This window comes from Thermoactinomyces sp. DSM 45891 (genome assembly GCF_900119485.1).
Classification (GTDB): Bacteria; Bacillota; Bacilli; order Thermoactinomycetales; family Thermoactinomycetaceae; genus Baia.
In genome coordinates, this window is record NZ_FPJZ01000010.1 from 1 (window position 1) to 57671 (window position 57671).

Genomic DNA, 57671 nt, shown 5'->3' on the forward strand with positions numbered 1-57671 from the left:
CTCATAGCCAAAAAGCCTATCACCACTGAGGAGATAAGAAATACCGTGTAGACGGCTGTTTCGTTACGAAATCGACTCGTTATCAATTGACAAAGTAGAGCAAAAGCCGTGAGTCCTATAAAGAAAAATATCATCATGAAGCAAAGGAGAGTTCCCACGTTTAACTCCAAATGAGAGAAGAACATCTGAAAAAAGGAACTCCACCTAGCATTTATGGAGAAAAACATAGAACCGATTATCATGTGAATGAGAAAATACACAACACAATACAACAAAACAGTCATGATGAGAGCGAGTACTTTTACAATCCACCAGTTACTCCTCTTTTTCATGCGTGTTAGAACGAATAAATCAAATCCACTATTTACATTCATCATATGATACACAAATAAGATAATCGGGAAAACGACACACACCCAAGTTAAGTATTGCAGTAGAGAGTCCGGAAATACGCCTCCCATTGAAAATAGTAAATAATCTACCAACTGCGGCTCAAATTTCTCTCTCTGTCCCAGTTCATTAATCATTGGGATATGTATGAGGGTAAGGAGAATCAGCAAAATCGAAATCCCAATCGCCATTTTGCTTCGAATGCACAAGTTAACGTTAGTTAATATTAGTTTAATCATCTATACCGCCTACTTTGCAAAATCTACTTTTCTAACCTTTATCCATCCTACTACTAAACAAACGAGAATGAAGGCAAGACCACACAACATCGATATACTTGCCGTAAGTGTAGGAATGGGCGGAACAAGTTGATTTGGAAAATGGGCTAAAAACATCAGGTGTGAAGTAGGGAAAAGGAAAGCCCAACTAGTAAATTTCTTGAAAACGATATATCCAGCGTACGTTAGTGCTCCACCTGTTATCCAAGAAACAAGCAAATTTCGAGAATACAAGGAAATCGTAAGGATCAACGCCCCAAATGCAGTCAAAGCTACAATTTGAAAACTGACCATCATAGACAGTATCTGAAATGCATTTGCCTTAACCAAAAAGGAAGAATGGGTATTCACTACAGGCTCAAATGGCAACCCTAAGGCCATACCAGCCAAAATATACCCTACTGCTACGGCGATCGAAAAGACAAATGCTACACAAAAAAGAGTCGCATACTTTGCGAGATACCAATGGGTACGGCTCTTCGTTCGTAGAGTAGTAAAAGAAAGATAAGAACTACCAAAGTCACCTATATACAAATCCCAAATCAAGATCAAAAAGACACAGGGGAAAATGAGCAGGCATGTAAATATGTGAGTCGAAGAATTGAAAACAAAATCCCAGATGGTAACAGGATTTACTTTACCGTCAAACTTTCCAATTACAAACGAAAGCACCAACATCACAAGCACACAAGCAACAAATCTCCACTTTCGACGCTGAAAATACTGAGTTATCTCAAATGTGATCATGGTGCATGCCCTCTATGTTCGTAAACAAAATCTCATTCTGCCTTAAAAAGTCACCTAACTCCTCTTCACTAGCCCATTCTCCCTGAATAATTCCAACTGGATTTCCATTTTCATGAGAACTAATTTGCACAGAAGAAGACAGTTTATATAATTTCTCAAACTCTTGAAAGCTAGATAACTCCACTGCCCATCGTTTTTCTAACTGCTCCCTTAGTACTGATAGAGTGCCATTTTCGATGAGATATACTTTATCACAAAGCTGTTCAATCTCTTCTTTCACATGCGATACCAATATGATAGCCGCTTCTCTCTTCACGCTATCACGGATCAGTTCCTTAAACATCTGAACACCTTGTTCATCTAAACCATTCGTCGGCTCATCATATAAGAGAATATCCGGGCTCTCCATAAATGATTGTGCAATCCCAAGTCGTTGGCGCATCCCAAGAGAATAAGCCCGTACCTTCTTCTTGTTATTCGGATCCAGCCCAACTCGTTCCATCGATTGCATAACTGTTTGCTTATCGATTTTTTCTTGAATTCCCGCCAACATCAATAGGTTTTGCAAACCAGTATATTGCGGTAAAAAAGAAGGAGCTTCAATCAGTGCACCAACGGAAGTAGGTAATTGACCGAGTAAACCAGGTTGTACGATATCTCCGTTGACCGTTACCTTACCACTGCTAGCATACATCAATCCGGTTATAAGACGGAGTAACGTTGTTTTTCCCGATCCATTCATTCCAACAATCCCGATGACTTCACCCTTATGAATGCTTAGATTGATATCTGTAAGCACCTGATGCTTTTTAAATCTCTTTGATACCTGACTAAATTCAATCATTGGAATTTGTGTCATTTCATAAGCCTCCCTTTGTAACGAGCAAAAAAGATCCCATATACTGTAAGCACCAAAACTGCCCAAATAGAAGTAAACAGTACTGAAATCTCCCAAATAGAGTAATCTATTCCTATTACATAGGATCCCACTAAATCTACTGGAGCATAACGCTCAACATCGTACATGTAAAAAACGACTTGTAAAAAGCAAAATAGTAACCATGGAAAACATAGAACAACGTAAATATTTTTTGTAACATTGGAGATGAGTACTGAAATCATTACCACAACCATGCTGAACAATGTAATGTGGGCGATGATTAAAAACATATAAAGAAATGGATGATGAATAAATAACTCCTGCGCGTATGTAGGAGTTATCCCCTGCTCAATAGATAAGGCTGCTGGAACGGGAAACGTAGTTATGCAGTACAAGAAGCCAACGATCTGTGCACACAGAGCAAACACTGCTGTAATAATAGATGAAGCGAGTATTTTTCCTAGAATATACTTCTTATATGACACACGTAATAAGCTCATTTGATAAAAGCTAGTTCTGCGATCCCAAACAAGCGTATCTCCTGCCACCAATGGGACAATAAGAGCAAAAGCCAAGGGTAGGATCGGTCTAGCTCCATTTCCTACTGCATATAAAAAAGCATTGAATGGATTATGGACGTTAGGATCAAATGGAACCAATTCCCCCGGACGGAAAATTTCTACTCCTACAATTATACATCCAACAAACAAGACAAAAGCAATCCACGTTTGCCAACGTAATATGGCCCTCTTGAATTCTACATTTAGAATATGTAACAACGATCATTCACCTCATTTGATAAAACATATGTTTAAAAAAACGGATGGAGATTGTAAAGTCTCTCCATCCGTTAATCTTCTATTTACGGTGCCCAAGTGTAGCCGAAGGTTGTAACATCAGGGTTATTGTAAGCTGTTTCAAAATGCATCCTAATCAATTGCCCACGCTTTGCTGTGCTATGCAGAGCTGTAGTTACATCCTCTACACACTGTTTTTGTGGAGATATATTATTCTTGTTAACATCATTGGTCATACAGAAGACACGACTAGTTGCCTTATGTACTCTTACAAGCTGAGTTTTAGGATCCCCTCCACCGTGTCCTGCGGGGCGTGGAACAGAATAATGGTCACCAGTACCATTTCCTCCGATGTGCGCACGATCATCATACGGGAACCAGGTAGCAGAAACTGATCCTAGTGAAGTAACTAATACTCCAGCAGCAACTAATGTTCCGACTAATTTCTTTTTCATTCAAATCAATCTCCCTATGTAATATTTATTACGGCTTAAGGCCATCAGTAATTTTATAAGAATATTTTATGAAAGTCAATAATAATAATCGTATTTTTATTGATCACAAGGAGAATTTGTAGGATGATATCCTACCGCAAAATATGCTCCAAAATAGCCGTTTTTTAGACCAATAAAACGCTTTAGCATGATAAAGAAATGTATGATTTACCTTGTTTTTTTGCTATAGCTGGAACAGGTAGCAAATAGGAATTGTCAGACAGGAATAATCCAGTAATACCAAGGGTTGAGAGTACCTAAACTATGACATTTAAGGTCAAGTAGTATATATATATTTACAAAGGAACCTTAACTGTCATTTCCTACAGAGAAAAAGGAGATGGAGGAGGGGCGAAAAGGTTGGGAAGGGGATATGTTAGACTGTAGGAAAAAATCAACCACATTTTTAGATGCAGTGTTTATGGGTTCGATGGGGTGCATTGTATACTATATATAGTGGATGAAGTATTAATGAATAGTAATTTAATACTGTATATTGATAGATTAACTTTTTTATAGAGAGGGTAGGGGTAAAATACTGGATGGAGATTGTAAAGTCTCTCCATCCGGTAATCCTCTATTTACGGTGCCCAACTGTACTTGAAGATATTAGCAGGATCAGGGTTATTGTAAGCTGTTTCAAAATGCATCTTAATCCATTGCCCACGATATGCTGTGCTATACAGGGCTGTAGTTGTATCCTCTACACACTGTTTTTGTGCAGATATATTATTTTCATTATAATCATTCGTCATACAGAAGACACGACTACTTGCATCCGTTACCCTTACAAGCTGAGTTCTAGAATCCCCTCCACCGTGTCCTGCTTGGCGAGGAACGGAATAATGGTCTCGTTGACCATTCGCTCCCAAAATTGCAAACTCATCATGATCATTGAACCAAGTAGCAGAAGCTGCTCCCATAGAAGTAACTAACATTCCGGCGGCCACTAATGTTCCGACTACTTTCTTTTTCATATAAAATCAATCTCCTTATGTAATAATATTACGGCTTAAGGCCATCCGGTAATCTTCTATTTAGGGTGCCCAGCTGTATCTGAAGTAAGTCTCATCAGGGTTATTGTAAGCTGTTTCAAAATGCATCTTAATCAATTGATCACGCTTTGCTGAGCTTGTGAGAGCTGTAGTTGTATCCTGTACACACTGTTTTTGTGCAGATATATTGTTCTCGTTATAATCATTAGTCATACAGAAGACCCGACTAGTTGCCCATCTCACTTTTACAAGCTGAGTTTTAGGATCCCCTCCACCGTATCCAGCTTGGGCTACATGCGAATAATGGTCGTTTTTACCAAATCCCCCGATAGTCACAATCCCATCACTCTCGATCCACGTAGCAGAAACTGCTCCTAGCGAAGCAACTAATACTCCAGCGGCCACTAATGTTCCGACTACTTTCTTTTTCATATAAAATCAATCTCCTTATGTAATAATATTACGGCTTAAGGCCATCCGGTAAAATTGTATAAGAATAGTTTATGAAAATCAATCATAATAATCGTTTTTTATTGATCACAAGGAGAATTTGTAGTCGGATTTTTAGACCAACAAAACGCTTTAGTATAATAAAGAAATGTATGATTTAACCTGTTTTTTTCCTATAGCTGCAACAGGTAGCAAATAGGAATTGTTAGACTATAAAATCCAGTAATATCAAGGGTTCAAGTTTCCTGAAGGGTGACACTTAAGTACGCGTTGAAGCAGCGCGGTATTACACAGAGCATGTCCTACAAGGGAAATTGCCTAGATAATGCCGTCATGGAAAACTTCTTTGGTTTGCTCAAAAGTGAATTGCTTTATCTCCACGAATTTGAGAGTATGGATCATTTCAAACAGGAACTAGAGGATTATATTCACTATTACAACCATAAACGCTTGAAGATAAAACTAAAGGGCATGAGTCCGGTTCAATACCGAACACATACCCTACAGGTTGCTTAAATCTTCGTGTCTAACTTTTTGGGTTCACTTCACTACCTTGTACTTTGATTTCTTGATTAAAATAGCACTTCGATTGTCTTTTGAACAATCAAAGTGCTATTTTCTCTGGCCTACCCCCATTGCTAGTACTTATTTTGCTAAGTTTCCTAGCACATCCAAGGTAATATTCAACGAATTTTGTAAGTCTTCTTTTTGAATTTTATCAATGGTATCGTTATCCTTGAGTAGTTCTTATCTGTTTGATAGAATATAAGGGCGGTCGGAATCCCAGCATCTTCAAATGGGACTTGGTCACTAGCCATGAGGGTACCACGTTCATACTTAATTTTCATTTCTTTCGCTTTTTGCACGAAGGCATCCATTAGATGTTGCTTTGATTCAGGATAAGAGGTATATATACCTAGTGAATCTCCTACTCCTACCATGTCAAAGTTAATCATCCCGGCTATGTCGTCTTTTTGTTGCTTTGATAACGACTCTACATACTTTGTGGAACCTACCATCCACGCTTCTTCTGCTCCAAATGCCATGAACTGAATATTATGGTTCAATTTTTTTTGACAATTGCTTTGCTATTTCCATCATCGTTGCTGTACCAGAGGCATTGTCATTGGCGGCTGGGTTATCCACTCCATCATAGTGAGCACCCAAAATATAGGTTTTCGGATTTTTGGCCCCTTTTTGTGCCTTGAGTGTCGCGATAATGTTTTGTGAATACGTTTTTCGTAATTCGGTTTTTGTTTTTAATGTCACTTGTACATTCTTATCTTTTTTAAGTGCATTTTCTAAATCGAGACTATCCTCCATCGTAATGGCTGGGATGGGATCGATGTAAGAGTGTCTTACACCTTTTTTACCCCCTCCACTTATAATAATACCCACAGCTCCCGCTTTATGAGCTTCTACTGTATACACATTCTCTTTCATCATAGCCTTCTGTATGAAAACGATTTTACCTTTTACATCTAATTTGGAGAAGTCTGGTGCTTTTGCATTCGATCCTACATCTACGACGGATGCTGTAATTCCTTCATCGGGAGTGCTTGGAGAAGTATGACAAGGTTTTGCTTTGATTCTTTGTTCTCAACTTTTAAAGAGGTGCCCAGGTCTTTCGTCTGATCGATAAACGGAAATTTTTGTACTTCAACCTCTAAACCAAGCTCACGAAATCGTTTTGAAATGTAGTCAGCAGTCCGGAATTCGCCTTCCGTACCTGCTAGCCTAGCATCATCTTTGTTAGCTAAATAAGTAATGTCTTTCATGATACGATCGGTAGGACTACCTGTGTCAGTCGATTCATTTTTTGTAGAAGTAGAAGTAATATTGGCGGGGTTACAGGCAGTAGTAAAGACTAAAAAAACAGATAAAACGGAAAACGAAGAGATGAGTCTTTTTAACATTTGAGTGCTCCCTTACGAATTATTTTGAAAACAATGATGAATAGTTCGGACTTGTGTAGTAGATTATACTTATATTTTTAATATTTATATATAATTTTTTCATTATATTAGATTGTAATATTTGGTATTAGATACTACATGATTACATAAGGTAAATTATATCAATGAACTTTATAGGTGGAATATACTCCATTTGTGTAATTCGTGATCAGATATTTTTATGTGTATAAAAAAATCCCCTGATCTGAAGTTCAGAGGTATACATAATTTATTTTTTCCTAAAATGGTTTATCTTTTTCAGTTTCAATCACGATGAAACTCAGACCTCAATATCGAATACTGATACTCATCGATCCATTCTCTTTTTGACATATAATTTTGCAATAAATGACCCTCGCGCCTCATTCCTACGCGCTCTAGAACCGCAATCGACTTGCTATTTCGGACATCTGAGAAGGCAATTGCTTTATGTTTTCCTAGTGAGTGGAACACATACCGTAATAACGCACTAACAGCTTCAGTGGCATATCCCTTTCCTTGGTAGTCTGGTGAGAGTGTGAAGCCGATCTCTACGATACGAGGCTCCAAAGCAGGCGTATGGAGGGCGCAATCGCCGATAAGTTGGTTTGTTCCGGCTAACGCAACCGCAAACTGGAACCAAGTCCCCGGTTGATTCGGTTGATGATTCATCTGTTGATTTACAAATGTTTGCGCCTCCTGATACTGATAATCTTCCCACGACTGAAAAGTAGCCACTTCCGGATTAGAACGATAGAAATGAAAATACTCTATATCGCTTGTACTAAATTTCCTTAAAATAAGGCGATCCGTTTTTTCAAAGAATGTAGATGCTTCCATGTATGTACCTCGATTCTTGTACAGTCTGCATTTTCTTATTTTATCACGAATATTGCGGCTTCTATTAATAAAGGAAGAAGCTAGTTTTCTACAACTAGCTTCTTTGATGTTTGTAGGTTTTCGTTCTCAGGATTAGATTACGGAATCAAAGGAATAGGCTAGGGGCAATGTATCTGGCCACAGCGATGTTAGTGAGCCACTTAGCGTAGTCCTTCGAAGCTAGGGCATTTTGTGGCAATGTTTGAGCGTTCTTTGCGAGTTTTGCCACTTGCCCGAAGCGAAGAAGGATGGAGCGGACTTGCTTTTCACACCCTCGTTGGCTCACTATATGAGCTGTGGACAGATACATGCCCCGGGCTTTCTTCGGAAGGCTAATATCATTGGAACTTGAAGATGTCCTACTTCTCCCTAACCTTCAACAACCTCAACGCATTAGCCGTCACAAGCAAGGTCCCGCCTAAATCCGCAAACACAGCCATCCACAAAGTCAAATACCCCGGAATAATCAACAACAGAGCCAACAATTTTAACCCAAACGCAAATGAGATATTCTGCTTAATCACCCGAAGAGCTTTGCGGCTTAATCGAATCGTAAACGGGATCTTCTGCAAATCATCTCCCATGAGGGCGATGTCCGCTGTCTCGAGAGCTGTATCCGTACCAGCCCCGCCCATCGCAATTCCTAGATTAGCGGTCGCCAGCGCAGGTGCATCATTAATTCCATCTCCCACCATCGCAACTTTCGCCCCTTGATTCCGCAATACTTGAATCCGTGCGAGTTTATCTTCTGGCAATAGCTCTGCTTGAATCTGACTGATGCCTAGTTGTTTACCAATTACTTGTGCCGTTGCTTGATTATCTCCCGTTAACATAACGGTTTGTCTAATCCCAACACGGTGCAATTGGTCAATCACGTCTGCACTGTTTGAACGAATCTCATCTTGAACAGCGAACAGTGCTAGGACTTTCAGATCGGCTGTTAACAACATAACCGTCTGTCCTTTTGCTTGTTGGTGCTCAACTGCTTGCTGGACAGGGTTAGGGAGGGCGTTTGTGAGCGATTCTGCTATATAAGACGGCTTCCCTAAGCGATAGAGTGTTTCTCCTACCCTACCTTCCACACCTTTCCCTGTGACAGATGTGAATGCAACTACTTGTTTTTTCACTTTTCCTCCGTGCTCCTGTGCATAGCGTGAGATTGCGGCGGCAATAGGGTGCTGGGAGTTTTTTTCTAAAGCATAAGCAATATCGAGAAGGGTTTCCTTCGTTTCTGCTTCGGATAACATTTCAAAATGGGTAACCGTTGGAGTTCCTTTGGTCAGAGTTCCTGTTTTGTCAAAGGCAATCGTATCAATTGATCCTGCTGTTTCTAAGTGAATCCCGCCTTTAATGAGTACGCCATGTCGAGCCGCATTTCCAATCGCGGTGACGATGGCGACTGGTGTAGAAATTACGAGTGCACAAGGACATCCTACAACGAGTAGCGCTAAAGCCCGATAGATCCATTCAGACCACCCACCGACAAAAAGAGGAGGGAGAACGGCGATCAATAGAGCAAGTAACATGATCGCAGGTGTATAGTACCTGGCAAAACGATCGACAAAAGCTTGTGCAGGGGCACGCTCTGCTTGAGCCTCTTCTACAAGGTGCACAATCTTAGAAAGAGTCGTGTCTTTCACCCGTTTGGTTACTTGAATTTCCAAGTAACCCTCTTGGTTAATGGTTCCGGCGAAGACGTCGTCTCCTATATCTTTGCTGACAGGAATTGACTCACCTGTGATGGGAGCCTGATTTACATAGGAAGAACCAAGACTTATGATACCGTCCATCGGGATTTTTTGTCCCGGTTTTACGAGCATCAGATCGCCTACTTGAATCTCATCGACTGAGAGAGTTATTTCTTTACCATTCCGCCGAATCGTAGCTTGCTTAGGTGCAATTTCCATTAAAGAACGAATCGATTTTCTCGCACGTTCCATCGAGTACCGTTCCAACGATTCGCTGATGGCAAATAAGATGACAACGGTTGCGCCTTCACTCCATTCGCCAATCGCGGCCGCCCCGAGGATCGCAATCGTCATTAAAACTTTCATGTCAAATTGTAGTCGAGCCAAATTTTTTAATCCACTTAGGAAGAGCTTCCATCCACCTATTACAATGGAGCCAATGTAGAGGAGAATGGTGAGAACTTCTTTTTCTCCAAAAGTAGAAGAGGAGAGAGCACCTAGGAGTAGCAACACCAAAGAGAATAGGAGCTGAAGATTTTCTCGATTTCTCCAAAAAGGTACCTTCTTCGTTTCCGCAACCCACTGCTGATCTGTTCGAACTTTAATCTGATCGAAAGCACCTGCTTCTTCTAATTCAGAGATCGTTGTTTTACCGTAGACTGTCATTTTAGAAGCACCAAAATTGACCTTACAATCCTGTACATTTGGGAGTGACTTTACATTTTTTTCAAACTTGGCCGCGCAGGAGCCACAAGTTAGGTTATCTAATCGATATACGGTTTCATCTTGTTTTATTTGAGTCATTTCATCTCACCTCTTTCTGATGGACAAAAGCAAGTTGAATTAATTGGCTTACATGGTCATCGTCTAAGGAGTAGTATACGAGTTTTCCTTCTTTTCGAATCTTGGCAAGCCCCATTTTTTTAAGCAATCGTAAATGGTGGGAAGCGGTCGCCATAGAGGATGAGATGATCTCAGCAATATCACAAACGCATAACTCTCCTTCTTGATGGATGGCGTAAGCGATTTTGAGCCGTGTTGGATCGGCCAATGCTTTAAATAGTTGTGCAGTACCTTCAAAGTCTTCCGCTTGCAGATCTTGTTGAATACGTGCCACTTTGGGCTCATCAACACAGATACTTTCGCATTGTTCGGCTGATTCGAGAGAAGGTGGTTTCATCTATACTCAATCCTTTTATATTCAAGTATGTGTTTGATTGTTATTATATTGCTTTATTTTTTATCAGTCAAATATTTGTTTGAATGTACAAGTCCATCATAACTCGTCCGAATGAACTGACTTGTCCTTGAATAACATGTACAGAGCAACATGGGACAAAGGGGGAACTATGTGTGTCGGACACAAAGCAGTGGATTGATCTTGATCCAGAACGAGTTGCACAGGAGCTGGGAGTTGATCCAGAAAAGGGACTTACAGCAAATGAAATCAAAAAAAGATTGAAGCAAATAGGGCCGAACCAGATTAGTGAAGGTGAAAAAGCCTCCTTAGTATCTGCTTTTGTAGATCAATTTAAAGATTTTATGGTACTGGTTTTGCTGGCAGCTACCTTGATTTCGGGTTTATTGGGTGAGTATACGGATGCTATTGCGATTATTGCGATTGTGATGTTAAATGCGATTCTAGGATTTGTTCAAGAGATCAAGGCGGAAAAATCTCTAGCAGCGCTTAAAAAGCTTTCCTCCCCTACTGCACGCGTGATGAGGGAAGGGAAATGGGTCCGAATTCAAGCCGAGGAATTAGTTCCAGGTGATCTTATTTTTATTGAAAGTGGAGATCGGATTCCAGCAGATGTTCGCTTCTTTAAGGCAGTTTCGCTACGTATAGAAGAATCAGCACTGACAGGGGAATCGCTCCCCGTTGAAAAAATATCCAGTCGTTTACCTCGTGCCGATGTACCTTTGGGTGATCGAAGAAACATGGGATATATGGGGACTTTAGTGATTCAAGGTACTGGTATTGGTTTAGTAGTAAACACAGGCATGCAGACCGAGATGGGGAAAATAGCACATCTGATTCAAGCAACTGAGTCGACAGAGACACCCCTTCAGCATCGCTTAGAGCAATTGGGAAAAGTGTTAATCGTGGCGGCACTATTTTTGACCGCTGTGGTGGTTGGAACTGGGATTTGGCATGGGCAAGAGATGTATAAGATGTTCTTAGCAGGTGTGAGTTTAGCAGTTGCCGCGATTCCAGAAGGGTTACCAGCCATTGTAACAGTGGCTCTGGCGCTTGGTGTTCAGCGGATGATCAGGCGAAGGGCCATCGTACGCAAGTTGCCTTCTGTGGAGACTTTGGGTTGTGCAACGGTAATTTGTTCGGACAAAACAGGAACATTGACACAAAATAGGATGACGGTTACCCGTTTATGGACACTGGGGAAGGAAGTAGAGGTAGATCTGAGTGCTTCCGCTCATAATGACTGTTTTCGAATTCAAAATCAAGTTATCTCTCCCCAGAAAGATTTAGGCATTACTCGACTGTTAGAAATATCGGTCCTGTGTAATAATGCTGTTTTAGAGCGCACAGGTCCAGATCGGGTGGATACTTGGCAAGTAGATGGTGACCCGACAGAAGGAGCTCTTCTAGTGGCTGGCGGAAAAGCAGGTTTATATCAAGATGTTTTAACGAACTCATGGAAACGAATGAGAGAGTTCCCATTTGATTCGAAGAGAAAAATGATGTCGGTCCTGTTGAACAGCCCATCGGGTCAATGTTTTCTGTATGCTAAAGGGGCGCCAGATGTACTTCTAGAAAGTTGCACGCACGCCCTCATCCAAGGAAAAGTGACTCATCTTTCCGACCAACTTCGTGCGCAAGTCCAAGAGCAGAATGAAAGTCTAGCAGGTCTGGCACTACGTAACCTAGCTTTTGCTTACCGAGAAGTAGGGAAAGGGGAACAACAAAGTCCTCAAACGGCTCTTGAGCAGAAATTGGTTTTTGTCGGACTAGCTGGAATGATGGATCCACCTCGTCCGGAAGTGAAAGATGCAATTGAAATATGCCGAAAAGCTGGCATAAAAACGGTTATGATTACAGGCGATCATCAAGCAACAGCGGAGGCAATTGCTTGGGAATTAGGAATTAAATCAACCTCTGGAGTAACGATTAGTGGGCAACAACTAAGCGAGATGAACGATGAGCAACTACAAAGTAGCGTGAATGAAATAGACGTGTATGCGCGAGTTTCTCCCGAGCATAAATTACGAATCGTTAAGGCATTACAGCAAGCAGGTCATGTAGTGGCGATGACAGGAGATGGTGTAAACGATGCCCCGGCTATAAAAGCGGCCAATATTGGGATTGCGATGGGGATAGCAGGAACGGATGTTAGTAAAGAAGCTTCCTCTCTCATACTAGCGGATGATAACTTCGCAACGATCGTTTCCGCGATTGAAGAGGGAAGGCATATCTACGATAACATCCGCAAATTTATTAGTTACTTGTTAGCGAGCAATGTGGGTGAGATTTTGGTCATGTTTTTTGCGATGTTAGCAGGGCTTCCTCTCCCTTTGTTACCCATTCAAATTTTATGGGTGAATTTAGTTACAGATGGTTTACCTGCGATGGCACTTGGTGTAGATCCTGCTGAGGAAAATACAATGGCTCGTGTCCCGCGAAACAGTAGGGAAAGTGTTTTTGCCAGGGGAGTAGGCTGGAAGATTCTCACACGCGGATTATTAATTGGTTTATGTTCATTACTTGCTTTTTGGGTAACTTTTATACAGTATCCAAACGATCTGATCATTTCCCAAACAGTTGCTTTTGCTACATTGGTTATGGCTCAGTTAATTTATGTATTTGATTGTCGCTCAGAAGGAACGATTTTTCAGAGAACCCCATTTAATAACAAGGCTTTACTCTTGGCAGTAGCTTCATCAGTGCTCTTGTTGTTAGCGGTCATTTACTACTCACCTCTACAACCTATCTTCCATACGGTACCGCTTGGACTTCGGGACTGGATTCTCGTTACAGTTACGGCTTCTCTACCTGTACTCTTTGCAGGTTTGTTAGATTCGGTAGCCCTTACAGTCCGCAAGCTATTTAAGTTAAGAACGAATTAATCCCAGTATAACAAACAGACAGATGGGCGCATCTGTCTGTTCATTTTTATAAATCCTCTTTTCAGGATAAATATTTTTTGATATGTTGAGTGAGTTAATCTTTCTCACAAAAGGGGATTTTTCCGTATGCGATTTACGAAAATGCATGGTCTTGGTAATGATTTCGTGATCGTAGTAGATCGCGAGGGTGTACCGGGCAATATAGCTCAACTTGCTGTCGCCATTTGCGATCGACATACAGGGATCGGGGGAGATGGCTTAGTATATATCTTGCCGTCTGAGGTCGCTGATTGTCAGATGCGTATTTTTAATGGAGATGGTAGTGAAGCAGAGCAATGCGGAAATGCGATTCGCTGTGTTGCAAAGTATTTTTATGAGCGGATATCAAGCGGGAGGACAGAACTTACGATTGAAACCAAAAGAGCGATTCAGCCGGTTTGGCTTACTGTTAGAGAAGGAAAGGTGACTCACATTCGTGTGGATATGGGTCAGCCAATTTTGGAAGCAAGCCAAGTTCCCGTGATCTCAACCCAAACCATTGCCCAAGATGAGCAATTGGTGGTGCAAGATCGTGAATTTGTATATAGCGCTGTATCTATGGGCAATCCACACGCTGTGATTGAAGTGGAGAACGCGATGGAATTTCCTCTTCATCAGTACGGTCCGCTAATTGAAAGTCATCCCTATTTCCCTAATCGTACCAATGTAGAGTTTATCTCAATCCATTCTTCTAAATCTGTTACGATGCGGGTCTGGGAGAGGGGAGTGGGGGAGACTTCTGCTTGTGGTTCGGGTGCTTGTGCTACGGTGGTAGCTGCTGCTCGTAAGGGAAAGCTTGATCGTAAGGCAACGGTTCATCTAAAAGGCGGAGATCTTCTCATTGAATGGCGAGTAGAAGATGACCATGTTTATATGACAGGACCTGCCGCCTATTCCTTTGATGGGGATTGGGAAGTACTGAAGCCTGTTCATCTTGCATAGATTTTGTCGTCAATGCATAGCATAAGGTAACCGAATGGGTACGAAAGTCTCTCGTCTAGGATGTATACTGGATGAGGGGCTTTTTTATTTCTTAGCACTTTTTCGCTTTTTCATAGTCGTGAAAAGAACAACCCCAAGGAATAGAAGAGCTAAGAGGGATAAAATACCGACCGTGATGGGGTTTGGGATTTCAGCTGTCATGAAGATTGGATTCTTTTGTCCGAACTTTAAATCCCAACCTAATGTCTTGCCTTCATCGCGAACTTGACTTGCATTGCTATTATCTGGTGCGATAGGTAGAGTGATCTGAAACAGTAAAGAGGGTGGAGTTTCATTCTTTTTACCAAAATAATGCTGATAGCTAGCATATAGTTTATTAACAGGTAAGCGAGTTAAATCTAGCTCTGTGTTTCGATATCGGATTTGAGTGGTAAATAAATCTGAATTCCATGTTAAGTGCTTGTTTGGTTTCGTTTTACTTGGTGCAGAGTCTAGTGATTGTAGGCTAGGGAGGTCGCTTTGTAGGATCGTGGTCCATGAATTCATTAGTTGTGAGAAGTCGGGGAAATCTTGCTGGATGGGGCTATCGAGAATATTTTTGACTTTTTTTTCAGCAGAGAACCCGATCTCTTCACTTGTTTTAATGGAAGTGATCAGGTAGCCTTTTTGCCTATAATGATCGGATAGCCAATTTGTTATTTTACTTAGCCTGGGATCATTGACGATGCGAAATGAATATGTACCGGATAAGTCCCAATTGATACTCATATGGATATCGGCTTGTGCACAGCTAGTTAGGAGTAGACTACAACATAGTCCGATGAAGAACACTTGAATTTTGTGGATGAAGGACATGGGAATATCTCCTTTTCAGGGTTTATATGTTTTGAGATGGACAATATAAAAAAAAGAAAATGATACTCGTGGAGGGCATTTATGAGTAATATTCAGTTTCAATTCCAGACAGCTAGTCCATTTTTAGAAAATCATGAAGTAATGCAACTTGCGCCTGCGATCCAATTAGCACACGAACAAGTACATAATGGAACGGGTGTAGGCTCTGATTTCTTAGGGTGGGTCAATCTGCCATCCCAATACGACCGAGAAGAATTTGCACGAATTCAAACCGCTGCAGAGCGAATTCAAGCGAATTCGGATGTATTAATCGTCATTGGGATTGGTGGATCCTACTTAGGTGCGCGTGCGGTAATTGAGATGTTGTCTCACTCTTTCTATAATATGCAAACAAAAAAGCAGCGAAAAACACCCGAGATTTACTTTGTAGGTCATCATATAAGTTCTCACTATGTTGCGAACCTCCTTCAAATGATAGAAGGAAAAGATGTAAGTGTGAATGTGATCTCCAAATCGGGAACAACGACAGAGCCAGCCATTGCCTTCCGGGTGTTCCGTGATTATCTAGAAAAACGATATGGCTTAGAAGAAGCTCGGAAACGGATTTTTGCGACTACCGATCGGGAGAGAGGAGCACTGAAGACACTTGCTACAGCAGAGGATTATGAAACATTTGTGATTCCTGACGATGTGGGAGGGCGTTACTCCGTTCTTACTGCAGTTGGACTTCTGCCGATTGCTGTATCAGGAATTCCAATTCAAGAGCTAATGGAAGGCGCTCAAGAAGCAGAAAAACAATATGAAAATCCGGATCTGGCATCCAATCCATGTTACCAATATGTTGCCGCCAGAAATGCCTTATATCGCAAAGGGAAAACGACCGAAATACTGGTTAACTATGATCCAGCACTCCAATATTTCTCTGAATGGTGGAAGCAGTTGTTTGGAGAGAGTGAAGGAAAGGATCAGAAAGGATTGTTCCCAGCATCGGTTAACTTCACTTCCGATCTTCACTCGATGGGGCAATATATCCAGGAAGGGCTTCGTACGATTTTCGAAACCGTTCTCTTTGTGAATCATTCCTCGCAAAAGATCGTGATTGAGAAAGCAGCGGATGATCTAGATGGATTAAACTATCTAGCGGGGAAAGATCTTGACTTTGTGAACGAAAAAGCATTTGAAGGAACCTTGCTGGCTCATACTGATGGGGGAGTTCCGAACCTTGTCTTACGAATCGATGAGCTGACTCCGAAGGCAACGGGGCATCTGATCTATTTCTTTGAAAAAGCTTGTGGAGTTAGCGGCTATCTACTAGGAGTGAACCCATTTGACCAGCCTGGGGTAGAGGCTTATAAGAAAAACATGTTTGCTTTGCTTGGTAAGCCTGGTTATGAGGGTGAACAGCAACAGCTGTTGAAGCGTTTGGAGTCGAAGGGGTAAAGAGGACTATTTATGTAGCCTTACTAACATCATTATGGCCCTTACACTAGTTTTTTAGAGGCTTTGAATATAAATAAAGAAGTTGCTCCTTCCTTCATAAAACAGATCCACTTATCTATTTTAAGTGGGTCTGTTTTTTTGAGAAATTTTCGGATTACGATAGTACAATTACGGGTATAGAGAAAGGAGTTATGGATGAAATGAGGAGACTGCCATGCACATGGATGCAATTTGGCGTTCTTGGGATGAATCAACATTAGAACATCTATCTTTTGACATCAAAGATACACAGATTATTGCGAGCTCTGTTATCACAGCAACCAGTGGAGTTCATCCTATTTGTATCTCATATCACTTAATTTGTGATAAAGAATGGAGGATACGAGAAGTTTCCCTTCTCGTTTCACATGAAGAACAACCCAGGTTTCTCCACCTACTCTCAGATGGGGAAGGGAACTGGAGCTATCGAGATGGAGGTCCGATTGAGGAACTAGAAGGATGTATTGATATTGATCTTTCCATCTCTCCCTTTACTAACATCCTACCCATTCGTCGACTTCACTTTCCCATTCGGCCTACTAATTCCATGCCCGTTGTCTATATCGATGTACCGAGCTTGTCTCTCGAGAGAGGGTGTCAACGTTATACGCATTTAAAACGTAATGGCCCCTTAGTGAAGTATAGCTTTGAAAATCTATATAAAGGATTTACCAAAGAGTTTTGGGTTGATGAGCATGGACTAGTAATAGACTACCCTGGTTCATTTCGCCGAAAAGTAGAGGTAGAAGTAGAAGTCGCTGAATAAGCGGCTTTTTGTTTGGGGATTATACCTACTAGTATAAATAGCCTATTAAATTTATGCCTAATCATCACTTGACTACATAAAAGCATTTATGTAAAATAGCTTAAAGCTAGCACATATTAATATTTCATAGAATATTAGTCTTTCGAATTGTTCAAATTGTTGTGTTTTAGCTCGATAGCGAATGGGGGGACTATCTTGAAGTCATCTACGGGGCTTTTCCGTAAAAAAAGTATTCAAAGTTTTGTGCAAGATGCGCAAACAAAGTCAAAATTACAAAGAAATTTAACTGCATGGGATTTAGCCTTGCTGGGAATCGGTGCCATTATCGGTACAGGAATTTTCGTATTGACGGGGAAAGGGGCGTTAGACGCTGGTCCAGCACTTACAATCTCTTTCATACTAGCTGGTTTAGCTTGTATGTTTGCAGCGCTTTGTTATGCTGAGTTTGCATCGCTCGTTCCAGCATCTGGTTCAGTTTATACCTATAGCTATGCCACACTAGGTGAGTTTATTGCTTGGGTTATCGGTTGGGATTTGGTGTTAGAATATTTGTTCGCTGTTAGTTCGGTTTCGGTTGGTTGGTCAGGTTATTTTCAAAATCTCTTAAGCGGATTTGGGATTCATCTACCGAAGGCATTAACAGCAGCATATGATGCAGAACAAGGTACATTATTTAACTTACCTGCCGTCTTAATTGTCTTATTTATCACCTTATTATTAGCTACGGGAATTCAAGCTTCAAAAAGATTAAACAACATTATGGTACTTGTAAAAGTAGGGGTTGTCCTTCTCTTTATCTTGGTTGGTGTATTCTATGTACAACCAAGTAACTGGGTACCATATGCACCATTTGGTTTTGGTGGGATTTCACTCGCAGCGGCTACGGTATTCTTTGCTTATATTGGTTTTGACGCGGTAGCGTCTGCAGCGGAAGAAACGAAAAACCCACAACGTGACTTACCACGTGGGATCTTATGGTCACTTGGAATTTGTACCCTTTTATATGTAATTGTTTCAGCAATTATGACTGGAGCGGTTCCATATGCTCAGTTTAAAGACATTGCTCATCCGGCTTCCTTTGTAATGGATCAAGTAGGACAGAATTGGGTTGCAGGTTTTATCGATGTAGGTGCTATTTTGGGTCTAACAACCGTTATTCTGGTTATGCTGTATGGACAAACTCGTATTTTTTACGCTATGTCTCGAGATGGTCTATTACCGAAATTCTTCTCTGACGTAGATAAAAAACATGCTACTCCTTATAAAGCAACTTGGTTAGTTGGGATTATTGCCGCGCTAATTGGGGGTCTATTTAAATTAGAACACTTGGCTGAAATGGTGAATATTGGTACACTCTTCGCCTTCATGCTTGTTTGTATCGGTGTTTTGGTACTTCGTAAAACGGAGCCAAACTTACCACGTAAATTTAAAACACCATTGGTTCCATTGGTTCCGATTTTAGGTGTATTATTCTGTGGATACCTGATTCTACAGTTAAAATTGATTACTTGGATCGCATTTGGAATCTGGTTTGTAATTGGACTCGTCGTATACTTTGGGTACTCTCGAAGACATTCGTTAATTGGCAAAGATCCGATGAAAGAGGAAAACTAAATGATCGTAGACAAGCTATAGGAGCGAAAGTTCCTGTGGCTTGTTTTTTGCTTTCTATTTAGGAAAGATACGCTTGTTATTAGGTACTTATTTTTATATACTAAGTAATGATTATAAAGTATAGTTCTAGTCTCTATGCGATTAGAACAACAGTACTAGGGAGGAATATGCATGAATACCAACTTTGAAGTAGTGAAAGATGTTATGCTATCTCGTGGTAGTGTAAAACGATATGATACATACGAAATGCCAAAGGAAGAATTGGATGAGTTGTTAACACTCGCAGCAAGTGCTCCATCCGCTTGGAACCTTCAACACTGGCGTTATCTAGCTATCCAAAGCGAAGAAGCGAAACAACGCTTGCTTCCTATCGCATACAGTCAAGTCCAGGTGACGGAATCTTCTGTCGTGATCGTGATCTTAGGAGATACGGAAGCAAACCAAGCAGCCCCTCTCGTGTATGGAGAGGAACTCAAACAAGGACATATGACACAGGCGGTTCATGATATGTTCCTAGGACAAATAGAAGGTGCTTATCAAAACAAACAATATGCACGTGATGCTGCTTTTTCAAATGCAAGTCTCTCAGCTATGCAGTTAATGCTGGCAGCAAAAGCAAAAGGGTTTGATACTTGTGCTATGGGTGGGTTTAATAAAGAGGCATTGGTCAAGGAATTTAATATTCCGGATCGCTATGTCCCAGTGATGATCATCACTGTGGGGAAAGCAGCCCAGCCTGCCCGTCCTACTAGTCGCTTGAATCTAGATACAGTCGTGTTAGAAACATTGTAAGATGCCACAAAGGGCCGTCCTAAAATTAAATTTTCTACTAGGATAGCCCTTTCCAACACGATTGAAGAACCTTCTCTTCAGCAGGTTCCGGGTTGCTGAGGAATGCGAATCTCTATGCTTTCGGTAAACTTGAATGGCTAACTAGAATTCTACAGAATCAGTTAAATGGGAAGCAACTATTCTGTATGGCTTTTATAGCAGTTACACGAACTGAATAAGTATGCTCATCTTTAATAGTGATAAATAGTACCTTCTCTTTTTCAATATCAACTGAAATTTCAAATCCCATAGGAAAGCATCCTATACAGTCAGGAATGTCACCGCTTTGAATGGCAAAAAGCATATTGTACAAGTAAGTTGTGCTATGAGCTCCTTCATCTTTCCAAAAAATCCAAGCTGAACTATCTTGCATATTTAAATTTGTAAAAACATTTGTCATAGCAAGGGTTAATTGATTTGCTATCTGTCCTTCAGGGAAGGTAGCATTAAGTTCCTGACTTATTGCCTGCATAATTTTTCCTACCATATTATCAACCTGAATAGTCTGGCTAATAACAGTTTTATCTAGTTGGGCCTGAGTTGTCATATGTTGGTCGTTCGCGATTTGTATTGCCTTATTGAGATCAAACTGAAGAGTGAGTGGATTAATAGCACCATTAAATCCTGCTGCTAAGGATGCTGCCTCTTCTATCAGACTAGCATCTAGAGCATAAATGTAGTTATATTGATACGAGCTATCATTTCGACCTATGATGGGGATTGCACCAAGTATTCGGTTTCGGCCTCTGCTTCGGCAAGTCATGATGTTCCTCTCCTTCACACACGCTTTTATCTGGCATATACAAAATATTATATGAATGAGCTTATGGGGGTATGCCCAAGGAATATAGCCAAAAGTAAGGGACGGAGATGCAGTTCTATAGTCCAAGAACTGTATCTCCGTCCCGAATTGTTTTAAGAACCTACATAGTAATAGAATGGGATGCGGATCGGCACGTTTTTCTCATTCACGATCGTAATATAACCTTGATAGTCGCCATCAGCTTTCTTCTTTGGATTTACCGTTACATTAAATGTAGTGGATTTTCCTTTGGCAAGGGTAAGCAAGGTTTTATCCGATTTCACGAGGGAATTTCCTTTGATTTGGTACACTTGACGCTTGGAGGTTGGATTTTTCAGCGTAACTTGGAGCTTCACTTGATCGCCTGTCTTGGATAGTTTTCCGAAGCTCAAGCTTGTTGGGTTTGCCATCAAGACTGGATTTAGCGCTTTTCCTACGTTGATTACACCGGCACCCACTTCTACTGGAAGAGCGGCACTTTTTGGATTAACGGCTGTGCCCATCAATGAAGATTTGATGTCTTGTGGAGTCCAGTTAGGACGAGCTTGGGTCAAGAGAGCAGATGCACCGGCAACGTGAGGAGCAGACATGGAAGTACCATTGTAAGCAGCTAGTCCACCACCGACAACACTGGAGTAAACATTTACGCCAACTGCCGCTACATCAGGTTTCAAGGTGTAGTTAATCGTTGGACCACGAGAAGAGAATCCTGCGATTTGCAAAGAATCTGGTGTAAAGAATTCATTGTCAGGACCAGGACTGAATTTAACAGATCCTTCTCCACTTGTAAGCCATGTTCCGTCTACATCGGAAACCATCGCAACAGGTACAGTCACATTTGTTTCCACGGATGGAGAGGTAGGCGCACCGGACTGATTATTTACAATTAGTACACCCACAGCCCCTTTTGCTTGTGCATTCGTTGCTTTTTGGGTAAATGTACATTCACCACGCTTCACGATGGCAATTTTTCCTGTTAAATCACTTGTGAGTGGTTCGCAAGCAAGATCGAGATTGTCGGAAGCATCCTTGACTGGTTGTAGTGGAGCTGTTACTTCCTTTTCAACAGTTCCACCCGGAGAAGCAGAACCGACTGGAAGTGTTTTAGCTTGCCCTTTTACGGTTGCTTGGATCGCTTTTCCGAAGAAATGGCTGTTACTGACTGCAGCTACTGTAATAACATCCGATGCAATTCCAGGTGAACCGATGGTTTGTGCGCCAGGACCGTTATTACCTGCGGAGATAACGGTGGTCATACCAGCACGAGAAGCAGCATTGACTACTTCTACAAGTAAGTCAAAACCAGTAGTAGCAGGGCTGCCTAAGCTTAGATTTGCTACATCCATGCCATCATTTACAGCATCTTCTACTGCTTTTGCGATAAATGTGCTATCTGCGCTACAGTCGTCGCAAGGGAAGACGTTATAGTTTCCTAGGTATGCTTTTGGTGCAACGCCACTTAAAGGAGTTTTTGCTACACCAGATGGGTCCTTATATCCTTCAATTCCAGCAATCGTACCCGCTACATGAGTTCCATGAGAACCGATTGCTTCTGGTGTGCGAGTCCCTTTTCCATCTGCTTGATAGTTCATTGCTTCTGGATGGTACACTTTTGCTGTGATTACTTTATTGCTCGTATATTTTAACCATTCGTCCATCGAGCCAGTTCCGCTTAAGTCAGCTTGTACTTTTGGGAATCCTTCTGGCATTTTAAGAGAAGAATCTTTAAAGAATGGGTGATTCTGATCGATTCCAGAGTCAATTACGGCTACTTTTACGCCGTCCCCTTTATACCCAGACTTCCATGCAGGAAGAGTATTTATGAGTTCAAGCGATTTATTCATGGTCGGGCGGTATTGTTTACTTTGCACAACACGCTTGACACCAGGTGCTTTCTCAAGTGTTTTGACATCTGTGCTAGGTGCTTTTACCGAGAAGCCATTGAAAGTGGTACTGAACTCAGAAACGACTTTTGAATTGGTTTTTTCTTTGATGTATTTCTTTACAGAGTCACGTTTCTTCGTAAGATAAGATTGATAATTCTTTACATCAGAAGATTTTGTGTTTAAATCCTTGTCTGGAGCTGGTTGTGTTGGCGCAAAGCCTTTAATGCCTCCATCGTATGTAGCTACTGGCTCATCTGCTAGCTCTACAAAGTAGTAGCCTGGGGTAGATGGGATAGAAATTTTTGCATCGGTGTTTGGATCATTTGCCAATACACTTGATACGCTGGATAGTACTAATGCTCCACTTAGAAGCATAGACGCAGGAATACGCCATTTTCTCTTCATGAATTGCCCTCCCAAAGGTGAATATTGACCCATGATTCAAGTCATAGATATATAATACTATAACTAACATTCAAATCCTTCTTTTTTATTTGTAAATTATAAATTTTATTTGCAAATAAAAAATGCTAGAAAGAATGATTTATGTTCTTTCTAGCATTTTCGCTTCATTATCGTTGTAAGATCCGTAGACGGGTAAAGAGTGTAATGATTTTCCCACCCATTGGAATCATGCGAAGCTCCCTCTCTGTAAGAGTTCGAGTGATAACGAGGGCAAATAAATAGACAAACGATCCAATCAATACCATAGCCAAGCTGATAAAAATATAAAATAGGCGACTTGGTTTATCGATTAGGAAGATCATGGATTGATAGCAGAGATAGAGGATAGCTAACATAATTCCAGTGCTAAGGAATGGCTTTAAGACATAAGTACTAAACCGAAAGTGTATACCTGTGATTCGTACCACTTGCCACAGATTGAGACCACAAACGACAACATAAGCGAGTACCATTGCCAATGCGGAGCCCCGAATCCCCATGGTAGGAATAAATACGAAGTTTCCTATCACTTTAATGCCAGCACCGATTAATAGATGGCGGACAGGGAGTTTATTAAACCCTAATCCTTGCAAAACCCCCGAGCAAGTAACTGCTAGCGTACTGAAGATGGCAGAGAACGCAAGGATTGCTAATGTGTCTCCTCCATTATTATTCTTGTACATGGCTATGTTAAGAGGTTCTACTAACATAGCTAACGCGAGGCTTGCTGGTAAACTAATCACAAGTGTCATTAGCCAAGATTGCGAGATCTTATGCTCTACCGCCTCGTATTCCTCACGAGACATATGCGCTGCAATCGCTGGGATTAGTGCAAGGGTAAGGGAGCTGGAGAAGACGGAGATCACATTGACAAATGGCTCTCCTCGTCCATAGATGCCGAACAATTCGGTTGCTGCTTTGTCTGTTAGCCCTGAGTCCATTAATAATCGAGGGACAGTAAAAGAATCAATGAGTCCGATTAAGGGGAGCACTAGTGTTGCTAATGAGATCGGGATGGCATAGGCGATAATTTTCTTCGATAGTCTCCTAAATGATTCAGGACGACGCAAGGGAGGATTCCATTTTTTATAAAGTTGCTCTTTTTTATCACGGCGATTGTACCAAAGCATTACGATTAGGCCTGCGATCGCACCAAATAGAGCCCCAGCCGTTGCTCCGGCCGCTACGGTTGCAAGGCTCATACCTTCTTGAACCATCCAGTATGTTAGTCCAATAAGGACTCCCACTCGCACAATTTGTTCGATTAATTGTGAGATCCCAGTGGGCACCATCTGCTGTTGTCCCTGAAAAAATCCACGGTACGCACCCATGATCGGAACAAATAAAATCGCACAGGCCAATACCTTCATAGAGGAGGTCGCTGCTGAGTTTCCTAAGATCACCTTAGAGATATACTCTGCTCCAAAAAACAGGATACAAAAAGAAAGAATCCCTGTTAGGGTTAAGATAAGAGAGGCAACCCGTAAAACGCGACGTGCCCCGGGATAATCATCTTGAGAGAGGTGCTCTGCTACAAATTTCGAAACGGTGATCGGAATGCCGGCAGTTGCAATCATTAGAAGAATCGAGTAGAACGGGAAAGAGATTCGGTAGATTCCCACTGTCTCGTCCCCTGCGATATTTTGAAACGGAGCCCAAAAAAGGCTCCCGATAATTTTTGTAAAAAGGGTTAATATGCTTAGAATTAGCGTTCCTTTGACTAACTTATTTGACATGTATTCATACTTCCTTTGTGCAAAAAGTGCATGATGTTTATTTTAGCAGGTTAAGTATATTCTGCATATGTACGAAGATGTCAAATTTGAAAAGAAAGAAGAGTGTTATCCTACTCCTGATCAGCCTCAAAACCAAATAAATGGAAAAAATCTTCTCGGAACCCTTTTAGATCTGTGAGTTCATATACATTTTTCGAATTCACCTTCGCTAAAATTTCGGACACTTTTTGCTGGACGTCTGCACGCATTTCCCAATCATCGATACGAATTCGTCCCTCTTTATCAAGTTGAGGCGACTGATTCGAGTAGAGAAAATCTTGATAGAGACGGTTCATTTGCTCGATACAGCCTTCGTGAATCCCCTTTTCCTTCATCACCTTGTACAAGGCAGAAATATAGAGCGGGATAACAGGGATAGCGGTGCTTGATTGGGTAACCAGCCCTTTACATACCGTCACGATTGCTTGCCCGTTTATAGATGAGAGCTCCTTACTTAATTCATGAGCTGTTTCTTCTAGGTGATCCTTCGCCCGTCCGATCGTTCCATTGCGATAAATAGGATGCGTCATCTCTGGACCGATATAGGAGAAGGCGATGGTTTTCACACCTTGACTTAAAACATCTGCTTCTTTTAGTGCAAGCATCCACGAGTGCCAATCTTCTCCACCCATCACTTTTACCGTATCGGAAATTTCTTCCTCATTTGCTGGCTGTATTTCCACATTCGTTACTTCTCCTGTATGGAAATGTACCGTTTTGTTTTGATAAGGCGAGCCAATTGGTTTTAAAACAGAATAATAAGCCTCTCCCGTTTGCGGATCGGTCCGCTTGGCAGTAGCGAGGCTATAAATTACTAAGTCAATTTTGCCTAGATCTTGTTTAATCAGTTGAATGGTTTCATCCTTTATCTCATTAGAAAAAGCATCTCCATTTACATGCTTGGCATAGAGACCTTCTTGATGAGCAAATTCTTCAAACGCCATTGAATTATACCAGCCGGCTGATGCTCCGCGTCTAGAGTTTCCCTGTCCGCCCGAAAAAACGCCAATCGTACTTGCCCCTGCTCCAAAAGCAGACACAATTCGTGCCGACAGCCCGAAGCCCTTCGAAGCCCCGATGACCAGCACATTTTTAGGGCCATTCGTTAATCTAGGTTGTTTTTGAATAAAATCAATCTGTTCTTTTACTTGCTCTCTGCACCCCTCAGGGTGAGCATTTGTACAAATAAAGCCACGAAATCTAGGTTTAATATCCATGTGAGCGTTTCCTTTCTGTCTATGCAAAATATCTTGGGTTATCATAACACAATGGAAAACAAAAATCGCGTTGAGTGGATACGGATGGAGATTCAAATGGATCTTCCCATTGCACAAGGGCTATTTTTTTTGTCACAATAGAGATATGAAACCTATACAAACAGCTACATCGTATACAGTGAGTATGACAGGCTTTGGACGCGGTGAGGTAGCTACGTCTAATCTGCAGTTTATTACTGAGATTCGTACGGTAAATCATCGATTTTTGGATTTGATTCTTCGCGTGCCTCAAGGATTTGCGGAGCAGGAGGAGTCGATTCGTAAGCAGGTGCGGGAGTCGATTCGTAGGGGACGAGTGGAGTTATCGATTTATATAAAAGAGGAAGGGGGATCGGGGAAGCATGTTGTATTGGATGAAGAGTTACTACAATCTTACCTAGCGATTAGTCAAAAGCTATGTGATGAAGGGATGGTAACGGGATCTGTAACGATCCAAGATGTATGGAAGAAGCATGAATTGTGGAAGATGGAAGAGACGAAGCGGGATTGGGATGAGTATGGTGAGTGGATACGAGAATCGATTCAGCAAGCTCTAACTACGTTGCAAGAGATGCGGATGCTAGAGGGACAGGCTCTGGAGCGGGACTTACTTACGATGTTAACATCTTTCGAGGAGACGGTGGGGAAGATAGCGGAGTTGGCACCTCAAGCTACGAAGCACTACCGTGAGAGGTTGCAAAATCGTTTGCTTGAGTTAGAGATGAATATGGGAGATTTAGAGGAACGTTTGTTAACAGAGGTGGCCATCTTTGCAGAACGGACGGATATTACGGAAGAGATTACGAGACTTGTGAGTCATAGCCAGCAGTTTAGGGGTTCGTTTGAACGGGATGAATCGATTGGTAGAAAGCTTGATTTCTTGATTCAGGAGATGAATCGAGAGATGAATACGATTGGTTCTAAATCAAATCATGCACAAATTGCGCTGTGGGTGGTAGATTGTAAGAGTATATTGGAAAAAATGAAAGAACAGGTTCAAAATCTGGAGTAATTCGTTATGAAACATAGCTAACTCGTTGATTCTTGACAGAAAACGGTCTACAATAGCTAGAGCAGGATGAATTCGAGAAGAACGAATAAGCCAATTCGACATCATCTAGGATTGTTTACATTAGGGCGAGGAGGTACCAGAGTTGGGAATCAAACTTATTAATATCGGCTTTGGTAACATTGTTTCAGCAAACCGAATTATATCGATTGTTAGTCCAGATTCTGCCCCCATTAAACGAATTATCCAAGAAGCTCGGGAACGCGGAGTCTTAATCGATGCTACATATGGTCGTCGCACAAGAGCGGTCATTATTACAGATAGTGATCATGTAGTCTTGTCTGCGGTTCAGCCAGAGACAGTAGCCCATCGCTTAGCAAGTAAAGAGCAGGCGTCGGAAGAAGTCGCGGATTAGTAGAAAGGTTGACAAGATGAAAGCAGAATATCATCAATCAGGTCTTTTGATCGTAGTCTCTGGTCCATCTGGAGTAGGAAAAGGAACAGTATGTTCGGCTCTTCGTAAGCGATTGCCTAACCTTGCATACTCTGTATCCGCTACTACTCGTCAGCCTCGTGCAGGGGAACGAGATGGAGTGAATTATTTTTTTAAGACGAGAGCCGAATTTGAACACATGATTCAAAATGATGAACTCATCGAATGGGCGGAGTACGTAGGAAACTACTACGGAACACCTCGTGGGTATGTGGAGGACACACTAGCATCTGGGAAAGATATTGTGTTAGAAATCGAAGTACAAGGTGCTTATCAAGTAAAAGAAGCATTTCCGGATGGAGTGTTTATTTTCCTTGTTCCTCCTTCAATGGACGATTTACGTACTCGTATTTTACACCGTGGTTCTGAAACGACGAGCTCTCTGGAAAACCGCCTCGGTGCTGCAAAAGACGAGTATCAACATATTCACCGATATGACTATGTGGTGATAAATGATGAAGTGCAAAAAGCATGTGACCGTGTAGAAGCGGTTTTGCTAGCGGAACACTGCCGAGCAGATCGCTTGGTCATGTCAGAGTAAGAACAGATAGGGGGTTAGAATATGTTATATCCATCCATTGACCAATTAATGGAAAAAGCAGATAGTAAATACGCTTTAGTCGTACTTGCTGCGAAGCGTGCTCGTGGTCTTCTAGAAGGGACAAGCGAGCTCCAGTTAAAGCCACATTCGAAAAAGTATGTAGGTGCCGCTCTCGAAGAGATCGCGATTGATTTAATTGTCACACCAGGAAAAACGAAAAACGCGTAACGAATATGATGCATCTAAAAAAATAACAACCAACTGTGGTTGTTATTTTTTTAGATGATATGAAGAGGGATGAGCGTTATGAAGGGGAAACGAATACTGCTTGGGATTACTGGGGGAATCGCTGCTTACAAGGCGGCTACGATTGCGAGTCAACTTTATCAGCGCGGCGCAGATGTCCGTGTTATCATGACGAAGTCGGCGACACAATTCATCACTCCTCTTACATTGCAAACTCTTTCTCATCACCAAGTTTATACAGATACGTTTGACGAGCGTGATCCAGAAGTGGTCTCTCATATCGACCTAGCGGATCACGCGGATCTGATCGTAGTCGCACCCGCAACGGCAAATATCATCGGAAAGGTAGCATATGGATTAGGTGATGATATATTGTCTACCACTTTGCTGGCTACAACGGCGCCGGTCGTCATTGCGCCAGCGATGAATGTTCACATGTATGAAAATGTAATCGTTCAGAAAAATATCCAAATCCTACGGGAAGTAGGAGTGCAGTTTATTGAGCCAGGTTCTGGTCAATTAGCATGTGGCTATGTAGGGCAAGGAAGAATGGAAGAGCCAGACGTGATTGTGGATTGGATTGAACAATATTTTGCCCATGAAACTGAGAAGCCTTTAGCGGGGAAAAAGTTATTAATCACCGCAGGTCCCACAATGGAACCGATTGACCCTGTTCGCTACATGTCTAATCATAGCTCTGGCAAAATGGGTTATGCGATTGCAGAGCAAGCGAAAAGGGCAGGGGCCGAAGTGGTACTAGTAAGCGGTCCTGTTATGATATCTCCTCCAGAAGGGGTAAGGGTAATCGAGGTAAAACGGGCAGCAGAGATGCTGGATGCAGTGATGAGTGAACTGGCTACATCCGATGTTATTGTCAAATCAGCGGCAGTAGCCGATTACCGTTCTAAGGTTATATTTGATGAGAAGATAAAGAAGAACTCGGAAGAGCTTACTTTAGAGTTGGAAAAAAATCCAGATATAGCCGCAGAAGTGGGACGTGTAAAAAGACCCGATCAGATGCTAGTGGGATTTGCCGCCGAAACGGAACAGATAGAGCGGCATGCGAAAGGAAAGTTGGAGCGGAAGAACATGGACCTCATCATTGCCAATGATGTTACGAAGCCGGGTGCTGGATTTGGAACGGATACGAATATTGTAACCATCTATGATAGCAGTGGAGATAAAATCGAACTCCCACAGCTTTCTAAACAAGAGGTGGCGCGCCATATTGTGCAAGTGATTGGAGAGCGATTACATGCCAGAGCGTAATGGCTGGATGGCGGATGTATATGTGGAGGTACCTGCGAAAGCGGTCGATCGTCCCTATAGTTACTTAATTCCTGATGAATGGCGAGAAGAAGTTCAGATTGGGAGCCGAGTGCAGGTTCCCTTTGGACCACGGACGTTAATTGGGTATGTAGTCGATGTGAGAGAGGGAGAACTTCCGCCTCGGGTAAAAGCGATTCAAGAGGTGCTAGATCTACAACCACCCCTTACACCTGAGTTGGTCCGGATTGGGCGACGGATGGCGGATGAATATCTTTGTACGACGATTACCGCTCTGCAAGCAATGGTTCCCTCGGTCTTAAAGGGAACGTATCAAAAGAGGATTACTCTTGCGACGGATTATGATCAGAGGGAAGTGCCAGCATCGCTGGAAGAAATGTTTGTTTCTCTGCACCAAGCGATTTCACAAGGAAATGGAGTTGTTTCTTGGGAAGAGGCATGCCAGATTCAGGGCATTCATCGTACCATCCTAAAACGATTATCGGAGCAAGGATTGATTCGGATTCATGAAGTGGTTGGAGATAAGATTACGAAACAAACCACAACATGGGTCTGGCTCGCATCGTCTGCTGATAGAGAGATGACGTTACGAGATTTACCGAAACGAGCGATGAAGCAGCGAGAAGTATTTACGTATCTGCTAGAAAAAGGTGAGGAAGTATCTCTTCCAGAGTTGCTTTCTGCTACGGCTACAGCCCGCACTACGGTGAAAAGTTTGGTAGACAAAGGGTTCGTTTCATGGGAAGAGCGGGAAGAGTATCGTGACCCTTTTGCGCATCGTACCTTTGAACAAACCATAGCACTCTCTTTTACAGATGAGCAGGCTGATGCGTTTGAGGCGATTATGAAGCCGATTGAAAACGGTCAAGCTGAGACGATTTTGCTTCACGGTGTCACAGGGAGTGGTAAGACTGAAATCTATCTGCAAGCGATCGCAGAAGTGTTAGCCAAGGGTAAGGAAGCAATCGTGCTTGTACCCGAGATTTCCCTCACTCCGCAGATGGTTGATCGATTTAAAGGGAGATTTGGCTCACAAGTGGCTGTCCTCCATAGCCGACTGTCTAGTGGCGAACGCTTTGATGAATGGCTGAAGATCCGTCGTGGGGAAGTTAAGATTGTTGTAGGGGCTCGCTCGGCAATTTTTGCTCCTTTTGAGCGATTAGGCATTATTATCATTGATGAAGAACATGAATCATCTTATAAACAAGAAGAGAATCCACGTTACCATGCGAGAGAGATTGCTCAGTGGCGAATCCTAGAACATCAAACCGCTCTCGTTTTAGGCTCCGCTACCCCACAAGTAGAGAGCTATTTCGCCGCTCGGACGGGAGAATATCGTCTCGTTAATCTACATAAAAGAGTACATGGTCGACCATTGCCAGAAGTGGAAGTGGTTGATTTACGAGAAGAGTTAGCTGGGGGAAATCGCTCGATGTTTAGTCGATCGTTAAAGACAGAACTGATCGAGTGTATCCACCGCGGGGAGCAAGCTGTTTTGTTTTTAAACCGTCGTGGATACTCTACCTTTGTGATGTGCCGAGATTGTGGAGAAACGCTTGCTTGTCCTCATTGTGAGATCTCGTTAACCTACCATGAGACGAATCGTACAGTACGTTGTCATTATTGCGGTTATGCGAGCCAACTTCCTAAGCGCTGTCCACAATGTGAGAGTGAGCACATCCGTCATTTCGGTACGGGTACGCAAAAAGTAGAAGCGGAACTCAGTAAAGCTTTCCCAGGGATTCGCGTAATAAGGATGGATGTAGACACGACTTCGCGTAAGGGATCTCATGAGCGTCTATTAAACGACTTCGGTGCAGGACGGGCAGATGTTCTTCTCGGGACACAGATGATCGCGAAGGGGCTTGATTTTCCCAAAGTGACATTAGTAGGTGTCATAGCCGCAGATTCGATGCTACATTTGCCTGATTTTCGAGCAGCCGAGCGAACCTATCAATTGCTCACCCAAGTAAGTGGACGTGCGGGTCGTCATGAGTATCTAGGAAAAGTGATTATCCAGACTTATTCTACTGATCACTATAGTATTCAGGCAGCGGCAGAACATTGGATTGAGGATTTCTACCGCCAAGAGTGTCAGATGCGAAAGCTACATCTCTATCCACCCTTTCGCCGTCTTTATACGATGGTGATTAGTCATCCAGATCGTCTGCGAGTATTGCAATACGGTCAGGAGATAGCACGTAGCCTAAATCAAGGTACCTTTCAATATGATTATCAAGTGTTAGGGCCTGTTCCGGCTATGATTCCGAAGATAAAAGATCGTTATCGTTTGCAAATCATGATAAAATATGAAGCCAATCCAGACCTTAACACATATGTAAAAGAGCGCGTTCGGCAAGCAACTCAGATGCAGGATGATTCCCATCTACGTATTCAGATACAACGCGATGGCGTATGATAGAGTATCATTGTATGTTTTTTGAAGAGGAGAGAGTGAGATGTCCGTCAGAAATATTGTGCAAATTGGAGAACCGATACTAAAAGAAAAAGCAAAGCCTGTGACGAAGTTCCATGCTCGTTTACATAAACTGTTAGATGATATGGCGGAAACGATGTATGATGCCAACGGAGTAGGATTGGCAGCTCCTCAAGTTGCTATTTCGAAACGGGTCATCGTGGTCGATGTAGGTGATCAATTATATGAGGTGATAAACCCGGAAATCATAGAAAAGCGTGGCGAACAGTTCAATCCACCAGAAGGATGTCTTAGTATCCCGAATCTACTTGGAGAAGTTCGACGTGCTGACTACATCAAGGTAGTAGGTCAAGATCGTAATGGACACTCGATTGAAATCGAAGCAGATGGATTTTTGTCCCGAGCTTTTCAGCATGAAGTAGATCATCTAAACGGAATTTTATTTCCTGATGTGGCTGAGCGAGTGTTCCGCCCAACCGAGGGGGAATAATCGATGAATAACATAAAAGATACACGAATGGTTTTCATGGGCACACCGGATTTTGCTGTGCCCGTTTTACGTATGTTAGTAGAAGAAGGTTACAATATTGTTCAAGTGGTGACTCAACCAGATCGCCCGAAAGGTCGGAAGCGTGAATTAACCCCTCCCCCGGTCAAAGTAGCGGCACAGGACTTAGGACTACCTGTATATCAGCCAGAAAGAGTACGGATTCCGGAAGAGATGAAACCCATTATTGATTTGAACCCTGATCTCATCATCACTGCCGCCTTCGGCCAAATCTTGCCAAAGGCTTTGCTAGATGTACCCACACACGGGTCTATCAACGTACACGCTTCCTTGCTTCCCAAGTATCGTGGGGGTGCTCCGATTCATCAATCGATTATCGATGGAGAAAAGGCGACAGGGGTTACCATTATGTATATGGTAGAAGCGTTAGATGCAGGGGATATAATCGCACAAAGTTCCATCCCGATTACGCAGGAAGATCATGTGGGGACGTTGTTTGAGAAGCTTTCTGTTGTGGGCGCTGATTTACTGAAGGAAACCTTACCGCCCCTGCTGTGTGACGAGATTCAAGCAGTGCCTCAAGATGCGGGACAGGTTACCTTTGCCCCTAATATTAAACGAGAACAAGAAATACTAGACTGGAATCGTACCGCTTTGCAGTTATATAACCAAGTGAGAGGCATGCACCCTTGGCCCGTTGCATTTACGCTATGGAATGGACAACCTATGAAGGTTTGGTGGGCAGAGCCTTTAGCGGATGAGAAGAGAACTCAAGCACCGGGAACCGTAGTTGCGTTGCAAAAAGATGGGATCGTAGTAGCAACGGGAGATGGTTGCCTCAAGCTGACTGATTTACAGCCATCTGGTAAAAAGCGCCTGACGGCTGAGCAATTAATAAATGGTCGTCAGATTCATGTAGGAGATCGATTAGGAGAGTAATCATGAAAAAGAACAACCAGCGACAATCTGCAAGAGATGTTGCGCTTCATATACTAATTCAATATGAATCAAAGGAAGCGTTTAGCAATCTATTATTAAATCAATCGCTAGAACGAAGTGAATTAGAGCCTCGCGATAAGCGACTCGTTACGGAATTGGTTTATGGTATCATCCAGCGACAAAACTCATTGGACTGGGTGATTGATAAGCTCATCTCACGCGGTAGTAAATCAGTAGAGCCATGGGTGAAGCAATTACTACGTATGGGCTTGTATCAAATGATCTACCTCGATAAAATTCCGGAGAGAGCGGCGGTCCATGAAACCGTAGAAATCGCCAAAGCTAGAGGACATAAAGGGATTTCAGGGCTAGTTAATGGAGTCTTACGCAACTTCTTGCGAAATAAAGAGAAGTTCTCGCCAATGTTTCCTCCTACTTCTCACCAAGAAGAAGCGATTGTCTATTCCCATCCCTTGTGGATGGTGCAGAGACTGCATGAAGTGTATGGGGAAAAGGAAGCGGTAAAGGCGTTACAGGCGCAAAACCAACCACCTAAGGTAAGTGTGCGGATCAATTCCATGAGATGGGATCGGGATGCCTTTATCGAGGCTTGGAATGAAGAAGAGACAGGGGGAGCTTCACCCTCTGAACTAGCCCCTGATGGTGTCATCTTGAAAGGAGTCGGTAATGCGGCATCCCATTTCTACTACCAAGAGGGTGCTTATACTATTCAAGATGAAAGCTCGATGCTAGTGGCACGAACAGTTGATCCGAAGCCAGGTATGCGAGTATTAGATGCTTGCGCTGCTCCTGGTGGGAAGACAACACATCTGGCAGAGCGAATGAATGATGAGGGAACTGTCATAGCCTATGATGTCCATAATCATAAGATGGATCTCATCCGTGAACATGCGCGTCGCCTCGACCTCCAGCACATCAAGACAAGAGTAAGGGATGCCAGAGAAATCGAGTTGGATGGAGAGCCTCTATACGATGCTATTTTATTAGATGCCCCTTGTTCGGGTTTAGGCGTGATTCATCGTAAACCTGACATTAAATGGAGCAAAGAAACAGAGCAAATTCGTGACCTCACTAAAATCCAGAGTGAACTACTTGATCGTATGGCTACCCTCGTCAAACCCGGTGGAACGCTTGTTTACAGCACTTGTACATGGGAACCGCAAGAAAATCGGGAGCAAGTCGAGCAGTTTCTGAAGCGCCACCCTGAGTTTGAACTAGACCCGACGATTTTTGAATTATTGCCTAGGATAGTAAAAAAACGTGGGATTGCAGGAGATGGATGGGTACAGCTATTGCCACATCATTTCAATAGTGACGGATTCTTTATTGCTCGCCTGAAGAGAAGAGCTTGATAAAAAAACACCCAAAGGAATGCTATATCACCTTTGGGTGTTTTTTTTGATCTTAGTTAATGTCATCCATTTTTTGTATTCAACCGAAACGTTACATTCGGTTTCGAGTTTCGTTGGACAAATATGACTAAGCCGCATGGTGAATTAGATTTTCTATCGGTCGTAGTAAAAATGGATATTATGGAATGATCCTAAGTGATCAGGGGGTTTGTTTGTTTATTTTTATCTTCAATTTATCTTCATTTCATCTTTATCTTATTTTGATCCCCATGGGTTACTATCAATTGTGTAAGTAAGCCATTATTTACTTTATATAAATGACTTACAAAAATGTAAGGTTCTATTAAGGTAAATTGGTAGAAGGAATTCCCTTTTTCATATAAAGTTTAAATCATTCGATTGGTCAACTAATAGATTATAAGTTTTATTTAACATATATTTTACTGTTTATATGTAAGTAAATTTATATAAAAACGGAGGAAGTTATGAATACACAAGTATATGTTCTGTATGGTGGAAAGTCTGTTGAACATGAGATTTCGAAGCGGACAGCATTAGCGATTATAAATGCGTTAGATAAAGAGAAGTACGATGTTTATTCAATCTATATAAATAATGAGGGAATTTGGTGTAATACAGGAAAGGTAACAGAAGAATTGAAAGAGCTAAGAGAAGGGGAAGTAGATGTTGATATGACTCCCACACTCTCATTAGCAACCGTTTTACAGGAGTGTTTTTCACCGGGAAGAGAACATGTAGTCATCCCTGCTCTGCATGGTACTTATGGTGAAGATGGAACGATACAAGGGCTATTAGAATTAATCGATGTTCCTTATATCGGGAATGGAATTATGCCTTCTGCCATCGGCATTGATAAAGCGATGACAAAAGAAATCTTTTCTAAAGTAGGAATTCCACAGGCGGAATATGTATTCTTTACGATTCAGGAGTGGAAGAGACGTGCTAACCAAATTTTTGAACAAATTGAAGATGGAATCGGCTACCCATGTTTCGTCAAACCAGCAAAATTAGGATCGAGTGTGGGAGTTCACCGTTGTCAGAATCGAGATGAGCTAATAGAGGCATTAAAGGATGCATTTACCTTTGATCAAAAAGTAGTGGTAGATAAAGAAGTAATCGGGCGCGAGATGCAAATAGCCGTGATCGGTAATGAAAATCCCGAGTGCTCTGTTGCCGGAGAATATATTTTAGAGAAATCGTTTATGGACTATAACGCTAAGTACGTAGATGGAAAGTTGATTCCGGTTATACCAGCCAATATTCCGGATTCGCTCCACACAAAAATGCAAGAAATCTCCCAGCAAGCGTTTCAAGTATTAAATGGTTCTGGATTGATGCGTGTGGATTTCTTTGTTACCGAAGAAAATGACCTATATGTAAATGAAGTAAATACATTCCCGGGATTCACAGGACACAGTATGTTCCCGGCTTTGTGGGAAGCAACAAAGGGCATGACGTATCCTGAGATCATCGAAAAATTTATTGACCTTGCTATCGAACGTCATCAGAACTCAGGACAAATTCAATACACAAGGGGATGAGTAGGCATGATAAAACGAACGATACATCAAATAGTAGAGATGTTGGATGGAGCATTTTGTCCGATCCTAGATCAACATATAGAGATTCAAGGAGTTTCCATTGATTCGCGAACCGTGCAGTCTAAAAACCTATTTATTCCTATTAAAGGAGAACATTTCAATGGACATGAATTTGTGCAAAAAGCCATTCAAATGGGTGCTGCCGCTACACTGTGGATGGAGGGTGAGCCATCTGCACCCACCGAAATCCCGGTTATCTATGTAAAAGATACACTTGTTGCCATACAAACGTTAGCGAGAGAGTATCGGAAGCAACTACAAACCAAAGTGATTGGAATCACAGGAAGCAACGGTAAAACATCTACGAAAGACATATTAGCTAGTCTACTGGAAACGCAATATAAGACGCAAAAAACATTCGGTAATTTAAATAACCACTTGGGAGTACCCTTGACTATTTTACAGTTGGAACCTGAAACGGAGATGGCTGTGATCGAGATGGGGATGTCTGGTTTAGGAGAAATTGAGCTATTATCCTCTATTGCTTTACCAGATGTGGCGATTATCACGAATATTGGAGAAGCGCATCTGGATCAATTAAAATCGAGAGAACGGATTGCCCAAGCTAAGCTAGAAATTCTCTCGGGGTTAGAACCTAACGGTATCTTCATTTACGATGGGGACGAACCCTTATTACAAGAAGCGGTTCATAGAGAAAATCTAGGTGATCGGGCGGTTACTGTAGGGTTGAAATCCAGTAATTCGTACCGTCCATTCTTTATCTCGATTGAACGAGAAGGAATCTCATTTTCTCTACCGGTGCAACGCCCTATATTCTATCTACCAATGTTAGGAAAATATCAAGTGTTGAATGCTCTATCTGCCATTGCTGTCTGTCACCATTATGGAATTTCGAACGAACAGATTCGAAACGGATTCCTACAAGCTAAAATTACGGGGGGACGTAATGAGCTTATTAAAACACCCAAATATACCATCTTGAATGATTCATATAAATCAAACCCATCAAGCCTTTGTGTTTCGTTAGAAACGCTTTCAACCTTATCGTATAAAAAAAAAATAGTCGTTCTAGGCGATATGAATGGATTGGGCAGTGATGAAGTCTCCTTACATGAGAAAGTAGGAGCTGAATTAGATCCAAAGCACATCGATTATGTTTTTACAGTTGGCAAGCTTGCTGAACACATCGCTAAGGTAGCAAAAGGCCACTTTCCAGAAGGAAGAGTAGCTTCCTATCAGTCAGCAGAACAAGAAGCGTTAATCGACCAATTAAGAGGAATCGCCGAAACGGAGTCCATCATTTTGATTAAAGGATCCAGAGAAAATAAATTAGATACGCTAGTAGAAGAGTTGAAAGATAGCAGTGCTCCTATGAGAGAGGCAGTGGAAGTCTTATGAACACTTCTATGATACATCGTGATGCATGGGTCGAAATTCATCTGGATTGCATAGAGGAAAATATCCGTCAGATTCGTGGCCATTTACCTCCTTCTACTCATTTCATGGCAGCCGTAAAGGCGAACGCATATGGTCATGGAGATATTCAAATAGCGAAAACCGCTCTAAAATCAGGAGCAGATTCGTTAGCAGTAGCTCTGCTTAGTGAAGCGATTGTATTACGTAACCACGGAATTAAAGGTCCTATCTTAGTGCTAACACCCATCCTACCATCTAATGTAAATCTGGCTATCGACCATGATCTGACACTTACCGTTTTCCAAGCATCGTGGTTAAAAGAGATGAGACAGTATAAGAAAAATACAATCCCCCTTAAGATTCATCTGAAAATGGATACAGGACTCGGGCGGATCGGAATTCGTGAAAAGTCGGAATGGCTCGAGATCGTCCCTCTATTACAGGATCCAGATGTGATCGTAGAAGGTGTATATACCCACTTTGCAACTGCTAACAGTAGTGATACGACTTACTATCATAAGCAGTATGCTCGCTTTCAGGAAATGATGGAGTGGGTAAAGGAAGCAGGGATATCGGTCGATTATTATCATTGTGCCAATAGCGCATCCTCCCTGTGCTTCCCAGAAAACGCACTCGATGTAGTCAGGATTGGTGTGTCTATGTTTGGGATCTATCCATCCCAACATGTGAAAGACAACATCCCATTTTCTCTACAGCCTGCCTTATCTCTGCACTCCAAAATTGCTCATATCAAGAAGCTCCAAAAAGGCGATTTTGTTGGATATGATAATGCATATCAAGCAAGAGATGAGGAATGGATTGCCACGATCCCCATTGGATATGCGGATGGCTGGTTTCGCTGTTTCCAAGGAATGGATGTATTGATAGATGGTAAAAAGATGCCAATCATTAGTAAAATATGTATGGATCAGATTATGGTACGTCTACCTTGCAAATATCCACTTGGTACCAAAGTAACATTGATCGGAAGACAAGGGGAGGAAGAGATCACTTTATATGATTTAGCAGAACATATCGGTAGCGTTCCTCAAGAAATCCCTTCGATGATTACGTATCGCGTTCCGAAAATCTATTATTATCACGGAGAAGTAGTTGAGATTGTAAGTGAATTCAATGGTAATACGAAACAGTCGTATGCATTACAAAGTTGATAGTAGGCTAGTGATAAGGTAATGATTTTTCCGAAAACATACTTCATATATCGTGCAAATAAGATAGAATGACAAAGAAGACCCAACTTGGGTTTTTCTTTGATTTGAGATCGATTAAAAGAAGTGTGTAAGGAAATGTATTTTATTGTGCTGTTCTGATTTAAATGGGAGGGATAGAGGGATATCATGTACTTTACAAAAGATGAATCCATTTCAAAGAAGCTTTCTAAAAAACATTTTACAAACTTTTTAAAAATGTTTTTTAAAGATTGTACGATTCTCTCATATGAAATGTTGCCGGATGGAGCGGAGAATACGTGCTTTTTGGTAAATACTACCGAACGTTCATTACTAGTACGAATTTCAACGATAAAGTCAACTCACAAAATGGTGGATAGGGCCCGTTTCACATTGGATGAAGAAATGCGCTTCATGGAGTTTTTACATAAACAAGGAATTCCTATTCCAAGTGTATACAGGCAACAAGAGAACAGTCAACCATATTTAGAGTATCAAGAACAAGATCAGTGTGTCTTTGTTACCGTTACCGATTTTATTATTGGATCTCATGTGAACTATACAATGGAGGTCGTTGAATTAGTTGCCGAAGTCCAAGCACGTATGCACCGTTTAGCTAAGAATTACCAGCACTATCTTTCGATTTTGAATGAGGAGCACTCGGCCATGAGTATTCGCATCAAGAAAGAGCACCTTGATTCTGATGGGTATCAGAATCAACCTTCTGGTCCATTATATCGACGGTTGTTAGACGTATATCTGGAAAATGTAGAGCATCTAAAGGAGTATTTTATTAGGAATGAGAAGCTACTGATTCATTGTGATATGAAGGCTGATAATATACTAGTACTAGATGGTCGCTTGTCTGCTGTTATTGACTTTGGAGATATACGTGTCTCCGTGATCGCGGAAGATTTAGGCGTTTTTATATGGGACCTTTGCGATCACTTGAACCGTGACCAGATTGATTTTTCACCTTATATTAAAATGTATTTTCAAGCTTATAGTCGCTATTCAAAGGAATTATCACGACTTGAGAAGGAAATGGCCATACGTTATGCAATCGATCGTTATTTAAATATCAATATCTATTATCTTATGGAAAATCAACCGTTTCCAGAGAGAATGAAATATCAAGTAGACAAGGCGGAAAGGCAATTTGAGATTATCCAGTGCTTGCTAAAAATCTTGCAGGAGGAGTTTTAACATTGAAGTAGCACGGATCGTGTTCATTATTGAATTAACTAAAAAACTGGGGCGAATTTCCCAGACGGTGAACTTATTTGGCTTGAATTCGTGGATCTTGCCATAGGTCTTCACTAGCTGGTTCGAAGCGAGATGGAGCTAGTAAGTGAGCCAAGTGCTTGATGCCGACTAATAAGCGGGGGGAGGGTCGGCAGAACCAGCCTTCATCGCAGATCTGAATGAGGTTAGGGTCAGCTAAAGGGGTGTTTTGCCAATCGGGCCTAGTTGTAAACATATCCTTCTTGATTCGATGTTTCTCAATACCAGTCCATGCAACCATAACGAGGTCTGGATTACGTTTTACCACCTCGAGCCAATTTGTCTGAACACTTTCTTGAAGATAATCGGCAAATATATTGTAGGCTCCTACTAGCTCACATACTTCGGTTAACCAATTTCCTTGTCCAGGTGTAAATACTGGCTTGGGCCACCATTCCCAATAAATGCGGGGAATGGACTGGGATGTGGACATATGTTTACGGATCATTTCTACGGTTTGGGTCAAATGAGCAACTAGTTTTTCAGCTTCTGGTAATCGCCCAATATAAGATCCGACAAGTAAGACATCTTCGAGGATATTATTCCAAGATTTTGGATTGAGCGTAATATGGGGAATCCCTCTTTCTTCAAGCTGCTTAATATTCTTCTCCATTCCAGGAACGCTCAAAGAAGCGATGACGAGATCCGGTTGTAATTCTTCGACTAAATCCATATGAATCGATAAATCAGGGCCTAAACGTGGTAGATCAGCATAATCAGGGGGGAAATCTGAAAAGTCATCTACTCCGACTAGAAGATCTTTTGCCCCTAAGTAATGGAGAATTTCTGTATTACTAGGGCAGATGGATACGATTCTCACAATTTCTCCTACTTTCTATAGTTCTGGCTTGATATCAGAGGATGGTTAGCTTGAGAATCTGCTGTAGATTCTCAAGCTATTTTTATTTCTACCACAATCATCGTGATAGATAGTCATCCCGAAAACGCTGGATGTCTTTGATCGGGGGTAAGCCGAACATACGGGTATATTCACGACTAAAGTGTGAAGGGCTTTCGTAGCCGACTTGAAAAGCGGCATCTGCGGCTTCTATCGATTCGGTAAGAAGAAGCCGACGAGCCTCTTGGAGCCGGATCTGTTTTTGGTATTGGTTGGGGCTCATTCCGGTTACTTCTTTGAAGTAGTGATATAAGGAGGAGGCGCTCATGCGTGCTTCTTTCGCTAGTTCATCAATGGGCAGAGGTAGTGCGAAGTCGGTTTTAAGTAGCTCGATTACTTTTGCGATCCGATTCGAGTGACTGCCGATTAGCGCAAACTGCTTAAGGGAAGCGTTTTGTTCGTCCTGAAGAACACGGTAGATGATCTCTCGGATCGTATAAGGTGCCAGTACGGCGATGTCTGCCGGAGTTTCTAACAATTTGACAAGTCGTAGTACTGCATCATAAAGCGTATCATTCATCGGACTTATCACTAGGCCGCTTCCGGATTCACGTTTGGTTTTTACTGTGTGTTCGGATGCTTGCATAACATCGAGAATCTGATTCATATCAAAATTCAGTTGGAGACTTAGATACGGTGTCTTTGGGGAAGCTTGGAGGACTTGCCCCGTGATGGGTAAATGGACAGAGGCTGTTAAAAAACTGCCCGGATCATATTGATAACTTTTTGATCCCAGCATGACTACTTTTGATCCTTGCGCGGTGATGCATAGGGAGGGTTCATAGACGGAATAGATGGGTTCGGTTATCTGGGAAGTTCGAATAAAGCGCATGGCAGGAATTGCTGTTTCATGGATACCATCCTGTTTTGCGAATCGATTGATTACCTGTACCAGCTCTCCCTTTGGCTTTACGGATTTATCCATTTCTGACAACCTCGATTCGATCTCATTTTGTAAAGAATATAACCTTTTGGAGGATTAGGCAATAGTGATGAATCATCCGACTACCGCCTTACCTTTGACCAGAGTCATAATGGATTTATATCAAGTAATCAATTTGGCAAGGAGAAAACGATATGCAGATTATAAATAGACTTCTTGTCATCATGATTATCACCATGATGCTTACAGCCTGCCTGAAGGCGTCAAACCAATCGAATAGGAAAGAAGGGGATCAAATGAAAACGGGAAATAAAGATCTGCATTCCTATATAGGCATGTGGGTAACGAAAGATGGGCACATACGGCATGAATTACTACCGAACGGTCGGTACGATGAAGCACGCGGTAGTCGGAAGAGTGCTTATCAGGGCAAGTATACAATTGAAAACAATCATATCGAATATGTAGATGATACAGGATTCACGGCAGACGGAGATTTTCGAGATGGGATACTCTATCATGCAGGCATGGTGCTGTACCGGGAGAAATAGGGAGTATTATATAAAAAGGGAGATGTTAAAATGTCTGGGGTTAAAGGAAAAGTGGTTCTGATTACGGGGGCAAGTAGTGGGATAGGGGAAGCGACGGCACGATTGCTCGCGAGTCAGGGCGCTCATGTCGTTATGGGAGCGAGACGTTTGGATAAGCTAGAAGCTCTGGCAAGTGAGATTCGGGCTGAAGGTGGCTCGGTGGTATATCAAAAGCTGGACGTAACTTTATTGAATGAAATGAAAGCAATCATCGACTTAGCTAAAATTAAGTTTGGGTGTATTGATGTACTCATTAACAACGCTGGTGTAATGCCGGTCTCGCTTTTGGAAGTACTCAAGATCGATGAGTGGAATCGCATGATCGATGTCAATATTCGCGGTGTTCTACATGGGATTGCCGCTGGGCTTCCGCTCATGAAAAAACAAGGCTTTGGACATTTTCTTAATGTTGCTTCCACAGGTGCCTATGAGGTCACTCCGACAGCTTCTGTGTACTGCGCTACCAAATATGCGGTTCGAGCGATCACTGATGGTTTGCGGAAAGAAGTGGGGCAAAATATACGCGTGACGCTCGTTTCACCTGGTGTAACAGAGTCGGAGTTAGCTGACAGCATCACTGACGAGGATGCTAGGCAAATGATGAAAGAGTATCGACGTAATGCGCTTCCGGCACCAGCTATAGCACAAGCCATCTCTTATGCCATTCAACAGCCAGTTAATGTGGATGTGAATGAACTTGTTATTAGACCTACCTCAGCTTGATTGAGTATATGTAAAATGGCTTGGGAATCCGTAAAGGATTCTCAAGCCATTGTTTATTTAACGAAAATGAAGTAGTGCCTTGTAAGCATTTACTCTTCCGAATTTCCAATATTCACCCGTCCCTGGGATTTTATCTGCGCTTTCTTCGAGTGCAGACCGAATTTGTGTGGAAGAGAGTCCTTTGGAGGCTAAGAGTGCGGCTACGCCTGATACGTTAGCGGTAGCCATCGAGGTTCCCTCTTTTGTCGTATAAGGGTCTTCAGGGGCCCAGTTGGTTGGAACGGTCGACATGATGTCAACCCCTGGTGCTGCTACATCTACTGTGGTTCCATAGTTGGAACGGCTCCATTTTGCATCGTTTGAATCCGTTGCCGCTACAGAGATCGCATTTGGGTAGGCAGCTGGATAGTAAGGCTCGGAAGTAGTAGAATTTCCTGCCCCTGCTATTACCACGACACCCTTATTCCAAGCATAGTTGACCGCATCTTCTAATACTTCGGCAGGGATGGACATCGCGATGCTTAGATTAATGACTTTTGCACCATGATCAACGGCATACGTAATTCCGTTCGCAATGACTTCGCTATATGAATATCCATTCCGATCTAGTACACGAACAGATAGTACTTTTACATTTGGAGCGACTCCAGCAACTCCAATACCGTTATTGGTTTGGGCGGCGATGGTTCCTGCTATATGGGTTCCGTGTCCCAGTTCATCATTGCTTGGATCATTATCATTTTGTACAAAATCGTAACCCGGGATGACTTTTCCCTTTAGATCAGGATGATTGCTTTGAACGCCTGAATCGACAACTGCTACTACAGTATCACTGCTTCCGCGGGTAATATCCCATGCTTCTGGAATCTGCATTTTTTTCAAGGGAGCGGTTTGGTTTGAAGAGTAGTAATGATCGTTTGGAGTCCATACTGCTTGGGAGACTTTGCTTGTCTCTACATATTCTACATTTGGCATTTTACGATATTCTTGCAGGGCCTCTTGTACGGATTGCCCTTGTACCTGAATGACCTCAAAGCCAATTTGTGAATTACGGGAGATTACTTTTGCATTTTTCTGTTGATAAAGACTATTTTTTTGTTCTGAAGAGACCTCTTTTTTAAATTTGACAATGAGCTTTTCATTTTCAGTTGTTGTTTTATTAGGAGTTGCCTGTACAGTAAGAGAGTCTGATAAAGATAAGGATGAAATCAAGACTACGACCAGTAATAAAGAGTACCAATGCTTTATATGTTTCATTTTATTTCCCCTTTTCCTGTTAGATAGGATCAAAAATACACACTATAAAAATTTCGATTATTCCTCCTTTGTTATTTATTTTTATAACAATAACATTTTCATTAAGAAAAATGAACGAAATTACATAAATACCATAAATAAAATGAGCGTACGAATATGCAAATCGATACGAGACATACCCAACCTGGGCACATTGTGTATGCTTTCTATTCATCACGCACATCATAATCTTGTGGCGGTGATGCATATGAAAATGAGACAGTTGCGCTTTCTACGTGATCAGAAACGGAAGAAAATATTAGAGCAACATAGTAAAAAGAAAGTGGAAGAACGATCTGAAAATAAAGGTATTTCCAAGAACCTGGGTGAGAATCTGGATTTTCTAAAGAATGTATTTGGAAACTCGACCGATATTATAACGCGGACGTTTACGATGAAAACACCAGAGCATTCGACGGGTGCGGTTATTTATATCGATGAAATGGTGAATAAAGATATCACTCATAACTATATTTTGAGGCCTTTAATGCAAGAGGAAATAAAGGATCAAACGGATATTTGGAAAAATATCGTCCAGAAGTTGATCGAAGCGGGCGAGGTCAAGGAAATCACGAAGATGAAGGATGTCATCAACGGGATTTTAAGTGGTGACACGATTTTCTTATTGGAAGGGACAACCCGAGCTCTCGTTATTGGAACGAAGGGTTGGGCAACGCGGAGTGTCGGGGAACCGCGTGCGGAGTCTGTAGTGAGGGGTCCGCGTGAGGGTTTAAGTGAAACGTCTACTTTTAGTCTGGCTATGATTCGGCATCGGTTTAAAGATCCAGATCTTCGGATCCAATCCTTTGTGATTGGAGAGCGGACACAAACGGCTGTTTCTCTTCTATATGTAGAGGGTTTAACGAATGAGCAGATCGTGGAGACAGCTAGAAATAGGTTAAAGGATATCAAGATTGATGGGATTTTAGAAACAGGGTATCTGGAGGAATTTTTGCAGGACCAAACATGGACACCGTTTCCACAAATCCAAAACACAGAGCGCCCGGATTCGGTAGTGGCACACCTTCTAGAGGGAAGAATTGCGATTTTGGTAGATGGATCTCCTCATGCTTTGATTGCTCCTGCTGTTTTTACTCAATTCTACAATAGTCCAGAGGATTATTATGAGCGTTATCTTATCTCGAGTTTTTTAAGACTGATTCGTTTATGTAGTTTTGCCATTGCCTTGTTATTGCCTGCTTTTTATATCGCCTTTGTCTCGTTTCATCCGGAGCTGATTCCAGACCAATTATCGATTGCAATGGCCGCAGGAAGGGCATCTGTTCCTTTCCCGTCTATTGTGGAGGCACTGGTGATGGAAGGAAGTATCGAGGTGCTCAGGGAGGCAAGTATTCGTTTGCCGGGACCGATTGGGCCCACTATCGGCATCGTAGGGGGATTAGTAATCGGTACTTCAGCCGTACAAGCGGGCCTAGTTTCGCCAGCGATTGTAATTGTAGTTGGGATGACGACGATTAGTTCGTATGCCAACCCTAGTTATAACGCGGCGATTAGTATTCGTTTGCTGAGATTCCCACTCATGATTGCCGCTTCCATATTAGGGTTGTTTGGTATTATGATTTCTCTTATGCTGATGGTTCTGCATATGGTTCAGATTCGTTCATTTGGTGTACCGTATATGACTCCATTTGCTCCGTTTCGTCGTGGGGCAATCAGAGACACCTTAGTACGGGTTCCGTGGAAATATATGAATACGCGTCCTAGTTTCTTGAAGCCACAAGATCGATATAGACAGAAAAACCAGAGTTCAGAAGAAGCAGTGAAGACAGGGAGGGATGCATCCAATGACACCAAATAACTCATCACACTCTCCTGCTTCTAAGAAGGTCGATCATCAAGGCAGTCTTTCTTCTTATCAGATCTATGTTTTGATTATCCTTTCTATTATTGGAGCGCCTTTACTGAACTTTCCCCGCTTTGTAGCAGCGGAAGCAGGAGCGGATGGAGTCTGGTTGAGTGTGATCTCAGGATTGCTAGTTACAGGTTTCGTTTATATGGTCAGTAAGCTATGCCAACGATTTACAGGCCAAACCTTTGTACAATTTATCCCGGAAATTTTTGAAACGAAGCGGATGAAGTGGATTGGTAAGGGAATTGCTAGTTTGATTATTATTTGTTTTGCGTTGTACTGGATGAATCAGATTTCGTTTCAAGTGCGGCTATTTAGTGAAGCGACAAATACTACATTGTTGCCTAAAACACCGATTGAAGTTACGATTCTGACATTATTGCTGGCGTCTACCTTCGCTTCTTATTCTCGGCCGGCAGTGATTGGGATGCTAAATGAATTTTTATTTCCGATTATCTTACTTCCCTTTTTATTACAGTTATATGTTGTGTTTAAAAAAGGGGAATGGGTTCATCTATTTCCTCTCCTCCAAAGTGATTGGAGGGGATTGGGAAAAGGGATATTATCAAACGGCTTAGGGTTTTCTGGATTTGAAGTATTGTTTTTAATAATGGGCTACAGCCAAAAGGTGGAGCATTCTGCTAAGGTGAGTGCTAAGGCCATTCTGACTACTACGGTTTTACTGTCTAGTACCATCATTGCCCAATATCTTGTTTTTGGAGTAGATGCATTATCTAAAAATCTATGGTCGGCCCTCGATTTTTACAAAGAGGTGAGGCCTGAGTTGTTAGTCATCGAGCGAATTGAGGCATTTGTGTTAGGAATTTGGGTCGTGATCGCTTTTATTGCAATTACAAATTTACAGTTTGCCTTAGTTCGTACCATCTGTGAAGCATTTCAAGTAAAAGAAGAACAAACCAAGTATGTGGCTTGGGCATTACTTCCTTTTTTCTATGGTGGAGCGATGGTTTCAGAAAATATAAGTGATTTCTTCACCAAGTTTCAAGAATACAGCTATATTGGCTTTGTTTTTTCAATCGTGGTACCAATCGTTTTATTTTTACTGGCGATCATTCGTCGTAAGAAAATCCCGTCTAAGAAAAAAGACCAGAAAGGAGAAGAAAATCATCATGCGACATCTTCCTAAGATCATAATTCTCACGTTGATTTTCCCTCTTTTGGCTGGTTGTTGGGATAGGAGAGAGATAGAGGATCGGTTATATGTATCGGCTATTGCTATTGATAGTACAGAGGATGATGATATAGCAGAGATTAGTGTTCAAATCCCAATTCCAAATCAAGTAGTGGGAGGAGGGGGCGGTGGTCAAGCGGAAGGAGGGAAAGGGCCGAGTGGGCCGTTTGAACTACTGTCCGGAGTTGGAAAGACGTATTCGGAAGCTATGCATCAAATTGTTGTCTCTTCTAATGATCCATTATTCTTTGGGAATATGCAGGTGATTATGATCTCTGAAGAACAAGCTAAGAAGGGGATCGAGCGCTTTATGGATGCGATTAAACGTACTTCCGAAGTTCGACGCCAATTGTATCCAATTGTAGTGAAGGGAAAAGCAAAAGATGCGCTTAATGTGAAAGTGCCATCTGAAGAGATTCCAGTCAATTACATACGAGGAATGTTGCGTTCTGGAACGAGAAATGGCATTTTTGCCGATATTACACTTGGACAACTTCTAATTGATATGGGGCTTCCGGGGTGTCAATTTCCTATTATGAATTATATGGAGCCCACGGAAGGCGGGTATAAGTGGGATGGGATCGCTGTATTTAAAGGAGAAAAAATGGTTGGAGCCATCCAGGGAAGAGAAGATGTTGCCGGCGTCCTTCAAGTTAGAACCAATCAAAAAGGACATGTGGTAATCGTACCACGTAAGGATGGCATGATCGCATTTCATCCTTATAGTAGCAAACGGAAGATTAAGGTGAATCCAGATGGTTCCGTGGTCATTGACATAGATGTGACTGGACTGATTCAAGAGAAAACATCCACAGATGATTTATCAAAAACGGAAGTGCTACAGGATGTTAGTAATCAAGTATCAACGATCTATCAAAGGCAGATGAAAGGTTTAGTTAATCATTCTCAAAAAGAGTTAAAGGCAGATGTTTTTAATTTAGGAGAGTATGTGAGAGCGTATCAACCGAAATTTTACAATAGCATCAATTGGCAAGAGGATTATCCGGACATCCCCATTACAACCAAGTATCATGTAACCATTCATCGGTATGGAATTAGCTCAGACTAACTTGTCAAAAATTCGAAACAAGAAGGGCTGAAAAAGGGGGTTATTTCCTTTTCTTTCCCGTTATGGATTGATATAATAGGGAAAGTTTTTTAAAGGATAATGAAGAACAATTTGAGGAAGATCTGGTGAAAAAGTTTATGAAACCATTTGCATATGATTTGGATTTACCTAATTGGAAAGATTGGATGAAAGAGCATGGTGAGCCAGAGTTCCGCGCTGGACAAGTAATGGATTGGTTATATGGAAAACGAGTGAATTCGTTCGAAGAGATGAGCAATCTTTCTAAGAAGCTCCGTGATAATTTAGCAAATGCATTTGAGCTACAACCATTAAAAATTATTACTTCTCAAGAATCGCAAGATGGAACGATTAAATTTTTATTTGGATTAGTGGATGATCACGCGATTGAAACAGTGGTTATGCGCCATAATTATGGTGTAAGTGTTTGTGTAACGACTCAAGTAGGTTGTCGGATTGGTTGTACATTTTGCGCCTCTACTCTGGGGGGGTTGAAGCGGAACCTAACAGCGGGTGAGATTGTGGCTCAAGTGATAACTGCCCAAAAAGCACTTGATGAATCCGAAGAGCGAGTGAAGTCGGTTGTGATTATGGGATCTGGTGAACCGTTTGAAAACTATGAGCCTACGATTCAGTTTGTTAAGATTATCAACTCACCGAAAGGGCTAAACATCGGGCAACGTCATATTACAGTGTCGACCAGTGGTGTGGTTCCGAATATTTATCGTTTTGCTGATGAAGGTTGGCAAGTAGGACTAGCCATCTCCCTACATGCTCCTAATCAGGATTTGCGTTCTAGTTTAATGCCGATTAACCGTAGACATCCGTTGGCAGAATTATTGGATGCTTGTTGGTACTATCTACGGACGACTGGCCGCAGGCTCACATTTGAATATGCTCTTATTGGTGGAAAAAATGACCAATTGGAGCATGCACATGAACTAGGGAAATTATTACAGGGGATGAACTGTTTGGTAAACTTGATTCCTGTCAACTATGTACCAGAGCGCGATTTTACACGGACCTCTCGTAATCAAATTTTCGAGTTTAAAAAGGTATTGGATTCATATAAAATCAATACGACGATTCGCCGTGAGCAGGGGCACGATATAGATGCTGCTTGCGGACAGTTGCGTGCGAAGCACAATAAGTTAGTCTAACTTAACCCAAATCGTTTACAATATAATATAGAGTTAGAGTACCCTGAACGAAGGAGGAGATTGTAGCTCCTATCTTCTTCTTCCATTTTCAAAACGATAGAAATGAAAGGTATTTCTTCACATATGGTTCACATGAATTTAGGAATGCCGATGGGAAAGGGGTAAGCCGCAATGGAGATTGCACACCGAACAAATGTCGGTCTCGTGCGTGACTTAAACGAGGATAGTGCTGCTCTTGTCCGCCGTGAAGATGGGTCAGTACTTGCAATTGTGGCAGATGGCATGGGTGGACATCAAGCTGGTGAAATTGCCAGTCAGACAACAGTCAAGGTAATTGAATCCATCTTACAAAGTAAAAATTTCCACTCCACAGAAGAGCGGACCGATTCCATACTAAGTGCGGTTGGGAAAGCAAATGCCGAAGTATTTTATCTATCTCAAAATAATGAGCAATATCAAGGAATGGGCACTACAGTTATAGCGGGTATTATGGATTCATGTGAGGTCGTATTGGGACATGTAGGGGATAGTCGGGCTTACATGTTACATAAAGGTGGCCTCTATCAGCTAACAGAGGATCACACATACGTGAATTTGTTACAAAAATATGGGCAAATCACGACAGAAGAAGCAAAGAATCATCCTCAACGAAATATGGTCGTTAGAGCGATCGGCACCGCTGAGGACGTTGAGGTGGATCTCATTCACACTCCCTGGAACCCAGATGATATGTTGCTTTTATGTTCTGATGGCTTAACTGATATGGTGGCCGAACGCGAAATCGGATTAGTTTTATCAAGCGAGATAACGATTGAAGAAAAAGCTGATGAGCTAATTCAGCAAGCCATCCAAGCGGGTGGCAAAGATAATATTTCCGTAATCCTACTAAAGAATACAGAGATATTGTAAATAGGCTGAGGAGGAGCAAGGTAATTATGCGGATGGAAGGGAAGAGACTGAGTGGTCGTTACGAGATCCTAAATAGGATCGGTGGCGGTGGGATGGCAGTCGTATATAAAGCTAAAGACATGTCTCTTCATCGTAATGTAGCAGTGAAAGTGCTCAGCGAATCGCTCAGTAATGATTCAGAGTTTATTCGTCGCTTTAGTCGGGAAGCTCAAGCAGCAGCTAGTTTGTCTCATCCGAATATTGTAAATGTTTACGATGTGGGCCAAGACGACTATACGCAATTTATCGTAATGGAATTAATCGAAGGTCCAACGCTTAAACAACATATTCAAGAACAAGGACCTCTTTCTGTAGAAGAAGCAGCGGAGATCGCCATTCAAATCTGTGATGGCTTATCTAATGCGCATGATAACGGTATTGTTCACCGAGATATCAAGCCACATAACATCTTACTCGGTGGGAATGGCCGAGCAAAAGTAACCGACTTCGGGATCGCGAGAGCCGCAAGTTCCTCAACGATTACCCAAACAGGATCGGTTATGGGATCCGTACACTATTTCTCACCTGAACAAGCACGCGGCGGAGTGATTACCGAGAAATCAGATATCTACTCTCTCGGTGTTGTGTTTTATGAAATGCTTACAGGAAAACTTCCTTTCGATGGTGATTCTGCGATTGGGATTGCCCTGCAACATTTACAAGAACCCGTGCCAGATCCAAAAGAGCTCAATCCAGACATTCCCGATAATATCGTAAAAATCTTGCTCCGTTCGATGGAAAAAGATCCGGAGATGAGATACACGTCGGTAAGAGCGATGATGCAAGATATTCGCTACGCGCTCCAAATCGGACATCGCAATGAATTTACTTGGGGCAATAGCAAGGAAAAGTCACGGACGAAAGATTTCTATGCAACCGTTCCATTGACAGGTGATACGAACTTTTCAAACGATCAATCCGAAACCGATTCGATACCCAAGAGCCGTAATAAATTCCGTGGTGGTAGTGAGCTACAGGACGACGGGCGGAAATTTGATCGTCCCGCTACAGGGAAGTTTGGACTAACGAAAAGTCGAATTGAAGGACTTCGTAACATCCCCGTTGGAGAACAGACCGTTCTTCAAAAAACAGTTGTCTGGCTAGACGACGTGCAACAAAAGCTACCATGGTGGAAAAAAGCAATCTTCGGACTCATTAGCATCGTACTCATCTTCACCCTCGCCTTATGGCTCTTTAACACGGCTATCGGATTCCTCGGTCAAAATAATAAAGGTGGTGCGGCTCCCGTATCCGAAGGCAGTTCTCAGTCTCAAGAGAAAGAGCAAAAGAAGGCCACTGATTTTAAGGGAAAGCCTTTTAGTGAGTTACAGAAGTGGGCGAAAGCTAACAAAGTCAAGATTGACGGAACGCAAAACTTTAAGACAAGTGATGAACCGAAAAATACAGTGCTTGAGGTTGAGCAAAAAGGTAATTCGATAACGGTTACGTTAAGTCTTGGACCTAAAGGTGGAATGGATACTGTTCCGGAAGAGATTATAGGTGTTTATCAAAGCAGTGTTAAAAACTGGGAAAGTAGATACAATATTATAATTCAAAGTGATAACAGCCACTGTGGAAATGATACGTCTGGAAGAACTTCCCACGGTCAAATTATGGCAACTGAGCCTGCCCCGGGACAGCCGATTCCAGCAGATCGTAAAGTACGAGTATGGATAAATGTTCAAAAGAAATGTTCAGTGGATCCGCCTTCTCAATGATGTTACTCCGTTAAAAGAGTAAAGGATAGAATGATTTTTCACTCACAAGAGGTTGCTTCCGTCTCATAACAGACAAAGGCAACCTCTTATTATATAGTGTGTATAACCAATGGATATATTTCTAATTATGATATTTCATACCGCTTTTAATAATGACTGTTGATTATTTTGTAGACGGGAAATGAATAGTGGTATGTTAGAGTTTAACTAGAGTCGACGAGTTATCAAAATAGTAATAGTAAATGTACAGATTAGGTTCATAATAGGAGGTATGTATGCCATCAGGTCAAATTATCAAAGCAATCAGCGGATTTTACTATGTTCGAACGGAGCAAGAAGAACTTTATGAATGCAAAGCCCGTGGTGTATTCAAATTTGAGAAGAAAAAATGTAAGCCACTAGTAGGAGATTATGTACAGTTTGACGAAACAGATGCGGGTAAAGGATACATAACCGCAATCGAATCACGGCAAACCGAGCTAGTACGCCCTGCCATTGCCAACGTGACGCAGGCAGTAGTTGTTTGCTCACTTCGTGAGCCTTCGTTCCAACAGATGCCATTAGACCGCTTCTTAGTCCATGCGGAATATGCTGGACTCGAAATCGTGGTTGTACTAACGAAACTAGATTTAGTAGAAGACCCAGCTGAACTAGAAGCGATTCGTGCTCGTTACGCACCTACAGGCTACCCTATCGTGGCTACCAGCATCGAAACGGCTGATGGGATCGAGCAGATCAAGCCATACTTAAAAGATCAGACTTCCGTGTTTGCAGGACAGTCTGGGGTAGGAAAATCATCTTTGCTTAACAAAATCATCCTGGATCGTGAGCTGGAGACGGGCGCAGTAAGCCATAAAATTGGTAGAGGACGACACACCACCCGTTCCGTGGAAATCATTCCACTTGAAACGGGCGGATTAGTGGCAGACTCTCCTGGATTTAGCCAGCTTACCTTCGACGGCATGGAACCTGTGGACCTCGGACATTGTTTTCCTGAGTTTCGCGAGAAGGCGAACGGATGCCGTTTTCGTGGATGTCTACATGTAAATGAACCAAGCTGTATGGTGAGGGACGCGGCGGAGACAGGCGAGATTGACCCAGAACGCTATGAACACTATGTAACATTTTTAGAAGAGATCAAAGAACTTCAACTTCGGAGGTACTAACATGAAGATTGCACCATCGATTTTATCAGCAGACTTTGCTAATTTAGAGCGAGATATACGACTGATTGACCAAGCGGGAGCAGATTGGATTCACGTAGATGCGATGGATGGTCACTTTGTGCCTAATATTACGCTTGGGCCACTTGTGGTAGATGCGATTCGTCCTCATACGAACTTACCGCTTGATTGTCATCTCATGATTGAAAATCCAGACCAGTATATTCCGGCTTTTGCGAAGGCAGGAGCTGATTTCATTACGGTTCATCAGGAATCATGCCCTCACCTTCATCGTACGATTTACCATATTAAAGAATGCGGAGCAAAAGCGGGAGTGGTACTGAATCCAGCTACGCCTGCATCTACTATTGAATCGATTCTACCTGATGTGGATCTTGTATTATTAATGACTGTTAATCCAGGATTTGGCGGGCAGAAATTTATCCATTCCGTTCTACCAAAAATCCGTCAAATACGGGATATGGCCAATCAATTAGGAATAAACTTGGATATCGAAGTAGATGGCGGTGTGAATAGAGAGACAGCCGGGTTAGTGGCAGAAGCAGGCGCAAATGTGCTTGTTGCAGGATCGGCCGTGTTCGGTGAAAAAGATCGTGCTCGCGCTATTAGGGAGATTCGCGATGCGGCTTTATCGGGCTCTAAGTAAGGAGTGGAGCCAATGAAGCGAGTTGTCGTGATTGCGGGGGGAGAAGTGACCCCTGAAGATTTACACCTCATCCGAGCAGATGACTTTCTTATTACAGCGGATGCAGGAGTTGAGCATCTACTTGATCGAGGAATGCGCCCTCATTTAGCTGTGGGGGATTTTGATACCACGAAGCAAGACTATCTATCCCAGCTCCAAGAATTGCAGATTCCGTATCGTACATTGCCATGTAAAAAGGATGTCACGGATACGCATTTTGCTCTAGAAGAAGCAGTTAAGTTACAGCCCAGTGAGATTTTACTGCTAGGAGCACTAGGTGGATCTCGATTTGATCATGCTCTAGCAAATCTATATTTGTTAGAGTGGCTGGCTACTACATCTATTTCTTGTACGCTTGTTTCGGGAAAGAATCAGGTTCGATGCTTAACTGGTCCAACGACGGTTCGCCTAACGAAAGGGGATACTCAGTATATGTCCCTTTTGCCGTGTAGTGATCAAGTTGTTGGGGTCACTTTAAAGGGCTTTCGTTACCCTCTAAACGATGCTACCTTGATTCGTGGAGGCAGCTTAGGTGTAAGTAATGAAATCGCTCAGGAATCGGGTGAGATTACGATCCGCTTGGGTAAATGTTTTTGTATACAAAGTGCTGATCTCCAACTTTCCTAAGGGAATTTTCTTTCTTTGTTCTAGGTACATAATAGTGAGGATAGAATATAAATAAGTGATGACACGATGGGGCTCGTCATCGTGCGGATCCAAACGCTAATAGAACAAGGAGGGAATCGGGGTGAAGTTCTATACCATCAAGCTTCCGAAATTCCTCGGTGGGATGGTCAAGGCATTGATCGGGGTATTTAAAAAAAGCTGATAGAAATAATCTGATAGGGAATTATAAAGATACAAAAAAGCACCCGTATAATCGAGTGCTTTTTTCAATATGGATTGGGCGCTAAAAAACCCACGATATCTACACGCGGGTTACTTTGCCAGATTTTAAAGCTCTGGTGCTTACATAAACGCGTTTTGGTTTACCATCTACCAAGATGCGCACTTTTTGAACGTTCGCGCCCCATTTTTTACGACTTTTACGGTTAGAGTGGCTAACTTTGTTTCCAGTAGAGCCTTGTTTACCAGTAATAAAACAACGACGAGCCATTTTTGCACCTCCTACCTGAACCATCACAATCACGTACGATCGGTCGGTATAAATCACCATGCAATTCTAACACACATGCCTTTTCTCTGCAAGGCAGTTTCTATTATTGAATTTGCTAGATGCGAGTATAATAGCAGATGAGGCTTTTTCTCTTTCTTTATCAAGAGGGTTGTTGTAAAATTGTCCTAGTAAAAACGCCTGAGAAACCTTCTTCAAGGAGGAGTAGTCATGAGTATTGATGTTTCGACCAACCTAGGTCAAATCGAAGTTTCCAATGATGTTATTGCTACTATTGCAGGGATTTCTGCGATGGATTGCTATGGACTCGTAGGAATGGCTTCCCGTAAACAAATTAAAGATGGAATTGCGGAATTGCTCGGTCGAGAGAATCTCAGTAAAGGTATCGAGGTTCGTCAAGAAGAAAATGAACTGATCGTCGATATGCATATTATTGTGGGTTATGGCACGAAAATCTCCGTGGTAGCACATAATGTGCAAGCAAAAGTGAAATATACTTTAGATCAATTAGTAGGAATTAAAGTAAACTATGTAAATGTCTTTGTTCAAGGTGTTCGATTGGTGAATGAAGAGTAAGGAGGAGCCCAGTTGGCACAACGCGAAATTGTTGCAAGTCTGTTTTTACAAATGATGCGTGCGGGCGCGAACAATCTTAATCGTAACGTTGAGATGGTAAACGCCCTCAACGTTTTCCCTGTTCCAGATGGTGATACTGGAACCAATATGAGTTTAACGATTACATCTGGTGTAAAAGAGATGGAGAAGTTTGCACATGAAGAAAACATCGGGAAACTAGCGGAAGCGCTTGCAAAAGGATTACTGATGGGTGCAAGAGGAAATTCTGGTGTTATTTTGTCTCAGCTGTTCCGTGGGTTTTCAAAAGCACTAGCAGGCAATGAAACGATGAGCCCTCGTCAGTTAGCAGAAGCGTTTCAACGAGGAGTGGAAACGGCATATAAGGCAGTTCTCAAGCCAGTTGAAGGAACGATCCTCACGGTTGCTAGGGAAGCGGCAGAGGCCGGTGGGAAACGTTCTCGGAGTACAAACGATCCGATTGAAGTATTAGAAGCGGTTGTAAACGAAGCAAAAGCCACTCTAGACCGTACACCTGATATGCTTCCGGTATTAAAGCAAGCGGGGGTTGTGGATGCGGGTGGAGAAGGCCTGTTGCTAGTATATAAGGGAATGCTCTCTGTTTTAACAGGCGAAGTGGTTGTAGATCAAGCAGCAATCCAAGAGAATCTTCCTAGTTTAGAAAGTTTAGCTGAAATGGCTCATGATAATGCACAAGCGAAAATTGATCCAGCTACGATTGAGAATGGCTATTGCACCGAGTTTATGGTGGATTTACAAACAACTCGTCGCCCGGTAGATGCATTCTCTGAAGGAGAATTTCGCGAAGAGCTATCTCAGTTCGGGGATTCCCTCTTAGTGATCTCAGATGAAGAGCTTGTAAAGGTGCATATTCATGCCGAACACCCAGGTGATGCTCTTAGTTATGCTCAAAAATATGGTGATCTCATTAAGATCAAGATTGAAAATATGCGTGAACAATATGCAACAGCAACGGAAGGGCATACATCTACTCATTCTCATGGCAAACAAGTAGAAAATCCAGTCATAGAAGTAGAAAAAAAGCCATATGGGATTGTATCAATCGTGGCAGGCTCTGGAGTAGCAGATATTATGCGT

At 42.1% G+C, this 57671-nt stretch carries 53 protein-coding genes and 2 pseudogenes (1 of these 55 running past the window's edge); 34 read left to right on the forward strand and 21 right to left on the reverse strand.

The annotated features are described in order from the left end of the window. The 7 genes from BT147_RS09270 to BT147_RS09300 form a co-directional block, all read right to left on the reverse strand. On the reverse strand, positions 1-629 hold a 629-nt coding region (locus BT147_RS09270), incomplete at its 3' end, for a hypothetical protein (RefSeq protein WP_072334100.1). 9 nt (positions 630-638) lie between these two features. Continuing rightward, positions 639-1415 carry a DUF2705 family protein gene (locus BT147_RS09275; RefSeq protein WP_072334103.1) on the reverse strand — a complete coding sequence of 259 codons (777 nt, stop codon included), beginning with the start codon at positions 1413-1415 and terminating at the stop codon, positions 639-641. Then, complete coding sequence (locus BT147_RS09280; RefSeq protein ID WP_072334105.1) at positions 1402-2274, reverse strand: ABC transporter ATP-binding protein; 873 nt, start codon at positions 2272-2274, stop codon at positions 1402-1404. The genes BT147_RS09275 and BT147_RS09280 overlap by 14 nt, the downstream gene beginning before the upstream one ends. Continuing rightward, a complete protein-coding gene (locus BT147_RS09285; RefSeq protein WP_072334108.1) occupies positions 2271-3074 on the reverse strand; it encodes a hypothetical protein in 804 nt (267 codons plus the stop codon). Before BT147_RS09285 ends, BT147_RS09280 begins: the two co-directional genes overlap by 4 nt. An 83-nt stretch (positions 3075-3157) precedes the next feature. After that, positions 3158-3547, reverse strand: coding sequence for a hypothetical protein (locus BT147_RS09290; protein WP_072334111.1), 390 nt, complete (start codon positions 3545-3547; stop codon positions 3158-3160). A gap of 620 nt (positions 3548-4167) precedes the next feature. After that, entirely contained in the window at positions 4168-4563 is a 396-nt protein-coding gene (locus BT147_RS09295) for a hypothetical protein (RefSeq protein ID WP_072334113.1), read from the reverse strand. A 60-nt stretch (positions 4564-4623) separates the two neighbouring features. Further along, on the reverse strand, positions 4624-5013 hold the full coding sequence (locus BT147_RS09300; RefSeq protein WP_072334116.1) for a hypothetical protein: 390 nt from the start codon (positions 5011-5013) through the stop codon (positions 4624-4626). A 288-nt stretch (positions 5014-5301) separates the two neighbouring features. Here BT147_RS09300 and BT147_RS09305 point away from each other — a divergent pair. Further along, positions 5302-5547, forward strand: a pseudogene (locus BT147_RS09305) (transposase); the annotation flags it as partial. Positions 5548-5714: 167 nt separating this feature from the next. Here BT147_RS09305 and BT147_RS15865 read toward each other — a convergent pair. From BT147_RS15865 to BT147_RS09340, 5 genes and pseudogenes are all read right to left on the reverse strand, one after another. Further along, positions 5715-6621 (reverse strand): annotated as a pseudogene (locus tag BT147_RS15865) (M28 family peptidase). Continuing rightward, a complete protein-coding gene (locus BT147_RS09320; RefSeq protein WP_072334125.1) occupies positions 6555-6947 on the reverse strand; it encodes a hypothetical protein in 393 nt (130 codons plus the stop codon). The pseudogene BT147_RS15865 and the gene BT147_RS09320 overlap by 67 nt, the downstream one beginning before the upstream one ends. A gap of 303 nt (positions 6948-7250) precedes the next feature. Further along, positions 7251-7805 carry a GNAT family N-acetyltransferase gene (locus tag BT147_RS09325; protein ID WP_072334128.1) on the reverse strand — a complete coding sequence of 185 codons (555 nt, stop codon included), beginning with the start codon at positions 7803-7805 and terminating at the stop codon, positions 7251-7253. Positions 7806-8203: 398 nt separating this feature from the next. Next, positions 8204-10336 (reverse strand): heavy metal translocating P-type ATPase, encoded by a 2133-nt coding sequence (locus BT147_RS09335; RefSeq protein WP_072334135.1) that lies wholly within the window; start codon positions 10334-10336, stop codon positions 8204-8206. Position 10337: 1 nt separating this feature from the next. Next, positions 10338-10712 carry an ArsR/SmtB family transcription factor gene (locus BT147_RS09340; RefSeq protein ID WP_072334138.1) on the reverse strand — a complete coding sequence of 125 codons (375 nt, stop codon included), beginning with the start codon at positions 10710-10712 and terminating at the stop codon, positions 10338-10340. A 173-nt stretch (positions 10713-10885) separates the two neighbouring features. On the opposite strand from BT147_RS09340, the gene BT147_RS09345 reads away from it, so the two are divergent. Together BT147_RS09345 and dapF are read left to right on the forward strand one after the other, a co-directional pair. Next, positions 10886-13615, forward strand: a complete 2730-nt coding sequence (locus BT147_RS09345) for a calcium-translocating P-type ATPase, SERCA-type (RefSeq protein WP_072334141.1) — start codon at positions 10886-10888, stop codon at positions 13613-13615. Positions 13616-13741: 126 nt separating this feature from the next. After that, complete coding sequence (gene dapF, locus BT147_RS09350) at positions 13742-14596, forward strand: diaminopimelate epimerase (RefSeq protein WP_072334144.1); 855 nt, start codon at positions 13742-13744, stop codon at positions 14594-14596. Between the two features lie 84 nt (positions 14597-14680). Here the strand turns inward: dapF and BT147_RS09355 are convergent, their stop codons facing one another. Then, positions 14681-15451, reverse strand: coding sequence for a DUF3153 domain-containing protein (locus BT147_RS09355; protein ID WP_072334147.1), 771 nt, complete (start codon positions 15449-15451; stop codon positions 14681-14683). An 81-nt stretch (positions 15452-15532) separates the two neighbouring features. Between BT147_RS09355 and BT147_RS09360 the strand changes: the two genes are divergently transcribed. From BT147_RS09360 to BT147_RS09375, 4 genes are all read left to right on the forward strand, one after another. Beyond that, positions 15533-16891, forward strand: coding sequence for a glucose-6-phosphate isomerase (locus BT147_RS09360; protein ID WP_072334150.1), 1359 nt, complete (start codon positions 15533-15535; stop codon positions 16889-16891). A gap of 220 nt (positions 16892-17111) precedes the next feature. Then, entirely contained in the window at positions 17112-17696 is a 585-nt protein-coding gene (locus BT147_RS09365; protein WP_177239757.1) for a putative glycolipid-binding domain-containing protein, read from the forward strand. Between the two features lie 192 nt (positions 17697-17888). Further along, entirely contained in the window at positions 17889-19310 is a 1422-nt protein-coding gene (gene bcaP, locus BT147_RS09370) for a branched-chain amino acid transporter BcaP (protein ID WP_502688563.1), read from the forward strand. A gap of 171 nt (positions 19311-19481) precedes the next feature. Then, a complete protein-coding gene (locus tag BT147_RS09375; protein WP_072334159.1) occupies positions 19482-20102 on the forward strand; it encodes a nitroreductase family protein in 621 nt (206 codons plus the stop codon). Between the two features lie 157 nt (positions 20103-20259). On the opposite strand, the gene BT147_RS09380 is transcribed toward BT147_RS09375, so the two are convergent. The 4 genes from BT147_RS09380 to fabV form a co-directional block, all read right to left on the reverse strand. Beyond that, positions 20260-20904: a hypothetical protein gene (locus BT147_RS09380; RefSeq protein ID WP_072334161.1), complete on the reverse strand. Its 645-nt coding sequence runs from the start codon at positions 20902-20904 to the stop codon at positions 20260-20262. A gap of 152 nt (positions 20905-21056) precedes the next feature. After that, positions 21057-23234, reverse strand: coding sequence for a S8 family serine peptidase (locus tag BT147_RS09385; RefSeq protein ID WP_072334164.1), 2178 nt, complete (start codon positions 23232-23234; stop codon positions 21057-21059). Positions 23235-23401: 167 nt separating this feature from the next. Continuing rightward, entirely contained in the window at positions 23402-25009 is a 1608-nt protein-coding gene (locus tag BT147_RS09390; protein ID WP_072334166.1) for a putative polysaccharide biosynthesis protein, read from the reverse strand. A 110-nt stretch (positions 25010-25119) separates the two neighbouring features. Further along, positions 25120-26265, reverse strand: a complete 1146-nt coding sequence (fabV, locus tag BT147_RS09395) for an enoyl-ACP reductase FabV (protein ID WP_072334169.1) — start codon at positions 26263-26265, stop codon at positions 25120-25122. 145 nt (positions 26266-26410) lie between these two features. Here fabV and BT147_RS09400 point away from each other — a divergent pair, with 145 nt between their 5' ends. The 13 genes from BT147_RS09400 (at position 26411) to BT147_RS09460 (ending at position 40532) form a co-directional block, all read left to right on the forward strand. Next, on the forward strand, positions 26411-27316 hold the full coding sequence (locus BT147_RS09400) for a YicC/YloC family endoribonuclease (RefSeq protein ID WP_083426488.1): 906 nt from the start codon (positions 26411-26413) through the stop codon (positions 27314-27316). Between the two features lie 142 nt (positions 27317-27458). After that, the gene (remA, locus tag BT147_RS09405) at positions 27459-27728 is read left to right on the forward strand and encodes an extracellular matrix/biofilm regulator RemA (RefSeq protein WP_072334172.1); all 270 of its coding nucleotides are present in this window, start codon (positions 27459-27461) and stop codon (positions 27726-27728) included. Positions 27729-27744: 16 nt separating this feature from the next. Then, positions 27745-28347 carry a guanylate kinase gene (gene gmk / locus BT147_RS09410; RefSeq protein ID WP_072334175.1) on the forward strand — a complete coding sequence of 201 codons (603 nt, stop codon included), beginning with the start codon at positions 27745-27747 and terminating at the stop codon, positions 28345-28347. A 21-nt stretch (positions 28348-28368) separates the two neighbouring features. Further along, positions 28369-28575, forward strand: a complete 207-nt coding sequence (gene rpoZ, locus BT147_RS09415; protein WP_072334178.1) for a DNA-directed RNA polymerase subunit omega — start codon at positions 28369-28371, stop codon at positions 28573-28575. Positions 28576-28653: 78 nt separating this feature from the next. Continuing rightward, positions 28654-29862, forward strand: a complete 1209-nt coding sequence (gene coaBC, locus BT147_RS09420; RefSeq protein ID WP_083426489.1) for a bifunctional phosphopantothenoylcysteine decarboxylase/phosphopantothenate--cysteine ligase CoaBC — start codon at positions 28654-28656, stop codon at positions 29860-29862. Beyond that, positions 29849-32299, forward strand: a complete 2451-nt coding sequence (gene priA / locus BT147_RS09425; RefSeq protein ID WP_083426490.1) for a primosomal protein N' — start codon at positions 29849-29851, stop codon at positions 32297-32299. The genes coaBC and priA overlap by 14 nt, the downstream gene beginning before the upstream one ends. A 40-nt stretch (positions 32300-32339) precedes the next feature. Then, entirely contained in the window at positions 32340-32807 is a 468-nt protein-coding gene (gene def / locus BT147_RS09430) for a peptide deformylase (RefSeq protein WP_072334183.1), read from the forward strand. 3 nt (positions 32808-32810) lie between these two features. Continuing rightward, the gene (fmt, locus tag BT147_RS09435; RefSeq protein WP_072334186.1) at positions 32811-33764 is read left to right on the forward strand and encodes a methionyl-tRNA formyltransferase; all 954 of its coding nucleotides are present in this window, start codon (positions 32811-32813) and stop codon (positions 33762-33764) included. A 2-nt stretch (positions 33765-33766) separates the two neighbouring features. Next, positions 33767-35137, forward strand: coding sequence for a 16S rRNA (cytosine(967)-C(5))-methyltransferase RsmB (gene rsmB / locus BT147_RS09440; RefSeq protein ID WP_072334189.1), 1371 nt, complete (start codon positions 33767-33769; stop codon positions 35135-35137). Between the two features lie 485 nt (positions 35138-35622). Continuing rightward, positions 35623-36699 (forward strand): D-alanine--D-alanine ligase family protein, encoded by a 1077-nt coding sequence (locus tag BT147_RS09445; RefSeq protein WP_072334192.1) that lies wholly within the window; start codon positions 35623-35625, stop codon positions 36697-36699. 6 nt (positions 36700-36705) lie between these two features. Beyond that, a complete protein-coding gene (locus tag BT147_RS09450) occupies positions 36706-38118 on the forward strand; it encodes a UDP-N-acetylmuramoyl-tripeptide--D-alanyl-D-alanine ligase (RefSeq protein ID WP_072334194.1) in 1413 nt (470 codons plus the stop codon). Continuing rightward, complete coding sequence (gene alr, locus BT147_RS09455) at positions 38115-39308, forward strand: alanine racemase (protein WP_286119300.1); 1194 nt, start codon at positions 38115-38117, stop codon at positions 39306-39308. The genes BT147_RS09450 and alr overlap by 4 nt, the downstream gene beginning before the upstream one ends. Before the next feature lie 186 nt (positions 39309-39494). After that, on the forward strand, positions 39495-40532 hold the full coding sequence (locus BT147_RS09460) for a phosphotransferase enzyme family protein (protein WP_072334197.1): 1038 nt from the start codon (positions 39495-39497) through the stop codon (positions 40530-40532). Between the two features lie 73 nt (positions 40533-40605). On the opposite strand, the gene BT147_RS09465 is transcribed toward BT147_RS09460, so the two are convergent. Next, entirely contained in the window at positions 40606-41430 is an 825-nt protein-coding gene (locus tag BT147_RS09465; protein ID WP_072334200.1) for a cobalamin-binding protein, read from the reverse strand. Between the two features lie 97 nt (positions 41431-41527). Then, positions 41528-42433, reverse strand: coding sequence for an AraC family transcriptional regulator (locus tag BT147_RS09470; RefSeq protein ID WP_072334202.1), 906 nt, complete (start codon positions 42431-42433; stop codon positions 41528-41530). A 254-nt stretch (positions 42434-42687) separates the two neighbouring features. On the opposite strand from BT147_RS09470, the gene BT147_RS09475 reads away from it, so the two are divergent. Beyond that, on the forward strand, positions 42688-42942 hold the full coding sequence (locus BT147_RS09475; protein WP_072334382.1) for an Atu4866 domain-containing protein: 255 nt from the start codon (positions 42688-42690) through the stop codon (positions 42940-42942). A gap of 30 nt (positions 42943-42972) precedes the next feature. Continuing rightward, positions 42973-43704 (forward strand): SDR family oxidoreductase, encoded by a 732-nt coding sequence (locus BT147_RS09480; RefSeq protein ID WP_072334205.1) that lies wholly within the window; start codon positions 42973-42975, stop codon positions 43702-43704. A gap of 57 nt (positions 43705-43761) precedes the next feature. Here BT147_RS09480 and BT147_RS09485 read toward each other — a convergent pair whose 3' ends face one another. Further along, positions 43762-44961 carry a S8 family peptidase gene (locus BT147_RS09485; protein WP_072334208.1) on the reverse strand — a complete coding sequence of 400 codons (1200 nt, stop codon included), beginning with the start codon at positions 44959-44961 and terminating at the stop codon, positions 43762-43764. Between the two features lie 247 nt (positions 44962-45208). Between BT147_RS09485 and BT147_RS09490 the strand changes: the two genes are divergently transcribed. The 10 genes from BT147_RS09490 to spoVM all read left to right on the forward strand — a co-directional run bounded on the left by BT147_RS09490 (position 45209) and on the right by spoVM (position 55673). Then, positions 45209-46819: a spore germination protein gene (locus BT147_RS09490; protein ID WP_286119302.1), complete on the forward strand. Its 1611-nt coding sequence runs from the start codon at positions 45209-45211 to the stop codon at positions 46817-46819. Beyond that, positions 46806-48017, forward strand: a complete 1212-nt coding sequence (locus BT147_RS09495) for a GerAB/ArcD/ProY family transporter (protein ID WP_072334211.1) — start codon at positions 46806-46808, stop codon at positions 48015-48017. Before BT147_RS09490 ends, BT147_RS09495 begins: the two co-directional genes overlap by 14 nt. Continuing rightward, positions 48001-49131: a Ger(x)C family spore germination protein gene (locus tag BT147_RS09500; protein ID WP_072334214.1), complete on the forward strand. Its 1131-nt coding sequence runs from the start codon at positions 48001-48003 to the stop codon at positions 49129-49131. Before BT147_RS09495 ends, BT147_RS09500 begins: the two co-directional genes overlap by 17 nt. A 137-nt stretch (positions 49132-49268) precedes the next feature. Beyond that, the gene (rlmN, locus tag BT147_RS09505; protein ID WP_072334217.1) at positions 49269-50309 is read left to right on the forward strand and encodes a dual-specificity RNA methyltransferase RlmN; all 1041 of its coding nucleotides are present in this window, start codon (positions 49269-49271) and stop codon (positions 50307-50309) included. A gap of 171 nt (positions 50310-50480) precedes the next feature. Next, entirely contained in the window at positions 50481-51218 is a 738-nt protein-coding gene (locus tag BT147_RS09510; protein WP_072334220.1) for a Stp1/IreP family PP2C-type Ser/Thr phosphatase, read from the forward strand. 32 nt (positions 51219-51250) lie between these two features. Next, positions 51251-52975 (forward strand): Stk1 family PASTA domain-containing Ser/Thr kinase, encoded by a 1725-nt coding sequence (pknB, locus tag BT147_RS09515; RefSeq protein WP_083426493.1) that lies wholly within the window; start codon positions 51251-51253, stop codon positions 52973-52975. Positions 52976-53250: 275 nt separating this feature from the next. Further along, positions 53251-54141 (forward strand): ribosome small subunit-dependent GTPase A, encoded by an 891-nt coding sequence (rsgA, locus tag BT147_RS09520; RefSeq protein ID WP_072334226.1) that lies wholly within the window; start codon positions 53251-53253, stop codon positions 54139-54141. 1 nt (position 54142) lies between these two features. After that, complete coding sequence (gene rpe / locus BT147_RS09525; RefSeq protein WP_072334246.1) at positions 54143-54805, forward strand: ribulose-phosphate 3-epimerase; 663 nt, start codon at positions 54143-54145, stop codon at positions 54803-54805. A gap of 12 nt (positions 54806-54817) precedes the next feature. Beyond that, positions 54818-55471, forward strand: coding sequence for a thiamine diphosphokinase (locus tag BT147_RS09530; protein ID WP_072334249.1), 654 nt, complete (start codon positions 54818-54820; stop codon positions 55469-55471). Positions 55472-55592: 121 nt separating this feature from the next. Beyond that, positions 55593-55673: a stage V sporulation protein SpoVM gene (gene spoVM, locus BT147_RS09535; RefSeq protein ID WP_131848127.1), complete on the forward strand. Its 81-nt coding sequence runs from the start codon at positions 55593-55595 to the stop codon at positions 55671-55673. A 99-nt stretch (positions 55674-55772) separates the two neighbouring features. On the opposite strand, the gene rpmB is transcribed toward spoVM, so the two are convergent. After that, entirely contained in the window at positions 55773-55961 is a 189-nt protein-coding gene (gene rpmB / locus BT147_RS09540) for a 50S ribosomal protein L28 (RefSeq protein WP_072334255.1), read from the reverse strand. Between the two features lie 228 nt (positions 55962-56189). Here rpmB and BT147_RS09545 point away from each other — a divergent pair, with 228 nt between their 5' ends. Both BT147_RS09545 and BT147_RS09550 read left to right on the forward strand, forming a co-directional pair. Continuing rightward, the gene (locus BT147_RS09545) at positions 56190-56555 is read left to right on the forward strand and encodes an Asp23/Gls24 family envelope stress response protein (RefSeq protein WP_072334258.1); all 366 of its coding nucleotides are present in this window, start codon (positions 56190-56192) and stop codon (positions 56553-56555) included. Positions 56556-56567: 12 nt separating this feature from the next. Next, positions 56568-57671 carry the 5' portion of a DAK2 domain-containing protein gene (locus BT147_RS09550; RefSeq protein WP_072334260.1) on the forward strand. Its footprint extends 600 nt past the window's final position, so 1104 of the gene's 1704 nt are visible here — the first part of the coding sequence; it begins with the start codon at positions 56568-56570; its stop codon lies beyond the right edge, outside the window.

Excerpts from the sequence above, each read along its gene's own strand:
- BT147_RS09390 (WP_072334166.1), bottom strand. The coding sequence starts at position 25,009 with ATGTCAAATAAGTTAGTCAAAGGAACGCTAATTCTAAGCATATTAACC.
- rpoZ (WP_072334178.1), top strand. The coding sequence starts at position 28,369 with ATGTTATATCCATCCATTGACCAATTAATGGAAAAAGCAGATAGTAAA.
- coaBC (WP_083426489.1), top strand. The coding sequence starts at position 28,654 with ATGAAGGGGAAACGAATACTGCTTGGGATTACTGGGGGAATCGCTGCT.
- BT147_RS09355 (WP_072334147.1), bottom strand. The coding sequence starts at position 15,451 with ATGTCCTTCATCCACAAAATTCAAGTGTTCTTCATCGGACTATGTTGT.
- BT147_RS09335 (WP_072334135.1), bottom strand. The coding sequence starts at position 10,336 with ATGACTCAAATAAAACAAGATGAAACCGTATATCGATTAGATAACCTA.
- BT147_RS09530 (WP_072334249.1), top strand. The coding sequence starts at position 54,818 with ATGAAGCGAGTTGTCGTGATTGCGGGGGGAGAAGTGACCCCTGAAGAT.
- BT147_RS09385 (WP_072334164.1), bottom strand. The coding sequence starts at position 23,234 with ATGAAGAGAAAATGGCGTATTCCTGCGTCTATGCTTCTAAGTGGAGCA.
- BT147_RS09375 (WP_072334159.1), top strand. The coding sequence starts at position 19,482 with ATGAATACCAACTTTGAAGTAGTGAAAGATGTTATGCTATCTCGTGGT.
- BT147_RS09320 (WP_072334125.1), bottom strand. The coding sequence starts at position 6,947 with ATGTTAAAAAGACTCATCTCTTCGTTTTCCGTTTTATCTGTTTTTTTA.
- BT147_RS09400 (WP_083426488.1), top strand. The coding sequence starts at position 26,411 with ATGAAACCTATACAAACAGCTACATCGTATACAGTGAGTATGACAGGC.
- BT147_RS09500 (WP_072334214.1), top strand. The coding sequence starts at position 48,001 with ATGCGACATCTTCCTAAGATCATAATTCTCACGTTGATTTTCCCTCTT.
- alr (WP_286119300.1), top strand. The coding sequence starts at position 38,115 with ATGAACACTTCTATGATACATCGTGATGCATGGGTCGAAATTCATCTG.
- BT147_RS09470 (WP_072334202.1), bottom strand. The coding sequence starts at position 42,433 with ATGGATAAATCCGTAAAGCCAAAGGGAGAGCTGGTACAGGTAATCAAT.
- rsgA (WP_072334226.1), top strand. The coding sequence starts at position 53,251 with ATGCCATCAGGTCAAATTATCAAAGCAATCAGCGGATTTTACTATGTT.
- rsmB (WP_072334189.1), top strand. The coding sequence starts at position 33,767 with ATGAAAAAGAACAACCAGCGACAATCTGCAAGAGATGTTGCGCTTCAT.
- BT147_RS09325 (WP_072334128.1), bottom strand. The coding sequence starts at position 7,805 with ATGGAAGCATCTACATTCTTTGAAAAAACGGATCGCCTTATTTTAAGG.
- BT147_RS09445 (WP_072334192.1), top strand. The coding sequence starts at position 35,623 with ATGAATACACAAGTATATGTTCTGTATGGTGGAAAGTCTGTTGAACAT.
- BT147_RS09545 (WP_072334258.1), top strand. The coding sequence starts at position 56,190 with ATGAGTATTGATGTTTCGACCAACCTAGGTCAAATCGAAGTTTCCAAT.
- BT147_RS09475 (WP_072334382.1), top strand. The coding sequence starts at position 42,688 with ATGAAAACGGGAAATAAAGATCTGCATTCCTATATAGGCATGTGGGTA.
- fmt (WP_072334186.1), top strand. The coding sequence starts at position 32,811 with ATGAATAACATAAAAGATACACGAATGGTTTTCATGGGCACACCGGAT.
- BT147_RS09380 (WP_072334161.1), bottom strand. The coding sequence starts at position 20,904 with ATGACTTGCCGAAGCAGAGGCCGAAACCGAATACTTGGTGCAATCCCC.
- BT147_RS09510 (WP_072334220.1), top strand. The coding sequence starts at position 50,481 with ATGGAGATTGCACACCGAACAAATGTCGGTCTCGTGCGTGACTTAAAC.
- BT147_RS09295 (WP_072334113.1), bottom strand. The coding sequence starts at position 4,563 with ATGAAAAAGAAAGTAGTCGGAACATTAGTGGCCGCCGGAATGTTAGTT.
- priA (WP_083426490.1), top strand. The coding sequence starts at position 29,849 with ATGCCAGAGCGTAATGGCTGGATGGCGGATGTATATGTGGAGGTACCT.
- BT147_RS09340 (WP_072334138.1), bottom strand. The coding sequence starts at position 10,712 with ATGAAACCACCTTCTCTCGAATCAGCCGAACAATGCGAAAGTATCTGT.
- BT147_RS09280 (WP_072334105.1), bottom strand. The coding sequence starts at position 2,274 with ATGACACAAATTCCAATGATTGAATTTAGTCAGGTATCAAAGAGATTT.
- BT147_RS09300 (WP_072334116.1), bottom strand. The coding sequence starts at position 5,013 with ATGAAAAAGAAAGTAGTCGGAACATTAGTGGCCGCTGGAGTATTAGTT.
- rpmB (WP_072334255.1), bottom strand. The coding sequence starts at position 55,961 with ATGGCTCGTCGTTGTTTTATTACTGGTAAACAAGGCTCTACTGGAAAC.
- fabV (WP_072334169.1), bottom strand. The coding sequence starts at position 26,265 with ATGGATATTAAACCTAGATTTCGTGGCTTTATTTGTACAAATGCTCAC.
- rlmN (WP_072334217.1), top strand. The coding sequence starts at position 49,269 with ATGAAACCATTTGCATATGATTTGGATTTACCTAATTGGAAAGATTGG.
- BT147_RS09485 (WP_072334208.1), bottom strand. The coding sequence starts at position 44,961 with ATGAAACATATAAAGCATTGGTACTCTTTATTACTGGTCGTAGTCTTG.
- rpe (WP_072334246.1), top strand. The coding sequence starts at position 54,143 with ATGAAGATTGCACCATCGATTTTATCAGCAGACTTTGCTAATTTAGAG.
- pknB (WP_083426493.1), top strand. The coding sequence starts at position 51,251 with ATGGAAGGGAAGAGACTGAGTGGTCGTTACGAGATCCTAAATAGGATC.
- def (WP_072334183.1), top strand. The coding sequence starts at position 32,340 with ATGTCCGTCAGAAATATTGTGCAAATTGGAGAACCGATACTAAAAGAA.
- BT147_RS09360 (WP_072334150.1), top strand. The coding sequence starts at position 15,533 with ATGAGTAATATTCAGTTTCAATTCCAGACAGCTAGTCCATTTTTAGAA.
- gmk (WP_072334175.1), top strand. The coding sequence starts at position 27,745 with ATGAAAGCAGAATATCATCAATCAGGTCTTTTGATCGTAGTCTCTGGT.
- BT147_RS09450 (WP_072334194.1), top strand. The coding sequence starts at position 36,706 with ATGATAAAACGAACGATACATCAAATAGTAGAGATGTTGGATGGAGCA.
- BT147_RS09490 (WP_286119302.1), top strand. The coding sequence starts at position 45,209 with ATGAAAATGAGACAGTTGCGCTTTCTACGTGATCAGAAACGGAAGAAA.
- BT147_RS09460 (WP_072334197.1), top strand. The coding sequence starts at position 39,495 with ATGTACTTTACAAAAGATGAATCCATTTCAAAGAAGCTTTCTAAAAAA.
- BT147_RS09365 (WP_177239757.1), top strand. The coding sequence starts at position 17,112 with ATGGATGCAATTTGGCGTTCTTGGGATGAATCAACATTAGAACATCTA.
- BT147_RS09495 (WP_072334211.1), top strand. The coding sequence starts at position 46,806 with ATGACACCAAATAACTCATCACACTCTCCTGCTTCTAAGAAGGTCGAT.
- dapF (WP_072334144.1), top strand. The coding sequence starts at position 13,742 with ATGCGATTTACGAAAATGCATGGTCTTGGTAATGATTTCGTGATCGTA.
- BT147_RS09275 (WP_072334103.1), bottom strand. The coding sequence starts at position 1,415 with ATGATCACATTTGAGATAACTCAGTATTTTCAGCGTCGAAAGTGGAGA.
- BT147_RS09480 (WP_072334205.1), top strand. The coding sequence starts at position 42,973 with ATGTCTGGGGTTAAAGGAAAAGTGGTTCTGATTACGGGGGCAAGTAGT.
- BT147_RS09290 (WP_072334111.1), bottom strand. The coding sequence starts at position 3,547 with ATGAAAAAGAAATTAGTCGGAACATTAGTTGCTGCTGGAGTATTAGTT.